Origin of the sequence: Buttiauxella agrestis ATCC 33320 (assembly GCF_000735355.1) — a bacterium.
Taxonomy (GTDB): Bacteria; Pseudomonadota; Gammaproteobacteria; order Enterobacterales; family Enterobacteriaceae; genus Buttiauxella; species Buttiauxella agrestis.
The window spans coordinates 1-47,544 of record NZ_JMPI01000016.1; the positions used below are offsets into that span (position 1 = coordinate 1).

Sequence of the window (47,544 nt, forward strand, 5' to 3'; positions counted from 1 at the left end):
GGGTGTGTTTGGCGAAATCAGCCGGAACGCCCGGTGAGTTTGGCTGGCCGAGGGTAAGTGCACCAGAACCCGCTTTTACCAGCAGGCAGTCAGCGTGGCCGTGGTAGCAGCCTTCAAATTTGATGATTTTATCGCGCCCGGTGAAACCGCGAGCCAGACGAATGGCGCTCATGGTGGCTTCAGTGCCGGAGTTCACCATGCGAACCATATCCATGGTTGGAACCAGTTCAGTCACCAGCTCCGCCATTTTCACTTCCATCTCGGTTGGCGCGCCAAAGCTCAGGCCACGTTCTACCGCTTCAATCACCGCATTACGGATAGCCGGATGGTTATGACCCAAAACCATTGGTCCCCATGAACCGACGTAATCGATATAGGCTTTGCCGTCAGCATCAAACAGGTAAGCCCCGTCAGCGCGTTCGATAAACAGCGGTACACCGCCGACTCCGGTAAAGGCACGAACCGGTGAGTTCACCCCGCCAGGGATGACTTTGCGTGCGGCAGCGTACAGGTTTTCAGACTTACTCATGAATCGGCTCCTGATTCGTGGAAATAGTGGCAACACGCTATTCTAAGGGAAACTCTCGAAGTTATGAAAGTTTTGCCCAAACGCGTCGAGAGAGTAGAATGCCCCCTCGATTTGTATTACCAATAAATGATTAGCCTAATGAATCACTCCCACCCCTCTTTCGAAGCACAGCAAGTTGTGCGCTTACGCAGGGGCGACATGGTGCGTCGCCTTATGAGACAGGACAAAACGCCTGTCGCTATTCTTTTCATGGCCGCGATAGTAGGGACGTTAGCCGGTTTAGTGGGGGTCGCGTTTGAAAAATCAGTGACCTGGGTACAACAGAATCGCCTTGCGATGCTGGCGCATGTGGCGGATTACAGCCTGATTGTCTGGCCGCTGGCATTCATCAGTTCAATGCTTTTGGCGATGCTCGGTTATTATCTGGTGCGTCGTTATGCACCTGAAGCAGGCGGCTCGGGTATCCCTGAAATTGAAGGTGCGCTCGAGGAGTTACGCCCGGTGCGCTGGTGGCGCGTTATCCCGGTGAAATTCATCGGCGGTATGGGAACGCTGGGTGCGGGCATGGTTTTGGGGCGCGAAGGGCCAACGGTGCAGTTGGGCGGGAATATCGGCCGCATGGTGCTGGATATTTTCCGGCTGCGCGGTGCCGAAGCGCGCCATTCACTGTTGGCGACGGGTGCCGCAGCGGGTTTATCTGCCGCGTTTAACGCACCGCTGGCGGGAATTTTGTTCATCATCGAAGAGATGCGTCCGCAGTTCCGTTACAACCTGATTTCGATAAAAGCCGTGTTTATCGGCGTGATTATGTCGAGCGTGGTGTTCCGTATTTTCAACGGTGAAAGTGCCGTCATTGAAGTCGGGAAACTGGCTAGTGCACCGGTTAACACATTATGGCTATATCTGGTGTTGGGAATGGTCTTTGGCATTGTTGGCGTGTTCTTTAACGCAATGGTGTTCCGTACTCAGGATATGTTTCAGCGCTTCCACGGCGGCAATCTTAAGAAATGGGTGATTATCGGCGGCCTGTTAGGTGGGATTTGTGGCGTTTTAGGGCTGATTCAACCGGCTGCTGCTGGCGGTGGTTTCAACCTGATACCTATCGCGGCGGCGGGTAACTACACTATCGGCATGCTGCTATTTATTTTTATTGCCCGCGTGATTACTACTTTGTTGTGTTTCGCATCCGGTGCACCGGGCGGGATCTTCGCACCCATGTTGGCATTGGGGACGTTGCTGGGAACGGCTTTCGGAGCCGCCAGTGTCGCCTGGTTCCCGGCGTATCACCTTGAAGTTGGGACATTTGCAATTGCTGGAATGGGCGCGTTGTTTGCGGCATCGGTACGTGCGCCGCTGACAGGAATTGTGCTGGTTCTGGAAATGACAGACAATTATCAGCTCATTCTGCCAATGATTATTACCTGCCTTGGCGCGACACTATTGGCACAATTTCTCGGTGGGAAACCGCTATACTCCTCGATTCTTGAGCGCACGCTGGCAAAACAAGAAGCCGAACAGCGGGCGAAAGAGCAGCAAACCCCAGCCGGGGAGAATACTTGAACGATTTACTCGGGTATTAGATAATGGCCCTAAAGATCGGGTTAAACTTTACCCGACTTCTTATTTCGTTGGGAGCAAATGATGAGTGATGACGTAGCAGTGCTGCCGTTGCAGTTTACCGAAGCAGCAGCCAATAAAGTAAAACACCTGATCGCGGATGAAGAGAACCCGAATCTGAAACTGCGCGTTTACATCACCGGTGGTGGTTGCAGCGGCTTCCAGTATGGTTTTACCTTTGACGATCAGATTAACGACGGCGATATGACTATCGAGAAGCAAGGTGTTGCTTTGGTTGTTGACCCGATGAGCCTGCAATATTTGGTTGGTGGCGCGGTGGATTACACCGAAGGTCTGGAAGGTTCGCGCTTTGTGGTGACTAACCCGAATGCGAAAAGCACCTGCGGGTGTGGTTCTTCCTTCAGCGTTTAAACCTTCATACTTCAAGCTGCAGGTGCGTTGACTGCACCCGTTCACCCCAGTCACATAGTTACCTATGCTCCTGGGGATTTACGGCTTTGTCGCGTTACTCGGCAAAGCCTCGCCCTTTCAGGGCCAGCGCAAGCGCTGTTCAAAAGACTTAAGCCTTTTGTCCTGCAGCTCGAATTATTTGGTTTAAATAGTAAAAAGATTTGTAGGCCGGATAAGCGAAAGCGTCATCCGGCTTTTTTATTCTCTATTGCCTGTCATCGAGCGCAAATGTTGGCAGTTTAAGATGCCAGCGAATCGCGGCCAGACGTATCGCCAGCGTGACGACCATGCCAATCATACTCGCTTGTTCAAGCGGCACGTGGAAGGTGTAATACGCGGTGGCGTGGACAATACCGCCGGCAATGCAGGCCGTGGCGTAGATTTCCGTACGCAGGATCATTGGGATTTCACGCGCTAAAACATCACGAATAATCCCGCCGCCAACACCGGTCAGCACGCCCATGCAGATGGCAATCAGCGGGCTGGCACCGGCCAGAAATGCCTTGTTCACCCCAATCCCGACAAACACTGCAAGACCGACGGCATCCAATACGGGCAAAATCCATTTCGGCAGACGACGCGGCTGGCGCACCAGCACAATGGTTAGCAGACAAGTGACCATCGCCACCACTAAGTCTGTGGGATCTTTAACCCAAAATACCGGGCCATTATCCAGTGCCATATCGCGAATAGTTCCGCCGCCCACGGCAGTCACCACGCCCAGCACCAGCACGCCGAACGGGTCCATTCGAAGTTTTCCTGCCAGCAGCACGCCGGATATTGCAAAGACGGCTGTGCCAATGATGTCCAGCCAATAGACGAGCATGTGGGTGTTATCCTCATAAAAAAGGTTATTTTTCTGCCAGCTCCTCACAGAGCTGTTTTGCGGCGAGGATAATACGTGGGCCTGAGCGACTAAACCAGTCATCATTCACTGCAATAACCGGAATTTTTAGCTGGGTATTCCAAAATTGTTCAACGGGAGGAATTTGGGTGTCATCGCCGGTGATAATAATAGCCTGGGGACGGCGACTGAGCACCTGTTCACGGCTGACTTGCGGCCAGGGAACGCGGCTATCCGCGAAGATATTTTGCCCGCCACACACTTCCAGAATTTCATTCTGAATCGAACCGCGTCCTGAGGTAAACAGCGGTTGCTGGCCGAATTGCAAAAACACTTTTTTCGGTGCGCGATGGGCGTATTTCGCTTTCAAATCTGCAAATTCTTTCGCCAGCTGATCGGCTGCGTTTTGGGCGGTTTGCGGAGTTGGGCTGTACTGGCTCAGTTGACGCAGGGCGGCAACTACACCTTCAACCGTTGTCGGGTCAAGCCAGACGGCTTTTATCCCCAGCGCCTGCATCTGGTTGACTTGTCGTTCTGCATTCCCACCACGCCACGCCAGCACCACATCGGGTTTCAGCGCCACGATGCGCTCAAGGTTCATCCCTTGCCAGTTTGAAACTTGCTCAATCTTTTTGGCGGCGTCCGGATAATTCGACCATGCACTGACGGCGACCGGCGTGATCCCTGCGGCGAATGCCAGTTCGGTATTGCTCGGTGACAGTGAAATCACCCGCGGCGCGGCAATGAGCAGCGCCGGGATGCAAAACAGTAGCGCGGTGAACCCGCGCCAGAGTTTCTTATTAACTAAAAGTTTCTTATTAACCACGGGCCAGTTTCTGCACCAGGTTTTCAACCATCAGCGTGGACTGTTTCGCCGCAACCGCCAGGAACTCTTCAAAGCTCAGGTGAGATTGTTGGTCAGCCACATCAGAAATAGCGCGAACCACAACAAACGGCGTGCCGAAGTTATGGCAAACATGTGCAACCGCAGTTGCTTCCATTTCTACAGCAACAGCTTGTGGGAAGTTATGGCGGATTTTTGCCAATGCCACAGAACCGTTAATGAACGCATCACCACTGACAACCAGGCCGCGTACCGCATTCAGGTTCAGCTCGGCAATGCACTCTTCAGCAGCAGCAATCAGTTTTGCATCAGCAGCAAAGCCTGCCGGGCAGCCTGGCAGTTGGCCAAATTCATAGCCAAAAGCGGTGACGTCCGCATCGTGATAACGCACTTCATCAGAAACCACGATATCACCCACTGTCAGCGTCGGCGCGAGGCCGCCTGCGGAACCGGTGTTGATAATAAAATCAGGCTTGCAGTGTTCCAGCAAAAGCGTTGCGCCCATTGCCGCAGCCACTTTACCGATGCCAGATTTCAACAACGCCACTTCGACGCCATTGAGCGTGCCGGTGTAAATTTCGCATCCGGCCAGGGTCAGAGTTTGACGGTTTTCAATTTTGTCACGCAGCAGCGTAACTTCTTCTTCCATTGCACCAATAATGCCTGCTTTCATAGTGATACTCGCTAAAGTGTTAAATCAGATGCATAGTCTATCATGGCAGGCATTAAGGATTAATCCGCTCTTAATCTGGGCGAAGGAGAAGGCATGAGTGAAATAGATTTCCGTAAGAAAATTAATTGGCACCGCCGTTTCCGTTCGCCCGAAGGGCAAAAGAATGAACATGAGATCCTGCGCATTTTTGAAAGCGATCGTGGGCGGATCGTCAATTCCCCGGCGATCCGCCGGTTACAGCAGAAAACCCAGGTCTTCCCGTTGGAGCGAAATGCCTCTGTCCGCACGCGTTTAACGCATTCCATGGAAGTGCAGCAGGTGGGGCGTTATATCGCCAAAGAAGTGTTGAGCCGCCTGAAAGAGCAGCAAGATCTCGAACGATATGGCTTGCATGAACTCACTGGTCCGTTTGAAAGTATCGTTGAAATGGCGTGTCTGATGCATGACATCGGCAACCCGCCGTTCGGCCACTTTGGGGAATCAGCTATAAATGACTGGTTTCGCCAGCGTTTGTTTCCAGGGGATGCAGGAAGCCAGCCACGCAGTGACGATCGCTGCAAGGTAGCGGCGCTGTGTCTGCATGAAGGAGAAGATCAGTTAAACGGTTTGCGCCGTAAAGTGCGCCAGGATCTTTGCCAGTTTGAGGGCAACGCGCAGGGCATTCGTCTGGTACACAGCCTGTTGCGGATGAATCTGACCTGGGCGCAAGTGGGCTGCATTCTCAAGTATACCCGTCCTGCCTGGTTTGTTGGCGAGCCGCCTGAAAGCCACGCTTATCTGATGAAAAAGCCCGGTTACTATCTTTCTGAAGCGTCGTATATCGCACGCTTGCGTTCAGAACTGCAACTTGGTGAGCACAGCCGTTTTCCGCTGACCTGGATTATGGAAGCGGCGGACGATATTTCTTACTGTGTGGCGGATCTGGAAGACGCTGTCGAGAAAAGTATATTCAGCGTTGAGCAGCTTTATCAGCACTTATGCGACGCCTGGGGCGAGCATTGTGACGGCGATCTTTTTGCGCAAGTGGTGAATGAAGCCTGGGAAAAATCCCGTACTAATCAGATGCGCCGCAGTACAGAAGATCAGTTCTTTATGTATTTGCGCGTCAATACGCTAAACCAATTAGTCCCCTACGCTGCCCAGCGTTTCATCGACAATATTGCTGAGATGTATAGCGGCGAGTTCAATCACGCATTGCTTGAAGATGACAGCCCTTTTGCGCGTTTGCTGGAGCTTTATAAGCAAGTGGCGTTTAAGCACGTATTTAGTCACCCGGAGGTCGAACAGCTCGAGCTACAGGGGTATCGTGTAATCAGTGGCTTACTTGATATTTACAGTCCCTTACTCCATATATCAAATGAGGATTTTGCTGAACTGGTGGAGAAAGAAAGTTTACGTCGTCTGCCAATTGAGACACGTTTATTCCATAAATTATCGACAAAACATCGGCTTGCGTACATTGAAACTGTCAATGATTTGGATAAGTCAGCCGGTGATTATGGTGTGTGGGAATATTACTACCGCTGCCGCCTGATTCAGGATTATATCAGTGGAATGACGGACTTGTTCGCATGGGATGAGTATCGACGCCTGATGGCTGTGGAATAAGTGACTCGTTGAGTTTTGTAAAGACGGACAATAAATTTTTACTTTTTCCAGTGACTTATCGGCGGAACTTAGCGCCTCAATTGTCACTCTATATTGGCCTACACAGCAATTTTGCGTGACTTATTAACTTGAGACTTAAATCGATGAAAAAAACAACTTTAGCAATGAGCGCGCTGGCTCTTAGCCTGGGTTTGGCGCTGGGTCCTGTATCTGCAATTGCAGCTGAAACAGCGTCTTCTGCAACCGCTGCACAGCCGCTTCCAAGCCTTGCACCGATGCTGGAAAAAGTGATGCCTTCCGTGGTGAGCATTAACGTTGAAGGTAGCACCACCGTGAATACGCCGCGTATGGGGCGTAACTTCCAGCAATTCTTTGGTGATAATTCGCCATTCTGTCAGGAAGGTTCTCCATTCCAGAGTTCTCCATTCTGCCAGGGCGGCGGGGCTGATGATGGCTCTCAGGGCGGCGGCCAACAACAGAAGTTTGCCGCTCTTGGTTCCGGCGTAATTATTGACGCAGCGAAAGGCTACGTGGTGACAAACAACCACGTTGTTGATAACGCAACCAAAATTCAGGTTTCCCTGAGCGATGGCCGTAAATTTGATGCGAAAGTCGTGGGTAAAGATCCGCGCTCTGACATCGCTTTGTTGCAGTTGCAGGATCCTAAAAATCTGACCGCGATTAAAATGGCGGACTCTGACGCGCTGCGCGTCGGTGATTACACCGTGGCAATCGGCAACCCGTATGGCCTGGGTGAAACCGTGACTTCCGGTATTGTTTCGGCGTTGGGTCGTAGCGGCCTGAACATCGAAAACTATGAAAACTTTATCCAGACCGATGCGGCAATCAACCGGGGTAACTCCGGTGGCGCACTGGTTAACCTCAACGGTGAACTGATCGGGATTAACACCGCGATTCTGGCACCAGATGGCGGCAACATTGGTATCGGCTTTGCCATCCCGAGCAACATGGTGAAAAACCTCACCGCGCAAATGGTGGAGTTCGGCCAGGTTAAACGTGGCGAGCTGGGCATTATGGGTACTGAGCTGAACTCTGAGCTGGCGAAAGCGATGAAAGTCGATGCGCAACGCGGCGCATTCGTAAGCCAGGTGATGCCGAACTCTTCTGCAGCAAAAGCGGGTGTCAAAGCCGGTGATGTGGTGGTTTCGATGAACGGTAAAGCGATTAGCAGCTTCGCAGCATTGCGTGCAGAAGTCGGTTCTATGCCGGTGGGTAGCAAATTGACTCTCGGCCTGCTGCGTGATGGCAAACCGGTTTCAGTAAACCTGGAACTGCAACAGAGCAGCCAGACTCAGGTTGATTCTGCAACCATCTTTACCGGTATCGAAGGGGCTGAAATGAGCAACCGCAGCGGTAAAGGTGAGAAGGGCGTTATCGTCAATAACGTGAAAGGGAATACGCCAGCGGCGCGAATTGGCCTGAAAAAAGGTGACATCATTATCGGTGTGAACCAACAGCAGGTGAATAACATCGCTGAACTGCGCAAAATTCTCGATACTAAACCATCAGTAATGGCGCTGAACATTCAGCGTGGTGATACCACCATCTACCTGCTGATGCAGTAATCGTTACCGAGTTCATCTCAACACTATCAGGGCCGCTATTGCGGCCCTTTTTTGTGAGCCTTTCCACAACTCCATACACTTCATCCGCGCTTTGTGCATTCGCACAATGCTGAGGGGATTCATCTCGCCTATGCTAGGCCATTAGCACGATTCAGGAGGAAGCATGGCTGGCTGGCATCTTGATACCAAAATGGCGCAGGACATTGTGGCGCGTACCATGACCATCATTGATACCAACATCAACGTGATGGATGCGCGTGGGCGGATTATTGGTAGCGGCGATAAAGAACGTATTGGTGAATTGCACGAAGGTGCGCTGCTGGTGCTCTCTCAGGGACGGGTTGTAGATATTGATGATGCGGTAGCGCGACATCTTCACGGCGTGCGCCAGGGTATTAACCTGCCGTTGCGCATTGAAGGGGAAATTGTCGGCGTTATTGGTTTGACCGGCGAGCCGGGATCGCTGCGTAAATATGGTGAGCTGGTGTGTATGACGGCTGAGATGATGCTTGAGCAATCACGCCTGATGCATTTACTCGCACAGGACACACGTCTGCGCGAAGAACTGGTAATGAACTTGATTCAGGCGGAAGAACAAACGCCTGCATTGAGTGAGTGGGCGCAGCGTTTGGGGATTGATCTCAACCAGCCGCGAGTCGTGGCGGTGGTGGAAGTCGATAGCGGCCAGCTTGGCGTAGACAGCGCCATGGAAGAGCTGCAACAGCTGCAAACCGCACTGACAACTCCGGAGCGCAATAATCTGATAGCGATTATTTCGTTAACGGAAATGGTGGTACTGAAACCTGCGCTCAACCAGTTTGGCCGTTGGGATGCAGAAGATCATCGTAAACGCGTAGAGCAACTTATTCTGCGCATGAAAGAGAATGGTCAATTACGTTTTCGTGTCGCACTCGGCAACTATTTCACCGGGCCTGGCAGTATTGCACGCTCGTATCGCACCGCTCGTACCACCATGATGGTCGGCAAACAGCGTATGCCGGAAAGTCGGGGTTATTTTTACCAGGATTTGATGTTGCCGGTATTGCTGGATAGTTTGCGCGGCGGCTGGCAGGCCAATGAGCTGGCTCGCCCGCTCGCTCGTTTAAAATCAATGGATAACAATGGCTTATTGCGTCGCACCCTTAGCGCATGGTTTCGCCATAATGTGCAACCGTTGGCAACGTCTAAGGCGTTGTTTATTCATCGCAACACGCTGGAGTACCGCCTGAATCGAATTTCAGAATTAACAGGTTTAGATTTAGGGAATTTTGACGACAGATTGCTACTGTATGTCGCGTTGCAGTTAGATGAGCAGAGATAAGAAAAGGGCCGGAGATTCCGGCCCTTTGGCATTATTTACCGCGGGTTAGTTTATCAAGATCGGATTCAATTTCACTGATCTTATGAGCAACCACAGATTCCAGATGGCGAAGATCGTCGAGGATTTTGCGTTTCAGATCGACTTCAGTGCGATCGCGCTGACACAGTTGATCCAGTTCATCAATTACATAGCGCAGATTTGGGCTGATTTCCTGCACTTCTTTGTAACCCTGGCCGACGCCATCGGCAACGACAGTTTTGCGCTGGCGTGGGTATTTAAACTTCACGCTTTTAGCGAAAAACTCGCCTTTATCCTTCTGGAAATAGATTTTCAGGATATCGTTGTTGGCTTCCTGCCGGAGGCTATAACGATCGATTTCATCAGGATTGGTAATACCCAGACTTTTCAAGTTATCGTACATAGTGTTACCTTTTTCGATACCATTAACCTATAGATAATTAACGGAAAAATCCTTTCCCGCTAGCCCGAAATGCTAAAAAGGCGGGGTGAACCGCCTTTTACACATTTTATTAATCGATAGTGCGAAGCAGCTCGTTGATTCCAACTTTGCCGCGCGTTTTCGCGTCGACTTTTTTCACGATAACAGCGCAGTACAGGCTGTATTTACCATCTTTAGACGGCAGGTTACCGGAAACGACAACCGAGCCTGCTGGTACACGGCCGTAATGGACTTCACCGGTTTCACGGTCATAAATACGCGTGCTTTGGCCGATGTAAACGCCCATGGAAATCACGGAACCTTCTTCAACGATAACGCCTTCAACCACTTCAGAACGTGCGCCGATGAAGCAGTTATCTTCGATGATAGTTGGGTTTGCCTGTAATGGCTCCAGAACACCACCGATACCGACGCCGCCAGACAGGTGAACGTTTTTACCAATCTGCGCGCAAGAGCCGACTGTTGCCCAGGTATCAACCATAGAGCCTTCATCAACGTATGCGCCGATGTTGACGTAAGAAGGCATCAGCACGGTGTTACGTGCGATGTATGCACCCTGGCGTACTGCCGCAGGTGGTACCACGCGGAAGCCTTCTTTCTGGAAACGTGCTTCGTCGTAGTTAGCGAATTTCATCGGTACTTTGTCGAAGTAGCGGCTTTCAGCGCCATCAATAACCTGGTTGTCATTGATACGGAAAGAGAGCAAAACAGCTTTCTTCAGCCACTGGTGAGTCACCCACTGGCCATCAATTTTTTCGGCAACGCGCAGCGCACCGCTGTCGAGCAGGGAGATGACCTGGTTTACCGCTTCACGAGTAACGGTATCAGCATTTGCCGGAGTGATTTCGGCGCGGCGCTCGAAAGCGGTTTCAATTACATTTTGTAGCTGCTGCATTGTTAAAGTTTTCCTGATTGTGACGAAATTAACAGACTGTTATTTATCGTTTGGATTAAGGGCCGCTGTCAACCGTTGCTGTACTTCCTGTTGCAACTCATCATTAAGAGCACGCCGGTCGGCGGTGGCTATTATAAATAAATCTTCTACTCGCTCACCAATTGTCGTAATTCTTGCCCCATAAAGCGAGATCCCAAGGTCAGCGAACACTTCCCCGACTCGTGCCAATAAGCCTGGCTGATCTAGTGCAATCAGCTCAAGGAATGTGCGCCTGTCAGTGTGAGTGGGTAGGAAATTCACTTCGGTATCGACAGTAAAATGGCGAAGTTTGGCTGACTGGCGGCGCGGTTGAGGCGTCTGCCAGCTCACCTGCGTTATGGCTTGTTCAATGCTATGGCGGATAAGATCATGCCGGTCGGCGGAAAGAGGGCTACCGTCCGGTTCGAGTACGATAAAAGTGTCCATTGCCATGCCGTCACGCGTGGTAAAGATTTGCGCGTCGTGAACACTGAGGTTGCGCCTGTCGAGTTCAGCACAAACAGCCGCGAACAGGTGAGGGCGGTCCGGGCTCCAGATAAAGATTTCAGTACCGCCGCGCGTGGCCTGCGGACTAAGCAAAATCATCGGCTTGCTGAGATCGTGTTTTAGCAAATGACGCGCATGCCAGGCGATTTGATTTGGCGTGTGGCGGACAAAATAGTTTGCCCGGCAGCGGCGCCAGATATTATGCAGCGCTTCTTCATTGATGTTATCCATACGCAGTAACGCCAGCGCCTGTAGCTGGTGGTGGCGCACGCGTTCGCGCATATCCGGGCTGTTCTGCATTCCGCGTCGCAGCTGTTTTTCAGTGGCGAAGTACAGCTCACGCAACAGGCTCTGTTTCCAGCTATTCCACAGGGTTTCGTTGGTGGCGCAGATATCGGCAACCGTCAGGCAAACCAGATAACGCAGGCGGTTTTCCGTTTGCACTTCTTCGGCAAACTGTTTAATGACTTCCGGGTCCTGAATGTCACGACGCTGTGCCGTGACAGACATCAGTAAGTGCTGACGTACCAGCCAGGCGACGAGCTGCGTTTCGCGTGAGTTCAGACCGTGCAGCTCGGCAAATTTTAAAACGTCCTGCGCACCGAGCACCGAGTGATCGCCACCGCGACCTTTGGCGATGTCGTGGAACAGTGCGGCGATCAGGATCAGCTCCGGATGCGACAGACGCGGCCAGAGATCGACACATAATGGATGCTTTGGACGAGTTTCTTCTTTCGCGAAGCTTTCCAGTTTTTGCAGCACGCGAATGGTGTGTTCATCAACGGTATAGGCGTGGAAGAGATCGAACTGCATCTGGCCGACAATATGCGACCACTGCGGCATATATGCCCACAAAACGCTATGGCGGTGCATTGGCAGTAAAGCGCGGCTCACGGCACCGGGGTGACGTAATATCGTGAGGAACAGATCGCGCGCTTCCGGAATGTAACAGAGCGGCTGTACAAGATGGCGACGCGCATGACGCAGATGGCGCAATGTGGTCGAGTAAATTCCGCTGATGTCGCGGTTACGCACCATCATGTAAAACATGCGCAGAATCGCCTGGGGTTCGCGCATAAACAGCGTTTCGTCGCGCAGGTCAATCAAGGTGCCGCGCAGCTGGAAATCATCGTCGAGTGGACGGGGTTTTTCACTGGCGTCGAGCGCAAGAATCGCTTCGTCAAATAGTTGTAGCAGCATCTGGTTAAGTTCGCCGACGCGGCGGGTCACACGATAAAAATCTTTCATCATGTGTTCCACTGGCTGATTGCCTTCTCCGCTGTAATTCAGGCGCTGCGCGACGCTTAGCTGTCGGTCAAATAACAGACGATTATCGTAGCGGTTTACTTCAAGGTGCAGAGCAAAACGGATGCGCCATAACAGATGCTGGCATTCGTCCAGTTCGTTGCGTTCAGCCTCGGTTAAAAAACCAAAGCCGACCATTTCACTCATCGACGTGGCACCAAAGTGGCGACGTGCAACCCATTGCAGCGTGTGGATGTCGCGTAAACCGCCCGGGCTGCTTTTTATGTCCGGCTCGAGGTTGTAGCTGGTGCCGTGATAGCGTTGATGGCGCTCGTTTTGCTCATCAATTTTGGCGGCAAAGAATTTGGCTGATGGCCAGAAACCGTCGCTAAAAATGTGTTTCTGCAGTTCGAGGAAGAGGGCGACATCGCCAATTAATAAGCGCGATTCAATCAGGTTGGTCGCGACGGTTAAATCTGACAGGCCTTCGAGTAAACACTCTTCCAGCGTGCGTACGCTGTGGCCTACTTCCAGCTTTACGTCCCACAATAATGTGAGCAGCTCGCCAATTTTCTGTGCCTGGATTTCGGTTAAGCGCTTACGGCTCAGAATCAGCAAATCAATATCAGACAAGGGATGCAATTCGCCGCGCCCGTAGCCCCCGACAGCAACCAGTGCGGTTTCGGCGACATCTCCAAAGCCATAGCTGAGCCATAAACGTTGCAGGAGCTGGTCGATAAATTCAGTGCGCGCGTCTATCAGCTTTTCGGCGGAAATACCGTCATCAAATGCTGTTCCAAGCCATTGCTGGAACAGGTCGATACGGGCTTTTATCTGGGCACAGTTAAGATCCGAATCAGACCAGTTGACGGGGTAGTCAGGTTGCCCGGAAATCTCAGGAAGCACCGTGGTCGCGTACTGCTCGGGTAAACTCTGTGTCATGTCGCCATCCATAAAAAAAGCCGGCAATATGCCGGCTTCGATTGCTGACTTGCGCCAGGCGAATCACTCGTTATGCGAAATCACATTCGGGATGGTGTCATCTTTACGCAATGTGAGAATTTCGCAGCCGTTATCTGTCACCACAATAGTATGCTCGTATTGTGCAGACAAGCTGCGATCTTTGGTTTTCACCGTCCAACCGTCTTTCATGGTGCGAATGCGGTAATCACCGGCGTTAACCATTGGCTCAATGGTGAACGTCATACCCGGTTGCAGCACCACGCCGCCGTCATCAGCGTCATAATGCAGAACTTGCGGTTCTTCGTGGAATACACGGCCGATGCCGTGTCCGCAATACTCGCGAACCACGGAAAAACCTTCTGCTTCAACGAACTTCTGGATAGCCGCGCCGAGGGTACGCAGACGGATGCCTGGTTTAACCATGCGCAGTGACAAATACAGGCTTTCCTGGGTCACACGGCACAGACGCTCACCGAGGATTGTCGGCTTGCCCACGATGAACATTTTTGACGTGTCACCATGGTATTCGTCTTTAATTACGGTGACGTCGATGTTGACGATATCACCATCTTTCAGCACTTTAGCGTCATCAGGAATACCGTGACAGACGACTTCGTTAATTGAGATGCACACGGATTTTGGGAAGCCGTGGTAGCCCAGACAAGCAGAAACAGCCTGCTGTTGGTTAACGATGTAATCATTACAAATACGGTCGAGTTCGCCAGTGGTGACGCCCGGTTTTACGTGGGATTCGATCATTTCCAGCACTTCAGCGGCAAGTCTGCCCGCAACGCGCATTTTTTCGATTTCTTCAGGTGTTTTAATTGAAATAGCCATTAATTCTGTCCGCAGGTGTCGTGATAATCGACAATAATTGAGCAGTGAGTCGGGCAATGTTATCAGGGCGTACGATCGGTGCCAAATCGAGAATCAATGTCCGCACAATCTACCAACAACTATTGGAGTCCTGGTGTGTTTTATGGTATAAAGCGCGCCGGACTTGTATTCCGATTTTTCGGATACAGCCAACACTCTCACTTTGTGTAAATAACACACACGTATCGACACATATTCCGGGGTGCCCTTTGGGGTCGGTAATATGGGATACGTGGAGGCTTAACCCCATACTTTTATATAGAGGTTTTAATCATGGCAACTGTTTCCATGCGCGACATGCTCAAGGCTGGTGTTCACTTTGGTCACCAAACCCGTTACTGGAACCCGAAAATGAAGCCTTTCATCTTCGGCGCACGTAACAAAGTTCACATCATCAACCTTGAAAAAACTGTACCTATGTTCAACGAAGCTTTGGCTGAACTGAGCAAGATTTCTTCTCGTAAAGGCAAAATCCTTTTCGTTGGTACTAAGCGCGCAGCAAGCGAACCAGTAAAAGACGCTGCTCTGAGCTGCGATCAGTTCTTCGTGAACCATCGCTGGTTGGGCGGCATGCTGACTAACTGGAAAACAGTTCGTCAGTCCATCAAACGTTTGAAAGATCTGGAAATCCAGTCTCAAGACGGTACCTTCGACAAACTGACCAAGAAAGAAGCACTGATGCGTACCCGTGAGCTGGCGAAGTTGGAAAACAGCCTGGGTGGTATCAAGGATATGGGCGGTCTGCCGGATGCTCTGTTTGTAATCGACGCCGATCACGAACACATTGCAATCAAAGAAGCGAACAACCTGGGTATCCCAGTATTCTCTATCGTTGATACTAACTCCGATCCAGATGGCGTTGATTTCGTTATCCCTGGTAACGACGATGCAATCCGTGCTGTAACCCTGTACCTGGGTGCTGTAGCTGCTACCGTTCGTGAAGGCCGTTCTCAGGATCTGGCTTCTCAGGCAGAAGAAAGCTTCGTAGAAGCTGAATAATAAGGTTCGCTCTTATTTGAGCCCTTATTAACCAGGTATTGAATAGTTTGGTTAGGGGGCCTGTCTCAGGCCCCCTTTTTATTTTGAGCCAGGGTTCGTCTTTACGGTGAACCAGGGCTTATCTCTCTCTACGAGATAACCGAGGATTTTAGAATGGCTGATATTACTGCTGCTCTGGTAAAAGAACTGCGTGAACGTACTGGCGCAGGCATGATGGATTGCAAAAAAGCCCTGACTGAAGCTAATGGCGACATCGAGCTGGCAATCGAAAACATGCGTAAATCTGGTGCGATCAAAGCGGCTAAGAAAGCAGGTAACGTTGCTGCTGACGGCGTGATCAAAACTAAGATTGCTGACGGCTACGCTGTGATTCTGGAAGTTAACTGCCAGACTGACTTCGTTGCTAAAGATGCTGGTTTCCAGGCATTCGCTGACAAAGTACTGGACGCAGCTGCTGCTGGTAAAGTGACTGACGTTGAAGTTCTGAAAGCACAGTTCGAAGAAGAACGTGTTGCTCTGGTTGCTAAAATCGGTGAGAACATCAACATCCGTCGCGTTTCAGTACTTGAAGGCGACGTATTGGGTAGCTACCTGCACGGTGCTCGCATCGGCGTTCTGGTGGCAGCTAAAGGCGCTGATGAAGATCTGGTTAAGCAAATTGCAATGCACATCGCTGCAAGCAAGCCAGAATTCGTTAAACCAGAAGACGTGTCTGCTGAAGTGGTAGGGAAAGAATACCAGGTTCAGTTGGACATCGCTATGCAGTCTGGCAAGCCAAAAGAAATCGCAGAGAAAATGGTTGAAGGCCGTATGAAGAAATTCACCGGTGAAGTTTCTCTGACTGGTCAGCCTTTCGTCATCGACCCAAGCAAAACTGTTGGTCAGATTCTGAAAGAGCACAATGCCGACGTGAATGGCTTCATCCGCTTTGAAGTGGGCGAAGGCATCCAGAAAGTTGAGACTGACTTCGCAGCAGAAGTTGCTGCAATGTCCAAGCAGTCTTAATTTTTAAGGGAGCCGCCAATTGGCGGTTCCTTTTTATCTGGCTTTAAAAATCAGTCTGCTCTGATACAGAACTTGCTGATATGCGACATGATGTCGTCTGAATTAACCATCCCCATTCGTTGACTGTTCCCAGGAAAGAATCATGGCTACCAATGCAAAACCTGTCTACAAACGCATTCTGCTCAAGCTAAGCGGCGAAGCGCTGCAAGGTACCGAAGGCTTCGGTATTGATGCAAGCATCCTTGATCGTATGGCTCAGGAAATTAAAGAACTGGTTGAATTAGGTATTCAGGTCGGGGTGGTGATTGGTGGTGGCAACTTATTCCGCGGTGCGGGCCTGGCAAAAGCCGGTATGAACCGTGTTGTGGGCGACCACATGGGCATGTTGGCCACCGTCATGAACGGCTTGGCAATGCGTGATGCGCTTCATCGCGCCTATGTGAACGCCCGCTTGATGTCCGCTATTCCATTGAATGGCGTGTGTGATAACTACAGTTGGGCAGAAGCTATCAGCCTGCTGCGCAATAACCGCGTCGTTATCCTGGCGGCCGGTACCGGTAATCCATTCTTTACTACTGACTCTGCTGCGTGTTTGCGTGGTATTGAGATTGAAGCGGACGTAGTACTGAAAGCCACGAAAGTTGATGGCGTGTTTACTGCAGACCCAGTGAAAGATCCGACGGCCACACTTTGTGAGCAGCTGACTTATACGGAAGTGCTGGAAAAAGAGCTGAAAGTCATGGATCTTGCGGCCTTCACCCTGGCCCGTGACCATAAAATCCCGATTCGTGTTTTCAACATGAACAAACCAGGTGCGCTTCGTCGTGTTGTGATGGGTGAAAAAGAAGGCACATTGATCACTGAATAATTTCAGTCGATGCTAAATCAGGGTAAGATTCGATTTTACTTACTCTGATTAATTGAGTAGCAGGCAACCCCAACGGGCGCCATGAATAAACAGGGCTATACTTAGCTCGCAGCGTCTGCATCGCAGCGTGAAGTGTGGTCTGCCCTAAACCAGTTTTCAAGGATTCGTAACGTGATAAGTGATATCAGAAAAGATGCCGAAGTGCGTATGGAAAAATGCGTAGAAGCATTCAAAACTCAAATCAGTAAAATCCGCACCGGCCGCGCCTCTCCATCTCTGCTGGACGGTATCATTGTGGAGTATTACGGGACACCAACTCCGCTGCGCCAGCTGGCGAGCGTAACAGTTGAAGATTCTCGCACACTGAAGATCAACGTGTTTGATCGCTCCCTGAGCCAGGCCGTTGAGAAAGCGATCATGACTTCCGACCTCGGTCTGAACCCAAGCTCTGCCGGCACTGACATTCGTGTTCCACTGCCTGCACTGACTGAAGAACGTCGTAAAGATCTGATCAAAATTGTACGTGGCGAAGCTGAAGGCGCGCGTGTTGCGGTTCGTAACGTTCGCCGTGATGCTAACGACAAAGTTAAAGCGCTGCTGAAAGATAAAGAAATCAGCGAAGATGACGATCGTCGTTCCCAGGATGACGTTCAGAAACTGACTGATGCTGCTATCAAAAAAGTAGACGCGGCTCTGGCTGAGAAAGAAGCTGAGTTGATGCAGTTCTAATCCGTTGATATGACGGGTCAAACGCCGTATGCAAGCCGTGGCTCACGCCACGATTATTGTCTACGGCGTTTTTTATTTGATTATTCATACTAAAACTCCAGAGCGCCCCATGAAGCAACTGACCATTCTTGGCTCTACCGGATCTATCGGTACCAGTACCCTTAGCGTTGTGCGTCATAACCCTGAAAAATTCTCCGTCGTGGCATTAGTTGCCGGGAAGAATGTCACGCGAATGGCTGAACAATGTCTGGAGTTCAAGCCACGTTGGGCGGTGATGGACGATGAGGTTTCTGCGAGCCAATTGCGTCGTCTGCTAAAAGAGCAGGGGAGTGCTACCGAAGTTCTGTCTGGGCAGCATGCAGCATGTGAAATGGCCGCACTGGATGAAGTGAATCAAGTGATGGCCGCGATTGTTGGGGCTGCTGGGCTGTTACCTACGCTTGCTGCGATTGCTGCCGGTAAACAAGTCCTGCTGGCAAATAAAGAGTCACTGGTGACGTGTGGGCGTTTGTTTATGGACGCGGTGCAACGCAGTAAAGCTCAGTTGCTGCCTATCGACAGTGAACACAACGCGATTTTTCAGAGTTTACCGGAAACAATCCAGCAAAACCTCGGGTACGCTGAACTTGAGAGTAATGGCGTTTCGTCGATTATTCTTACCGGATCAGGTGGCCCGTTCCGTGAGACGCTTTTGAGCGAGCTTGCGGGAATGACGCCGGAGCAGGCTTGTAGCCATCCGAACTGGTCGATGGGACGTAAAATCTCCGTCGACTCGGCCACCATGATGAACAAAGGTCTCGAATATATTGAAGCCCGCTGGCTATTCAATGCATCAGCTAAACAAATGGAAGTACTGATCCATCCACAGTCGGTCATCCATTCGATGGTGCGCTATCGTGATGGAAGCGTTCTGGCACAGTTAGGCGCGCCAGATATGCGTACTCCAATTGCACACGCCATGGCGTTTCCAGAGCGCGTGCAGTCAGGTGTGGAACCGCTCGATTTTTGTAAGATTGGGACTTTCACCTTCATGGAACCAGACTATCACCGCTATCCTTGTTTGAAGCTGGCGATGGAAGCGTTTGAGCAAGGACAGGCCGCGACAACCGTGCTCAATGCAGCCAATGAAGTTGTTGTTGAGGCCTTCTTGCAAGAGCAATTGCGATTCACAGACATTGCTTCCTTAAATCGTGCTGTTCTTGATAGTGTGGAACTGACGGAGCCAAAGAGCGTAGAAGAAGTGCTGGCAGTGGATGCAAAAGCGCGCGAGGTTGCCCGAAATCTGGTGACACGTATCGCAACCCGATGATTATTCATTCGGCTGATGTACCTGTATTTGTTAGCTCTGTGCTTCAGTGATATAGTCTGCGCCATCTTTCAGTCAGGAAAAACTGGCTGAATGATTGGTAAGCCGTGTTATAGCACGGCTTTTTTATGTAAAAGCTGAAATCATTTTGAGTACCGCTTAATCCATATCTGGGAATAATTACGCGTTATGTTGTCTGCAAACCAACAAATAAGCGAAACACAATCCGAGCATGGCGCGCGTCATGTTGCCATTATCATGGATGGCAATGGTCGTTGGGCAAAGCGTCAAGGGAAGATGCGAGTTTCCGGTCACAAAGCGGGAGCTAAGTCTGTTCGCCGGGCTGTGAGTTTTGCCGCAAATAATGGTATTGATGCGCTGACACTTTATGCTTTCAGTAGTGAAAACTGGAATCGCCCGGCTCAGGAAGTGAGCGCGCTGATGGAATTGTTTGTGTGGGCTTTAGATAGCGAAGTCAAAAGCTTGCATCGTCACAATGTCCGTCTGCGCATTATCGGCGACACCAGCCGGTTCAATGCTCGCCTGCAAGAACGTATTAATAAAGCCGAAGCCTTAACCAGTACCAATACAGGTTTGACTCTCAATATCGCCGCGAACTATGGCGGACGTTGGGATATTATTCAGGGAGTGCGGCATCTCGCCGAACAGGTTCAGGAAGGTTTATTGCGTCCTGAGCAGATTGATGAAGAGTTGCTGAGCAAGCAAATCTGCATGAATGAACTGGCTCCCGTAGATTTGGTAATTAGGACAGGGGGAGAGCATCGTATCAGTAACTTTCTGATTTGGCAGATTGCCTACGCAGAACTTTATTTCACTGATGTTCTTTGGCCTGATTTCGATGAACAAGACTTTGAAGGTGCGCTAAATGCTTTTGCAAATCGAGAGCGTCGTTTTGGTGGCACGGCACCTGGTGGTGAGTAAGCCTGTTGGGGGTCACTTTTGCTGAAGTATCGCCTGCTTTCTGCGTTTATTTTAATCCCGGTGGTCATAGCCGCGTTATTCTGGCTTCCACCAGTAGGATTTGCCATTACAACCCTAGTGGTTTGTATGCTCGCAGCCTGGGAATGGGGACAACTAGCAGGTTTTAAAGCTCGCTCTCAGCGCGTGTGGCTTGCTGTTTTATGTGGGTTGTTATTGGCTCTGATGCTATTTGCATTACCCGAATATCAGCGTACGGTCCATATCCCGCTCATTGAAGCATCACTCTGGGCGTCTTTAGCCTGGTGGTTTGCTGCATTGCTTTTGGTGCTTTTCTATCCTGGCTCTGCATCAATCTGGCGTAACTCTAAAACGCTACGTCTGATATTCGGTGTTTTAACGATTGTGCCGTTCTTTTGGGGCATGATTGTACTGCGTAACTGGCATTATGATATCAACCATTACACTGGCTCAATCTGGCTGTTATATGTGATGGTTTTGGTCTGGGGTGCTGACTCCGGTGCATATATGTTTGGCAAAATGTTTGGTAAACATAAACTCGCGCCGAAAGTCTCACCGGGCAAAACCTGGCAGGGCTTCTTTGGCGGTCTGTTCACTTCTGCGATAATCTCACTGTTGTTTGGCATGTGGGCAAATCTGGATGTGGCGCCAGTCATCCTGTTGACTTGTTCGGTCATCGCCGCTCTGGCATCAGTGCTGGGTGATTTAACCGAAAGCATGTTTAAGCGTGAAGCAGGGATTAAAGATAGCGGTCACTTGATCCCCGGTCATGGTGGTATCCTTGACCGCATAGATAGCCTTACAGCAGCAGTACCGGTATTTGCCTGTCTGTTATTGCTGGTATTCAGGACGATTTAACGGAAGGTTATATGCTGAGCTTACTCTGGAATTTGGCTGCATTTATCGTTGCACTGGGTGTATTAATTACCGTGCATGAGTTCGGCCATTTTTGGGTTGCTCGCCGCTGTGGCGTTAAAGTAGAGCGCTTTTCCATTGGTTTTGGTAAAGCGCTCTGGCGCCGTTCTGACCGCCATGGTACAGAATTTGTCATCGCTCTGATCCCTCTGGGCGGTTATGTCAAAATGCTTGATGAACGCGTCGAGGCAGTCGCCCCGGAATTGCGTCACCAGGCCTTCAATAACAAAACCGTTTCTCAACGAGCCGCAATTATTGCTGCTGGTCCGATTGCTAACTTTATCTTCGCTGTGTTTGCCTATTGGCTTGTGTTTATTATTGGTGTCCCTGGTGTTCGTCCGGTTGTTGGTGAAATTACGCCCAACTCGATAGCGGCAGAAGCACAAATTGCACCAGGCATGGAACTTAAAGCGATAGATGGTATCGAAACGCCTGATTGGGAATCAGTTCAGCTCGCGTTGATGGCGAAGATTGGCGATGACAGTGTCAAGGTGTCAATGGCCCCGCTGGGTTCGAATTTGCGCAGTGAAAAAACTCTGGATTTGCGCCACTGGCAGTTTGAGCCAGAAAAGCAGAATCCGATTACTTCACTGGGCATCGGGCCGCGCCGTCCGCAAATTGAAACGGTTTTACAAGAAGTGCAGCCAAATTCCGCTGCGAATAAAGCAGGTTTGCAAGCCGGGGACAGGATCGTTAAAGTCAACGGTGCGACTCTGACGCAATGGACAGAATTTGTTAGTCAGGTGCGTGACAATCCAGGTCACCCACTGGAGCTAGAAATAGAAAGACAAGGGGCGCTCTTGTCTTTAACGCTGATACCGGATACAAAACCGGGTAATGCGAAGCCTGAAGGGTTTGCGGGTGTGGTTCCAAAAGTTATCCCGCTGCCTGATGAGTATAAAACAGTACGCCAGTATGGGCCGTTTGCCGCAGTTGCAGAAGCCACGGATAAAACCTGGCAACTCATGAAGCTTACGGTCAATATGCTGGGGAAATTAATAACCGGTGACATCAAGCTAAATAACCTCAGTGGGCCAATCTCCATAGCTCAAGGTGCAGGTATGTCGGCGGAATCTGGGTTGATTTACTATCTGATGTTCCTGGCGCTGATTAGCGTCAATCTGGGGATTATCAACCTGTTTCCGTTACCCGTCCTCGACGGGGGGCATCTGCTCTTTTTGGCGATTGAAAAACTGAAAGGTGGGCCGGTTTCCGAGCGAGTTCAAGACTTTAGTTACCGCATTGGCTCTATATTGCTGGTGCTGTTGATGGGGCTTGCACTTTTCAATGATTTCTCTCGGTTTTAGAGAGAATAGGTTAGGAAGAACGCATAACAACGATGGCGATGAAAAAGTTGCTCATAGCGTCGCTGCTGTTTAGCAGCGCCACCGTATACGGTGCAGACGGGTTCGTAGTGAAGGATATTCATTTCGAAGGCCTGCAGCGAGTCGCCGTCGGTGCGGCCCTCCTCAGTATGCCGGTTCGCGTAGGCGATACCGTCTCTGACGAGGATATCAGTAATACTATTCGTTCACTGTTTGCTACCGGGAACTTCGAAGATGTCCGGGTACTTCGTGATGGCGAAACGTTAGTTGTTCAGGTGAAAGAACGCCCGACAATCGCGAGTATTACCTTCTCTGGTAACAAGTCCGTGAAGGACGACATGCTGAAACAGAACCTTGAGGCTTCTGGTGTGCGTGTCGGTGAATCTCTGGACCGCACAACCCTTGCCGATATTGAAAAAGGCCTGGAAGATTTCTACTACAGCGTTGGTAAGTACAGTGCCAGCGTTAAAGCCGTTGTTACGCCATTGCCGCGTAACCGTGTTGACCTGAAACTGGTATTCCAGGAAGGCGTTTCAGCCAAAATTCAGCAAATCAACATCGTTGGCAACCATGCGTTTACGACCGATGAACTGATCTCGCACTTCCAGTTGCGTGATGAAGTGCCTTGGTGGAACGTGGTGGGCGATCGTAAATACCAGAAGCAAAAACTAGCGGGCGATTTAGAAACCCTGCGCAGTTACTATCTGGATCGCGGTTATGCTCGCTTTAATATTGATTCTACTCAGGTAAGTCTGACGCCCGATAAGAAAAATATTTACGTTACTATCAACATCACAGAAGGCGATCAGTACAAGATTGCTGGTGTGACGGTGAATGGTAATTTGGCTGGGCATTCAGCAGAAATTGAAACGCTGACTAAACTAAAACCCGGCGAGCTTTATAACGGCACCAAAGTGACCAAAATGGAAGACGACATCAAGAAATTGTTGGGTCGTTATGGTTACGCCTACCCGCGTGTACAAACGCAGCCTGAAATCAATGATGCAGATAAGACTGTAAAACTGCATGTTAACGTTGATTCCGGTAACCGTTACTACGTGCGTAAAATTCGCTTTGAAGGTAACGACACCAGTAAAGATGCCGTTCTGCGTCGCGAAATGCGTCAGATGGAAGGCACCTGGCTTGGTAGCGACCTTGTCGATTCAGGCAAAGATCGTCTGAACCGTCTTGGCTACTTCGAAACGGTAGACGTTGATACACAGCGTGTACCAGGTAGCCCTGACCAGGTTGATGTTGTCTACAAAGTTAAAGAACGAAACACCGGTAGCTTCAACTTTGGTATCGGTTACGGTACAGAAAGTGGTATCAGCTTCCAGGTCGGTGTTCAGCAGGATAACTGGTTAGGTACGGGTTACTCTGTTGGCATCAACGGGACTAAAAACGATTATCAGACATATGCTGAATTGTCGTTAACCGACCCGTACTTTACAGTTGATGGGGTTAGCCTCGGCGGCCGTATCTTCTACAACGACTTTAAAGCAGACGATGCGGACCTTTCTGACTACACCAACACAAGTTACGGTGTGGATGGAACGCTTGGCTTCCCGGTTAACGAAAACAACACACTGCGTCTGGGCTTAGGTTATGTTCATAACGACCTGTCCAATATGCAGCCGCAGGTTGCGATGTGGCGTTATCTGGATTCTGTTGGTCAAACGGCCAGTACGAGCTCTGATGATAACGGTTTTGCCGCAGATGACTTCACGCTGAACTACGGCTGGACGTACAACAAGCTTGACCGTGGTTACTTCCCAACTGAAGGCTCCCGCGTCAACCTAAACGGTAAAGTGACCGTTCCTGGCTCTGATAACGAGTTCTATAAGGTTACGCTGGATACGGCGAGCTACTTCCCAATTGATGAAGATCATACCTGGGTAATGTTAGGTCGTACTCGTGTCGGCTACGGTGATGGCCTGGGCGGCAAAGAGATGCCGTTCTATGAAAACTTCTACGCCGGTGGTTCGAGCACCGTGCGTGGCTTCCAGTCCAACAACATCGGCCCGAAAGCGGTCTATATTGGTGGGCCAGGAAATGACAACTGTAACCAGTCTGGCGGCTATTGCTCATCTGATGATGCAGTCGGTGGTAACGCAATGGCAGTGGCAAGTTTCGAACTTATCACACCAACGCCGTTCCTGAGCGAGAAATACGCGAACTCAGTCCGTACTTCCGTGTTCATGGACATGGGTACAGTCTGGGATACAAACTGGGATAACAACACGGCTATGCAGAATGCAGGGGTGCCTGATTACAGTGACCCAAGCAACATTCGTATGTCCGCAGGTATCGCATTGCAATGGATGTCGCCTCTGGGGCCGTTGGTGTTCTCTTATGCTCAACCGTTCAAGAAATACGAAGGCGACAAAGCGGAACAGTTCCAGTTTAACATTGGTAAAACCTGGTAATTGTTCTGTGCAAAGGACTGCATAAAGCAGTAAACGTTGACGCCAGTTCGCAATATGCAGAACTGGCGCACGTAAAAAAGAGTGTCTCAGGACACATACGGGATGGTAAGGAGTTTATTGTGAAAAAGTGGTTATTTGCCGCAGGTCTTGGCCTCGCTATGGCTGCATCAGCCAGCGTTCAAGCAGCTGACAGCATTGCTGTAGTAAACATGGGTAATCTGTTCCAACAGGTTGCGCAGAGCACCGGTGTGTCCAAAACTCTGGAAAATGAGTTTAAAGGCCGCGCGAGCGAATTGCAGAATATGGAAGGCGATCTGCAGTCCAAAATGCAAAAGCTGCAACGTGATGGTTCTACCATGAAAGCTGCTGACCGTAGCAAAATGGAAAAAGACCTGATGGCTCAACGTCAACAGTTCCAGACCAAAGCTCAGGCATTCGAACAAGACCGTGGTCGTCGTTCTAACGAAGAACGCGCCAAACTGGTTACTCGTATTCAGAGTGCTGTGAAGAAAGTTGCTGACGATAAAGGCTACGACGTAGTTCTGGATGCTAACACCGTTGCTTATGCTGGCAGCAGTGTTAAAGACATCACTTCAGATGTTCTGAAACAGGTTAAATAAGTAATGTCTTCAATTCGACTGGCTGATTTAGCCCAGCAGTTGGATGCAGAATTGCACGGTGATGGCGAAATTGTCATCACCGGCGTTGCATCTATGCAAACGGCCCAGGCTGGCCAAATTACGTTTATGGTTAACCCTCGTTACCGTGAGCAATTGGCTGTTTGCCAGGCTTCTGCCGTCGTAATGACTGAAGCCGATCTCCCTTTCGCACATAGCGCTGCATTGGTAGTGAAGAATCCCTACCTGACCTACGCTCGCATGGCGCAAATTCTTGATTCCACGCCGCAGCCAGCTCAAAACATCGCACCAAGTGCGGTGGTCGATGCGACAGCGATGTTGGGTACTAACGTGGCTATTGGTGCCAATGCGGTTATTGAATCTGGTGTCGTGCTGGGTGATAACGTCGTCATTGGTGCAGGCTGCTTCGTTGGTAAAAACACCAAAATTGGTTCTGGTACTCGCTTGTGGGCGAATGTGTCGATTTACCACGAAATCCAGATGGGTGAAGAGTGCCTGGTTCAATCCGGCACCGTCATTGGTTCTGACGGATTTGGTTATGCCAACGATCGCGGTAATTGGGTGAAGATCCCCCAACTCGGCCGAGTGATCATTGGCGATCGTGTTGAAATCGGTGCCTGTACCACTATCGACCGTGGTGCGCTGGACGACACGATTATCGGTAATGGTGTTATCATTGATAATCAATGCCAGATTGCACATAACGTTGTGATTGGCGACAATACTGCCGTTGCTGGTGGTGTGATTATGGCTGGTAGCCTGAAAATTGGTCGCTACTGTATGATTGGTGGTGCCAGTGTTATCAATGGTCATATGGAAATCTGCGATAAAGTCACCGTAACGGGAATGGGCATGGTCATGCGCCCAATCACAGAGCCGGGGGTTTACTCTTCAGGTATTCCGTTACAGCCGAACAAAGTGTGGCGTAAAACAGCCGCGTTGGTGATGAATATCGACGAGATCAGCAAACGCTTGAAATCCGTTGAGAAAAAAATCAATCAACAAGACTAAAAGTCACCCGCCCAAGACGCGTTAGTGCTTACTGATTTGCGGCCTGCTAGCTATCCCGAGATAGTCGCAGGCCGTGTTATTATTGTCATTTGGTACATTTAGACAGGAAGAGTATCTTGACTACCGACACTCATACTCTGCACATCGAAGAGATTTTAGAACTTCTGCCGCACCGTTACCCGTTCTTACTGGTTGATCGTGTGCTGGATTTTGAAGAAGGGCGTTTTTTACGTGCAGTAAAAAATGTCACAGTAAATGAGCCGTTTTTCCAGGGCCACTTCCCTGGTAAACCGATTTTCCCAGGTGTGCTGATTCTTGAAGCGATGGCGCAAGCCACCGGTATTCTTGCGTTTAAAAGCGTGGGCAAACTGGAACCTGGTGAGCTTTACTACTTTGCTGGTATTGATGAAGCTCGTTTCAAACGTCCAGTCGTGCCAGGCGACCAGATGATTATGGAAGTGACTTTCGAGAAAACCCGCCGTGGTCTGACGCGCTTCAAAGGCGTGGCGACCGTTGACGGTAAAATTGTCTGCGAAGCAACTATGATGTGTGCCCGCAGCCGGGAGAGCTAATACGTGATTGATAAATCCGCCTTTATTCATCCATCTGCCATTGTGGAAGACGGTGCCGTCATTGGTGCTAACGCCCATATTGGTCCGTTTTGTATTGTTGGTCCGCATGTTGAGATCGGTGAAGGTACCGTCCTGAAGTCTCATGTTGTGGTAAATGGTCACACGACTATTGGCCGTGACAACGAGATTTACCAGTTCGCGTCCATTGGTGAAGTTAACCAGGATCTTAAATATGCTGGTGAACCGACCCGTGTGGAAATTGGCGATCGCAACCGCATTCGCGAAAGCGTTACCATCCATCGCGGAACAGAGCAGGGCGGTGGTTTGACGAAGGTGGGTAGTGATAACTTGCTGATGGTTAATGCGCATGTGGCGCACGACTGCACAGTAGGTAATCGCTGTATCCTCGCAAATAACGCAACGCTTGCTGGTCACGTTTCTGTCGATGATTTCGCTATCATCGGTGGCATGACGGCGGTGCACCAGTTCTGCATTATTGGTGCACACGTTATGGTGGGCGGTTGTTCCGGCGTGGCGCAAGACGTCCCGCCATATGTTATTGCGCAGGGCAACCACGCAACGCCGTTTGGCGTGAACATCGAAGGTCTGAAGCGCCGGGGTTTTAGTAGAGAAGCCATCCACGCAGTGCGTAATGCGTACAAGATTCTCTACCGCAGCGGTAAAACCTTCGAAGAAGCCAAACCTGAGATTGCTCAAATTGCCGAGCAACATCCAGAAGTGAAAGCATTTGTTGAATTCTTCGCTCGTTCAACACGTGGTTTGATTCGCTAGATGAAATCAGGTCGCCCGCTTACGATTGCCCTGGTCGCCGGAGAAACCTCCGGCGATATTCTTGGTGCAGGTCTGATTCGTGCTCTCAAAGCCCGGATTCCTGATGCCCGCTTCGTGGGTGTCGCTGGGCCTTTGATGCAAGCTGAAGGCTGCGAAGCCTGGTACGAAATGGAAGAACTGGCAGTGATGGGCATTGTTGAAGTGCTCGGTCGTCTGCGTCGTTTACTTCACATTCGTGCGGACCTCACGCGCCGTTTCACTGAATTGCAGCCAGACGTTTTTGTCGGTATTGATGCGCCTGATTTCAATATCACCCTGGAAGGTAATCTTAAAAAGCAGGGTATTCGTACCATTCACTACGTCAGTCCATCTGTTTGGGCGTGGCGCCAAAAACGTGTTTTCAAAATTGGCAGAGCAACGGATCTGGTGCTCGCATTTCTGCCTTTCGAAAAAGCGTTTTACGATAGATTTAATGTCCCGTGCCGCTTTATCGGTCATACCATGGCTGATGCCATGCCGATTGATCCCGATAAAAATGCCGCACGCATGACACTCGGTATTTCGCCTGATGCTAAATGCCTGGCATTGTTGCCTGGTAGCCGTGGCGCAGAAGTTGAAATGCTAAGTGCTGATTTCCTTAAAACAGCGCTATTGCTACGCGAGCGTTTTCCAGGGCTTGAGATTGTGGTGCCGCTGGTTAATGCCAAACGGCGTGAACAGTTTGAGCGTATCAAAGCAGAAGTGGCACCCGATCTGACGATGCACCTGCTCAATGGGCAAGGGCGAGAAGCGATGGTTGCGAGTGATGCTGCATTGCTGGCTTCTGGCACCGCTGCACTTGAGTGCATGTTGGCAAAATGCCCGATGGTCGTGGGCTATCGCATGAAGCCGTTTACCTTCTGGCTGGCGAAGCGCCTGGTAAAAACCGATTACGTTTCACTGCCTAACTTGTTGGCAGGCCGTGAGTTGGTCAAAGAATTGTTGCAAGAAGAGTGTGAGCCGCACGCGTTGGCGAAAGCTCTGGAACCGTTGCTTGAAGACGGTGCGCAGAGCCATCAAATGCACGATACATTCCGCGACCTGCATCAGCAGATTCGTTGTAATGCTGATGAACAAGCGGCGGATGCTGTATTGGAGCTTGCCCAATGATTGAATTTATTTATCCTCACACGCGCCTGGTGGCTGGTGTTGATGAAGTTGGGCGCGGCCCTCTTGTTGGCGCGGTTGTCACTGCTGCGGTGATTCTTGATCCAACAAAACCTATTATTGGTCTTGCAGACTCCAAGAAACTCTCTGAAAAACGCCGCAACGCGCTTTACGAAGAAATCATCGAAAAAGCGCTTTCCTGGAGTCTTGGTCGTGCGGAGCCGGAAGAGATTGACCAATTAAACATTCTTCATGCCACTATGTTAGCGATGCAGCGTGCCGTTGCAGGCCTTCATGTGGTTCCTGAGTATGTATTGATTGATGGCAACCGCTGCCCTGCATTACCTATGCCTTCGCTGGCTGTGGTAAAAGGCGATAGCCGGGTTGCAGAAATTAGCGCGGCATCAATAATTGCCAAAGTGACGCGCGATCGTGAAATGGCAGAGCTTGATCTCTCCTTCCCGCAATATGGTTTTGCCCAACATAAGGGCTACCCTACCGCTTTCCATCTGGAAAAGCTGGCAGAGCATGGTGCGACTGAGCACCATCGCCGTAGTTTTGCTCCGGTCAAACGCGCTCTCGGACTGGCGTCCTGATTTGCGGACGTACGTTATACATCTAAACGGAATGAGAAATGGCTGAACCACGTTTCGTACACCTCAGGGTGCACAGTGACTATTCCATGGTTGATGGCCTGGCGAAAACCGCTCCGCTGGTAAAGAAAGCCGCGGAAATGGGGATGCCAGCTATTGCTATCACCGATTTCACCAACCTTTGCGGGCTGGTGAAGTTCTATGGTGCTGCGCATGGCGTGGGCCTCAAGCCCATTATTGGTGCTGACTTTAACGTGGCAAACGAATTGCTGGGTGATGAACTCAGCCATTTAACCGTGCTCGCTGTTGATAATGTCGGTTATCAAAATCTGACTTTGCTCATCTCGAAAGCCTATCAACGTGGTTATGGTGCTGCGGGACCGGTTATCGACCGCACCTGGCTTGCCGAGTTAAACGAAGGGCTGATCCTGCTTTCTGGCGGGCGTATGGGGGATATTGGCAAAAACTTGTTGCGTGGGAATACGGCACAGCTTGATTTGTGTCTGGAATTCTACCAGCAGTATTTTGCCGATCGCTTCTATCTGGAACTGATTCGTACCGGTCGTCCTGATGAAGAAACTTATTTGCACGCCGCCGTTGCTCTGGCGGATGAACGTGGCTTACCGGTTGTTGCTACCAACGACGTAAGGTTCATTGAGTCCACAGACTTTGACGCCCATGAAATCCGCGTGGCTATCCACGACGGGTTTACGCTGGATGACCCTAAGCGCCCCCGCAATTACTCTTCACAGCAGTACCTGCGTACCGAAGAGGAGATGTGCGAGCTGTTCTCCGATATTCCGGAAGCGTTGGAAAACAGTGTAGAAATCGCCAAGCGTTGTAACGTCACGGTGCGTCTGGGCGAATACTTCCTGCCGCAATTCCCGACGGGCGAAATGTCTACCGAAGACTTCCTGGTCATGAAATCGAAGGAAGGGCTGGAAGATCGTCTGGAGTTCTTGTTCAAAGATCCTGAAGAGCGTGCGGAAAAAAGAGTGCCGTACGATGAGCGTCTGGATATTGAGCTTAAAGTTATCAACCAGATGGGTTTCCCTGGCTACTTCCTGATTGTTATGGAATTTATCCAGTGGTCGAAAGACAACGGCGTGCCTGTTGGCCCTGGCCGTGGTTCTGGTGCTGGTTCTTTGGTGGCTTATGCCCTGAAGATTACCGACCTTGATCCTCTGGAGTTTGATCTACTCTTCGAACGTTTCCTTAACCCGGAACGTGTTTCGATGCCGGACTTCGATATCGATTTCTGTATGGAAAAACGAGATCGGGTTATCGATCACGTGGCAGAAATGTACGGGCGTGAAGCGGTATCTCAGATTATTACCTTTGGTACGATGGCGGCAAAAGCGGTTATCCGCGATGTGGGCCGCGTACTGGGGCACCCGTACGGCTTCGTCGATCGTATTTCTAAGCTTATCCCGCCAGATCCGGGTATGACGCTGGCAAAAGCGTTTGAAGCCGAGCCGCAGCTTCCTGAAATTTACGAAGCTGACGAAGAAGTAAAAGCGCTTATTGATATGGCGCGTAAACTCGAAGGTGTCACGCGTAACGCCGGTAAGCATGCCGGTGGTGTGGTTATTGCACCGACCAAAATTACCGATTTTGCGCCGCTTTATTGTGATGACCAGGGGCAAAACCCGGTCACCCAGTTTGATAAAAACGATGTGGAATATGCAGGGCTGGTGAAGTTTGACTTCCTTGGCCTGCGTACGCTCACCATCATCGACTGGGCGCTGAAGATGATCAACCCGCGTCGGGCGAAGCAGGGTTTAGAGCCGATAGATATCGCCGCTATCCCGCTCGAGGATAAGAAAAGCTTCGACATGCTGCAACGCTCGGAAACCACTGCGGTGTTCCAGCTTGAATCTCGCGGCATGAAAGATTTGATCAAGCGTCTGCAACCCGACTGCTTCGAAGATATGATTGCATTGGTAGCGCTGTTCCGCCCTGGGCCGTTGCAATCAGGCATGGTTGATAACTTTATCGACCGTAAACACGGGCGTGAAGCTATCTCTTACCCGGATATTCAATGGCAGCATGAAAGCCTGAAACCGGTGCTGGAACCGACCTACGGCATCATCCTGTATCAAGAACAGGTTATGCAGATTGCACAGGTGCTGGCGGGCTATTCGCTCGGCGGCGCGGACATGTTGCGTCGTGCGATGGGTAAAAAGAACCCGGTCGAGATGGCGAAGCAGCGTGGCGGTTTTGAAGATGGCGCGAAGTCTCGTGGCATTGACGGTGAGCTGGCGATTAAAATCTTCGACCTGGTTGAAAAATTTGCCGGTTACGGATTTAACAAATCTCACTCCGCTGCATATGCGCTGGTTTCTTACCAGACTCTATGGTTAAAAGCGCACTATCCGGCAGAATTCATGGCCGCGGTGATGACTGCGGATATGGATAACACCGAGAAAATCGTCGGCCTGGTGGATGAATGCTGGCGCATGGGCCTGAAAATCTTGCCACCGGATATTAACTCCGGGCTATACCACTTCCACGTCAATGACGACGGGGAAATTGTTTACGGCATTGGTGCGATTAAAGGTGTGGGTGAAGGCCCGATTGAAGCGATAATTGAGGCGCGTAACGAAGGCGGTTATTTCCGCGAATTGTTCGATCTCTGTGCGCGTGCTGACGTTAAAAAACTCAATAAACGTATCCTTGAAAAATTAGTGATGTCCGGGGCGTTCGACCGCCTTGGGCCGCATCGAGCAGCCCTTATGAATGCGCTGCCCGATGCGCTGAAAGCTGCCGATCAGCACGCGAAAGCCGAAGCTATCGGCCAGGTGGATATGTTCGGTGTGCTGGCTGATGAGCCGGAGCAAGTTGAACAATCCTACGCCAGCGTGACTCCGTGGCCTGAACAAGTGGTGCTGGATGGTGAACGTGAAACGTTAGGTTTATACCTGACCGGCCACCCAATCACTCAGTATCTAAAAGAAATCGAGCGCTATGTCGGTGGCATGCGCCTAAAAGAGATGCACCCGACAGAACGTGGTAAAATGACCACGGCTGCGGGTCTGGTGATTGCTTCGCGGGTGATGGTTACCAAACGTGGCAATCGCATTGGCATCTGCACTCTGGATGACCGTTCTGGTCGCCTGGAAGTGATGCTATTCACAGATGCGTTAGAAAAGTACCAGCATCTGTTGGAAAAAGACCGTATCCTGATCGTCAGCGGACAGGTCAGCTTTGATGACTTCAGCGGTGGCCTTAAAATGACCGCTCGCGAAGTTATGGACATAGATGAGGCCCGCGAAAAGTATGCGCGTGGGCTTGCTATCTCGCTGACGGACAGGCAAATTGATGACCAGCTTTTGAACCGTCTCCGTCAGTCTCTGGAACCCCATCGTTCGGGGACCATTCCAGTACATCTCTACTATCAGAGAGCGGATGCACGAGCACGTTTGCGTTTTGGCGCAGCATGGCGTGTATCTCCTAGCGATCGTTTGCTCAATGAGCTTCGCTCGCTGATAGGCCCGGAGCAGGTGGAACTGGAGTTTGACTAATACAGGAATATTATGAGTCTGAATTTCCTCGATTTTGAACAGCCGATTGCAGAGCTGGAAGCGAAAATTGATTCCCTGACTGCAGTTAGCCGTCAGGACGAAAAGTTAGATATTAATCTGGACGAAGAAGTGCAGCGTCTGCGTGAAAAAAGCGTAGAACTCACACGTAAGATCTTCTCAGATTTAGGAGCATGGCAAATTGCTCAACTGGCGCGTCACCCGCAGCGCCCGTATACGCTTGATTACCTGCGTCTCGCTTTTGATGAGTTCGATGAACTTGCAGGTGACCGTGCGTATGCTGACGATAAAGCTATTGTTGGTGGGATTGCGCGTCTCGATGGTCGTCCGGTGATGGTTATTGGCCATCAGAAAGGTCGTGAAACCAAAGAGAAGATTCGCCGTAACTTCGGTATGCCAGCACCAGAAGGCTATCGTAAAGCACTGCGTTTGATGGAAATGGCTGAGCGTTTCAATATGCCAATCATTACCTTCATCGATACCCCAGGTGCTTATCCTGGTGTGGGCGCGGAAGAACGCGGTCAGTCAGAAGCCATCGCGCGTAACTTGCGTGAAATGTCTGGTCTGAAAGTGCCAGTCATCTGTACCGTCATCGGTGAAGGTGGTTCTGGTGGTGCTCTGGCAATTGGTGTGGGCGATAAAGTGAATATGCTGCAATACAGCACTTATTCCGTTATCTCGCCGGAAGGCTGTGCGTCGATTCTGTGGAAAAGTGCTGACAAAGCACCGATTGCCGCAGAAGCGATGGGCATCATTGCCCCACGCCTGAAAGAGCTGAAGCTGATTGATTCCGTTATCCCTGAACCTCTGGGCGGCGCACACCGTAATGTGGAAGCGATGGCTGCTTCTTTGAAAGCGCAACTGCTGGCTGACCTGGCTGATCTGGACGTGTTGAATACCGAAGAGCTGTTGGCTCGTCGTTATCATCGTCTGATGAGTTACGGCTACGCATGATAGCGTGATGCATTACGAAGAAAGGTCAGAAGAGATTCTGGCCTTTTTTATTGTCTGTGAATCATCCTTAATAGCGCACTTTAAGAAACCTTACACCTCCGCGCTTGTTCTCCACCCCATTTCAATAAACTATGCTTACCTGAAGGTTTTTTGCCAAGAGGTGAGTATTGAATATTATTGCAATCATGGGAGCGCATGGCGTTTTCTATAAAGATGAGCCAATCAAAGAGCTGCATCAGGCGTTGGAAGTACAAGGTTTTCGGCTTATTTATCCCACCAACAGCAACGACTTGCTTAAACTCATCGAACATAATCCGCGTATCTGTGGAGTCATTTTTGACTGGGACGAGTACAGCCTGGATTTATGCAGTGAAATTAACGCGCTGAATGAATATTTGCCGCTGTATGCATTTATCAATACGCATTCCTCGCTGGATGTCAGTGTCAACGAAATGCGCATGGCGCTGTGGTTCTTTGAATACGCACTCAGTGCCGCCGACGATATCGCCCTGCGCATCCGTCAATATACCAATGAATATCTGGATAACATCACACCGCCGCTGACTAAAGCGTTGTTCAATTATGTCAACGAAGGGAAATATACCTTCTGCACGCCAGGCCATATGGCGGGTACTGCCTACCTGAAAAGCCCGGTAGGCTGCTTGTTCTATGACTTCTTTGGGGCGAACACGCTGAAAGCGGATGTTTCTATTTCGGTGACTGAGCTGGGATCGTTGCTGGATCACACCGGGCCGCATCTTGAAGCCGAAGAGTATATCGCCCGCACGTTCGGTGCAGAACAGAGTTACATGGTGACCAACGGGACATCCACGTCGAATAAAATCGTTGGCATGTACGCGGCTCCTTCCGGTAGCACAGTCATTATCGACCGTAACTGCCATAAATCGCTGACCCATTTGTTAATGATGACGGATCTGGTCCCAATCTGGCTCAAGCCAACGCGCAACGCGCTGGGGATTTTGGGCGGCATCCCGAAGCGTGAATTTATGCGCGCGAGTATTGAGGAGAAAGTCGCTGCGACGGAAAATGCGCAGTGGCCGGTGCATGCGGTGATCACCAACTCGACTTATGACGGTTTGCTTTATAACACCGAGTTCATCAAACAAACCCTCGATGTGCCTTCGATTCACTTCGATTCTGCCTGGGTGCCCTATACCAACTTCCATCCTATTTATCAGGGGAAAAGTGGCATGAGCGGCGATCGCGTGCCGGGTAAAGTCATTTATGAAACTCAGTCCACACACAAACTTCTGGCGGCGCTGTCGCAAGCCTCTCTAATCCATATCAAAGGGGATTACGACGAGGAGACGTTCAACGAAGCCTACATGATGCACACCACCACTTCGCCTAGCTATCCGCTAGTGGCGTCTATCGAAACAGCTGCCGCCATGCTTCGGGGAAATCCGGGAAAGCGTTTGATAAACCGTTCAGTGGAGCGAGCGCTGCATTTCCGCCGTGAAGTTCAACGCTTGCGTGAAGAATCTGAGGATTGGTTCTTTGATATCTGGCAGCCGGAATATATCGACGAAGCGGCCTGCTGGCCGATTTCTCCTGGCGAAGAAGACTGGCATGGATTCAAAGATGCTGACGCCGATCATATGTATCTTGACCCGATTAAAGTCACCATTCTGACTCCGGGGATGGATGAGCTGGGTAGCATGGCAGATGAGGGGATACCGGCGGCGCTGGTGGCAAAATTCCTCGATGAGCGTGGCGTCGTGGTCGAAAAAACGGGGCCGTATAACCTGCTGTTCCTGTTCAGTATTGGTATCGACAAAACCAAAGCATTGAGCTTACTTCGTGGTTTGACAGAGTTTAAACGCTCCTACGATCTCAACCTGCGTGTGAAAAATATGCTGCCGGATTTATACGCTGAAGACCCTGATTTTTATCGTAATATGCGTATTCAGGATTTAGCGCAGGGTATTCACAAGCTGATTAAACAGCACAATCTTTCTGACCTGATGTTGCGTGCTTTTGATGTGCTGCCGGAAATGAAAATGACCCCGCATAAAGCCTATCAGCAGCAAGTGAAAGGTAATGTTGAAACCGTTGAAATTGAACAGTTGTTGAATCGAGTGTCAGCCAACATGATTCTGCCGTATCCACCAGGCGTGCCGGTGGTCATGCCGGGTGAGATGATCACCAATGAAAGCCGTGCGGTACTCGATTTCTTGCTGATGTTATGTTCGGTGGGTGAGCATTACCCAGGCTTTGAAACTGACATTCACGGAGCCAAACTGGGTGAGGATGGGATTTACCGTGTACGAGTCTTAAAAACGGTTTAACGTCTTGATTTAGCGAATACTGATAGTTACCGTGCAGAAAAGATTAAGGAGCATTTATGCTGGGTTTAAAGCAAGTTCACCATATCGCAATCATCGCGTCGGACTACCCAACCAGTAAGCATTTTTACTGTGATGTTCTCGGTTTTACGCTGCAAGCGGAAGCTTACCGTGAAGAACGAGACTCGTGGAAAGGGGATTTGGCGTTAAATGGACAATACGTCATTGAGCTGTTCTCATTTCCTTTCCCGCCAGCGCGGCCAAGTCGCCCGGAAGCTTGCGGGCTGCGTCACCTCGCGTTTAGTGTTGGTGATATCGACAGTGCCATCGCGCATCTGGAAAAGCATGGCGTGAAATGTGAGCCGGTGCGTATCGATCCTTTCACGGATAAGCGTTTTACTTTCTTTAATGACCCCGATGGGCTGCCGTTAGAACTTTACCAACAGTAACGCTTGCCTCACTTCATGTTGCCCGGTAACGTTCCGGGCAAATCCTTATTTTAATTACTGACTATGCCACTTCCTTTTCTCATCAAATTACTGCAACCGCACACACATTTGCTGGTGGCGTTTAGTGGTGGCCTGGACTCCACGGTTTTGCTTCATCAACTGGTCACGCTTCGCGAGACTCATGGTGCGAATTTTCATATTCGAGCCATGCATATTCATCACGGGTTAAGCTCAAATGCCGATGAATGGGCATTGCATTGTCAGAATGTTTGCACGCAATGGAACGTGCCGCTTGAGGTAAAACACGTAAAGCTGGCTGATGACGGATTAGGGATTGAAGCCCATGCACGGGCTGCGCGTTATCAGGCATTGGTCGACGCCCTACGCCCGCATGAAGTATTGCTCACTGCGCAGCATCTGGACGATCAGTGCGAAACATTTTTGCTTGCCTTGAAACGTGGCAGTGGGCCAGCCGGTTTAGCGGCCATGCCAGAGCGTTTGCCTTTTGGCGAGACGGAATTGATTCGGCCTTTGTTGGGGCAAACTCGCAAAGAGCTGGAAGCGTGGGCGCAAGAACATCAGTTAACGTGGATTGAAGACGAAAGTAACCTGGACGACAGCTACGATCGCAATTTCTTGCGCCTGCAAATCCTTCCTGAAATCCAGCAGCGATGGCCGCATTTCCCGCAAAGCGTTGCCCGCAGCGCGCAGTTGTGTGGTGAGCAAGAGCAACTTCTCGATGAGCTATTGGCGGAGCAACTTAATGACCTGGTTCGGGCTGACGGAGCATTACTCATTGAACCTATGCAGGCGCTCAGTGATATTCGGCGTGCAGCCTTACTGCGACGCTGGTTTGCCCGGCAAAAGGCGCTTATGCCCTCGCGGGCCGCGTTGGTTCGTTTGTGGGATGAGGTGGCAACGAGCCGTGAAGATGCGAATCCACGCCTGAAATTTGGTGACCATGAAGTTCGTCGTCACCAGGGCGCATTATACTGGCTGCCTGTCATGCAGGGTTTAGGAGATGAAACTCTCCCGTGGCCTGCGCCTTTTAAGCCATTAACGTTGCCAGAAGGTTTAGGCATTCTGCAATTAGGTGTTGATGGGATTGAAGTGCGAGCACCGCTTGAAAACGAACCGGTAAGCGTGCGCTTTAAAGCATCCGGGCAGTTTCATATTGTGGGGCGTGATCGTGGCCGAAGCCTGAAAAAAATCTGGCAAGAATCAGGCATTCCACCCTGGGCGCGAGAAAGAACACCTCTGTTATTTTATGGCGATAAATTGATTGCCGCCCTGGGTGTTTTTGTCACTCAGGATGGAAAAGCAACGGAAAACTCATGCTGGCGTATCGACTGGCAAAAGGAGAATAAGCAATGAAGAGGATGATTATTTTAGCGGGCGTTTTATTGTGTGCCCAACCGGTACTGGCTAAGGGTGATGCCACCGCGGGTGAGCAAAAGGCCATGATGTGCGTGGCATGTCACGGTGTGGCAGGAAAAGTTTCAGTGCCAATATACCCGAATCTTGCGGGGCAAAACGAGGCGTATCTGGAGCACTCTTTGCACGCCTATAAAAAGGGTGAGCGCAGTGGTGGCCAGGCGGAAATCATGAAAGCCTACGTTAGCGGTTTGTCAGATGAAGACATCAGCAATCTTGCTGCTTATTACGCCACAATGAAGCCATAAAAAAGGGCAGCCCAAGGCTGCCCACTTATGCGGATACTTTGCGTATCAAGACTCGCTAACTACGACAGTGCCAATTTCAGGATGGCTGAAGCTGGCTATTTTATCGAGGCGAACTTCGCGTGTGGCACCGGCGTCATCGAGAATCAAATATTCGATGTTTTTACGAGACACCAGGTCACTGGCTTTCGCCTTGAAAACTTCTCCGCTCTTTAACTCCAGCGTCAGTATTAAGTTCTGCTGGCAGGCGAGCTCGAGATTGTCATAATCATCACAATTGATGGGTTGATAGGCATCATTCATTGACATAATCGCTCACCAGTAAGTTCGCGGCAGCATACGCCGCCTGTTCCCTAATAGATTCTGGTTGTGCTTCGTTGGAAGCCACTTCGTTCAGCACCTTCAGGACGCAACCCAGTGCATCGGGAATGTAACCCAAATCTCCGCTGGCTATTTCCGCATAGCGCCGCCGTACTAATTCACAATACTTTTCCACACGCCCTCCTTTCAGAGTCCCGACCTCAGACTTAACTGTGGGATGCAGTTAAGCCTACGAAGATAAACTCTGTTTAGCAAGGTGACTATACCACAGGGATGAAACCGATATCAGCAGTGCAACTCTCTGGTTGAGTGAATAGGTAACAGCGTTTTAGCGAGGTTTTCGTTACAATGAGCGCCTAATTGAGTTCGGAGAAGTGTGATGGCGTTAAAAGCGACAATTTATAAAGCGATGGTGAATGTTGCCGATCTCGATCGCAATCAATTCCTGGATAGCAACCTGACGCTTGCGCGCCATCCTTCGGAAACTCAGGAACGTATGATGTTGCGTTTACTGGCGTGGATTAAATATGCCAACGAGCGGCTGCAATTCAGTCGGGGTTTAAGTGCGGAAGACGAGCCAGAAATCTGGCAGCGTAACGATCACATGGGTATCGACCTGTGGATTGAGCTTGGTCTGCCAGATGAAAAACGCCTGAAAAAAGCCTGTAGCCAGTCAGGTGAAGTTGCGTTGTTTACCTATAATAGCCGCGCGGCTGAAATCTGGTGGCAGCAGCATCAAAATAAACTCAAACAATATCAGAACCTTTCAATCTGGTATCTCGATGATGAACAACTGGCAAAACTGTGTGAGTTCGGTACGCGTTCGATGAACTTACAGGCCACCATCCAGGATGGTGCTATATGGTTGTCTGATGCTGAGAATAATCTCGAAATTCACTTTACGGCCTGGCAGCATCATTGATGATAGAAGTCTCCCGGGCGGTAGCAATACCGGACAATGAAGTCACTATTACGGCAATCCGCGCGCAAGGAGCGGGCGGCCAGCATGTGAATAAAACCTCAACGGCTATCCATTTACGTTTTGACATTCGAGCCTCCAGCCTGCCAGAGTATTATAAAGAGCGCTTACTGGCAGCGAGTCATCACCTGATTACGCCTGATGGCGTGGTGGTGATAAAGGCGCAGGAATATCGCAGCCAGGAAATGAATCGTGAAGCCGCGGTAGCGAGATTAGTTTCGTTGATTCAGGAATTAACCGTTGAGCAGAAAAGCCGACGAGCGACGCGCCCTACGCGAGCGTCAAAAGAGCGCCGCCTGGCCTCTAAATCCCAAAAATCCACGACGAAATCGCTTCGTGGAAAAGTTCGTCGTCCCGAATAATTAACGACAAAGAAATTGACCAGCAGAAGGAAGAGATGGTGAAAAAGATTCTATTGTCAGCTATAGCCGTGTGCAGCTTGTTCGCACTTTTTGGCTGTAATAACCGGGCTGAAGTTCAAACTTTGCAGCCAACACAAGCCGCAGAACTACAACCGATGCAGCAAAGCTATCGAGGTGTACTCCCTTGTGCGGATTGTTCAGGAATTGAAACGTCGCTGTTTTTAGATAAAGATGGCTCGTGGGTCATGAATCAGCGCTACGAGGGCGCGAAAGAGCCAGCGGTATTTGCCTCATATGGCAGCTGGGCGCGTACGGCAGATAAATTAGTGTTGACCGAAAGCAACGGTGAAAAGCTCTACTTCCGTCCGAAAGGTGATGATCTGGAAATGTTGGATCGTTCCGGCAATTCTATTGAGTCCCAACTCAATTACACCTTGAAGCCAATGAAAGCGGCGTTGCCTGCAACCCCAATGGCCATGAAAGGCATGTATAAATACATGGCTGATGCGGCGATTTTCCAGGATTGTGCCACGGGTAAAACGTTTGATGTAGCCAGCAACGCGGAACTTGAGCGTGGTTACGCAGCAGCTCGCGGTGAAGATTACCAGCCGGTGTTGCTGGTGGTAGAAGCGCACTTTACTTTGCAGGCCTCGCCAGACAGTGGGGAACTGAGAAAAACAGTTGTTACTGACCGGGCTGCAAAGTTCGAGCCGAAGAAAACCTGCCACGACTGATAAAATCTTCATAAAAAAAGCCCCGCCAGGTGACTAGCGGGGCTTTTTATTTTGTACTGCTTAAATTTTAGCGCTGGATCTGGGCCAACAGGAAATCAATGATTTCGCTGGTTTTGATCATCTGCTTCTCACCTTCACGGCGATTTTTGTATTCAACTTCTTCGCTATCTAGATTGCGATCGCCGATAACAACAGTGTGTGGAATACCAATCAGTTCCATGTCAGCAAACATCACGCCTGGACGCTCTTTACGGTCGTCCATCAGCACTTCAATGCCTTTAGCACGCAGAGTGGAGTACAGCTCTTCAGCCAGTTCTTTCACGCGGAAAGACTTGTGCATATTCATCGGCAGGATAGCAACCTGGAACGGTGCAATAGCGTCTGGCCACAGGATGCCGCGCTCGTCGTTGTTCTGCTCAATGGCTGCTGCCACTACGCGAGTCACACCGATACCGTAGCAACCCATGGTCAGTGTCTGGTTACGACCATCTTCACCCTGAACAGAGGCTTTCATTGCTTCTGAATATTTGGTACCGAGCTGGAAGATGTGGCCAACTTCGATACCGCGTTTAATCAGCAGCGTACCTTTACCGTCCGGGCTTGGATCGCCTTCGACAACATTACGGATATCAGCAACTTCTGGCAGCGCAACGTCGCGTTCCCAGTTAATACCGACGAAGTGTTTGCCATCGATATTTGCGCCAGCGGCGAAATCACTCATCGCAGCAACGGTACGGTCAACAACCACAGGGATTGGTAGATTAACTGGGCCAAGTGAACCTGGACCGGCTTTAACTACCGCACGAATTTCTTCTTCGGTTGCGAAAGTCAGCGGGGCAGCAACTTGCGGCAGTTTTTCGGCTTTAACTTCGTTCAGCTCGTGATCGCCGCGAACCAGCAAAGCAACCAGTGGGTAAGCGCTACCTTCAGCCGCTTTAACCATCAGAGTTTTGACTGTTTTATCAACTGGTAGGTTGAACTGCTCAACCAGCTCAGCGATGGTTTTCGCATTCGGGGTATCAATCTGCGTCATTTCAACGGCTGGTGCTGCACGGCCGCCAACCGGAGCAACCGCTTCTGCAAACTCGATATTCGCTGCGTACTCAGATTCGGTCGAGAAGATGACATCATCTTCACCGCTTTGTGCCAGCACCTGGAATTCATGAGAAGCGCTGCCACCAATAGAACCGGTATCAGCTTCTACTGCGCGGAAATCCAGACCCATACGGGTGAAGATTTTGCTGTATGCCTGATACATCGCATCGTAAGTTTCCTGCAAGGATTCCTGAGAGGTATGGAAAGAGTAAGCGTCTTTCATCAGGAATTCACGGGAACGCATCACGCCGAAACGTGGGCGAACTTCGTCACGGAACTTAGTCTGAATCTGGAAGAAGTTCAGTGGCAGTTGTTTGTAAGAGCTGAGTTCATTACGAATCAAGTCAGTGATGACTTCTTCGTGAGTTGGGCCGAGGACAAATGGACGATCGCCACGGTCAACAAAACGCAGCAGCTCTGGGCCATACTGTTCCCAACGACCACTTTCTTGCCACAAATCTGCGGGCTGAACCACGGGCATGCACATCTCGATGGCACCGGCGTTGTTCATCTCTTCACGCACGATGTTTTCGACTTTTTTCAGGACGCGCAGACCGGTTGGCAACCAGGTATACAAACCAGAAGCGAGTTTGCGGATCATCCCGGCACGCAGCATCAGTTGGTGGCTGATGACCTCAGCGTCGGCTGGTGTCTCCTTCAGTGTGGAGAGCAGATATTGGCTAGTACGCATGTTGTTACGGTTCCATTTGAACGGCAGATAACTGGCTACCTGAGTAGCCTGATGCAAAATAAGTGTTTTAGTTTACCAGTGTGGCAGGAATGTCAAAAGAGAAGGGCGATAAATTAACGGTTCTCAACGGCAAACACTTCCGAGCCGTGCTCAGTTACACGCCAGCGAACATTAAAATCTAGCAATAAAACGGCGTAGCTTTTACCAGGGTCTTCTGCTTTACGATAGGCCGGGCGTGGGTCTTGTGCCAGCACCTGGCGGATAAAACGCTCAATGTACGGATAATGTTTATCGAGTAACGATAATCGCTGTTGTACTTCTGGCGTGAAATAAACCGACATATCGGCAACGGGAGCATTTTGCGCGTAACCCGCAACGGCTTCTGGTATCGCTTCGGCAAATGGTAAATAAGGTTTGATATCAACGACCGGCGTACCATCGACTAAATCCAGACTGCCCAACTGCAAAATGACCTGATCTTTTTGGCAACGAATCCCTTTCAGCTCGACCAAAGACATGCCGATGGGATTCGGGCGAAAGGTGGAACGCGTAGCAAATACGCCCATCCTCGCGTTTCCACCGAGCCGTGGCGGACGTACCGTGGGCCGCCAGCCACCTTCCATCGTTTGGTGGAAGACAAAAAGCAGCCATAGATGGCTAAAGCCTTCAAGGCCGCGTACGGCATCTGCCACATTATACGGAGGCAGTAAATGCAATTCGCCACCGCCATCAGTGACTAAACCGGGTTGGCGGGGAACGGCAAACTTCTCTTTATAAGGAGAGTGAATAACGCCAATTTGCTCAAAACCAAATGCTGTCATTTTGCGGAGACGTTTAACGCAGACCCAACACAAACGGCCTGACGGTAGCAACCTGGCGTGCCGCTAGTCACATCACAACTATGCAACAGCACCGCGTTTGCTTTCATTTTTGATGCGTTAACTTGCAAGCGTTTACGAGCTGTCGGGATATTGGGTGGAGAATCCTGATTGCTAACCTGGCATGAATCGCCACTGACTTCACCGAGATCGCGGAATGGCTTACCGACTAACTCTTCAGCATTGGTATAGATTTTTACGGGTGCTGGTTTCACGGCCTTAGGTTTTGCAGGCTCGGCTTTCGGCGGTGTTGCAGTGCTTTTGATAGGTTCAACGGGGGATCTGCTTAGCATCGTACAGCCGCTGAGCATGACTGCTAATAAACAGATCGGTAAAGCACGCATAATTTTTCCTCAATGAATGATAAAACGCGATTATTGAACCAAGCTCTCGTACAAATAACAAGACGGGCATAAGCCCGTCTTAGATTATTTACGCAAAAATAGAAGAATGGAAACTTACCAGCCTTTTACTGCGCCGCCGTTGAAGACTTTGTTTGCTGCATCGTAAACTTCATCAGACTGATAAGCCTGAACGAATTTCTTCACGTTTTCAGCGTCTTTGTTGTCTTCGCGGGAAACGATCAGGTTTACGTATGGAGAGTCTTTATCTTCAACGAAGATACCGTCTTTCGCTGGAGTCAGGCCAATCTGGCTTGCATAGGTGGTGTTGATGATAGCCAGTGCAATCTGAGCATCGTCCAAAGAACGTGGCAACTGTGGTGCTTCCAGTTCAACCAGTTTCAGATTTTTAGGGTTCTCAGTTACATCCAGAACAGTTGGCAGCAGACCGACACCATCTTTCAGTTTGATCAGACCTTGTTTTTGCAGCAGCAGCAGGGAACGGCCAAGGTTAGTTGGGTCGTTTGGCAGGGCAATTTGCGCGCCAGTTTGCAGCTCATCTATAGATTTGATCTTTTTGGAGTAGCCAGCGATTGGGTAAACAAAGGTATTACCCACACCAACCAGTTTGTAGCCACGATCTTTGATCTGCTGGTCCAGGTATGGTTTATGCTGGAAGGCGTTAGCGTCGATGTCGCCTTTGCTCAGCGCTTCGTTAGGCAGAACGTAATCGTTGAAAGTCACTAGCTCAACATCCAGGCCATATTTTTCTTTTGCGACTTTCACTGCAACTTCTGCAACTTGTTGTTCAGCACCAACGATGACGCCAACTTTAATATGGTTTGGATCTTTCTCGTCTTGACCACAACCCACGAGTGCCAGAGACCCAATCAGAGCACCAACTGCTGCAAAGGTTTTAAATTTAAAAGACATATCCCTTCCTTACTATGTGTAAAAAACGATGTTGTGTTGAACGTATTATTTGTGAGTTACAGCCCGGACGATACGATCGCCTGAGAATTGAATTAAATACACTAATACCACCAATAACACTAATACCGTATTCATCACGGTAGCGTTATAACCGATATAACCGTATTGATAACCAATTTGACCTAAACCGCCAGCGCCCACGGCGCCGCCCATTGCAGAATAGCCAACCAGAGTAATCAGTGTGATGGTCGCCGCATTCACCAAACCTGGCAGTGCTTCAGGCAGCAATACTTTGCGGATAATTTGCATTGGCGTCGCGCCCATCGCACGTGAGGCTTCAATCAGGCCTGATGGAATTTCCAACAGGGCGTTTTCTACCATACGAGCAATAAATGGTGCTGCGCCTACTGTTAACGGCACGATTGCAGCTTGTAGACCAATCGAGGTTCCGACAATCATCCGGGTAAATGGAATCATCCATACCAGTAATATAATGAACGGAATGGAACGGAAGATATTTACCAGCGCTGACAGGCTATTATAAAGCTTCGCGTTCGCGCTGATTTGGCCTGGGCGGGTAATATAAAGAAGCACGCCTACAGGAAGTCCCAGAACAAAGCCAAAGAAGCCGGACACAAACGTCATCGCCAGCGTTTCATATACTCCTTTAAGGAGTAACCACATCATTGGCTCAGACATAACCCAGCACCTCTACTTTTACATGTTGCTGCTGCAAGTATGCGATTGCAGCGTCCATATCCTGATGTTCACCATGCAGCTCGCACAGCATAATGCCGAACTTCACACCACCGGCGTAATCCATCTGCGCGCTGATGATATTGCTGTTTACATTAAAGCGGCGTGCGGTTTCGGAAAGAAGCGGCGCATCAACTGACTGGCCGGTAAATTCCAGGCGAAGCAGTGGAACGGTAGTCTCGTTTTTCTCTGTGCTTAAACGCTGGGCGTAATCTTCCGGGATATCCAGATGCAAAGTTGATTGAATAAATTGCTGCGCAAGAGGTGTTTTCGGATGAGAGAACACTTCGCTTACAGTGTCTTGTTCTATTAACTCACCGTCACTAATGACTGCGACGCAATCACAGATGCGTTTTACAACATCCATTTCATGAGTAATTAAGAGAATCGTCAGGCCAAGACGGCGGTTTATATCTTTCAGCAACTCCAGAATCGAACGTGTTGTTGCTGGATCCAGGGCGCTGGTGGCTTCATCACACAAAAGCACTTTAGGGTTGCTTGCCAGCGCACGCGCAATCGCTACGCGCTGTTTTTGCCCGCCGGACAAGTTGGCTGGATAAGCATCGTGCTTTTCGCTCAGCCCGACCAGATCGAGCAACTCTGATACCCGGCGTTTGATTTCTTCGCGCGGTGTATTATCCAGCTCCAACGGTAATGCAACATTGCCGTAAACTGTGCGGGAAGAGAGCAAGTTAAAATGCTGAAAAATCATGCCAATCTGACGGCGTGCTTTGGTCAGCTGGCTTTCAGAAAGTGTGGTCAGTTCCTGGCCATCGACCTGGACTGAACCTTGCGTTGGACGCTCAAGCAGGTTTACGCAACGGATAAGTGTGCTTTTCCCAGCACCTGATGCGCCAATCACGCCATAAATTTGCCCGGCAGGAACATGCAAACTGACATTATTCAATGCCTGGATGCTGCGATTCCCTTGCTGGAACACTTTGGTGATATTCGAAAGTTTAATCATTAGGTTATTTATTATCGTATGAGTGTAAGCCGTGGCATTTTCTGCTGCCGACAACGGGCGATGACCGTTATCGATATGGATGTTAAGGCATCCAGACGTCTAAATCAATCTGCGAATGATTGTCTATTCCCGCCAGGATAAGAAATCATGCGATACTACCGCTAATAATCCCAGTTTCAGGAGTTTCCAAGTGGCACAGTCTGTTCCCGCTATTTTTCTCGATCGTGATGGCACCATTAATGTTGATCATGGCTATGTCCATGAAGTTGATCAGTTTGAGTTCATTGATGGTGTAATTGATGCAATGCGTGAGTTAAAAGCAATGGGCTATGCGTTAGTGCTTGTCACCAATCAGTCAGGTATCGCCCGCGGCATGTTTACTGAAGCGGATTTTGAAAATCTCACAGAATGGATGGACTGGTCTTTAGCAGACCGTGGCGTTGATCTTGATGGCATCTATTATTGTCCGCATCATCCCGAGGCAATAGTAGAAGAGTTTCGCCAAAGCTGTGATTGCCGCAAACCGCAACCGGGTATGTTGCTTTCCGCTCAAGAGTTTCTACATATAGATATGGCCTCTTCTTATATGGTTGGCGACAAACTAGAAGACATGCAGGCGGCATCAGCGGCACAAGTAGGGACAAAAGTGCTGGTTCGCAGCGGTAAGCCAGTGACTGAAGAAAGCGAAGCGGCGGCAGATTTGGTAATTAATAGCCTCAGCGACCTGCCAAAAGCGATTAAAGCGCGTCAAAAATAGACGTGGCGCTCGAAAAATAAGCGTTCGGTCATGATTTTGAAATTAGGGGTTGTCAGCTCCCAGAAAATCCCTATACTGCGCCTCCACTGACACGGCACAACGGCTTACAAACCGGCCC

46 protein-coding genes are annotated in these 47,544 nt (G+C 50.1%); 30 read left to right on the plus strand and 16 right to left on the minus strand.

Annotated elements, in window-relative coordinates:
* A partial coding sequence (locus GBAG_RS03210; RefSeq protein WP_034493468.1) for an aminotransferase class III-fold pyridoxal phosphate-dependent enzyme occupies window positions 1–529 on the minus strand: 529 nt, incomplete at its 3' end.
* 138 nt (window positions 530–667) lie between these two features.
* Between GBAG_RS03210 and clcA the strand changes: the two genes are divergently transcribed.
* The gene (clcA, locus tag GBAG_RS03215) at window positions 668–2,089 is read left to right on the plus strand and encodes a H(+)/Cl(-) exchange transporter ClcA (protein ID WP_034493469.1); all 1,422 of its coding nucleotides are present in this window, start codon (window positions 668–670) and stop codon (window positions 2,087–2,089) included.
* 81 nt (window positions 2,090–2,170) lie between these two features.
* Window positions 2,171–2,518 (plus strand): iron-sulfur cluster insertion protein ErpA, encoded by a 348-nt coding sequence (gene erpA / locus GBAG_RS03220; RefSeq protein ID WP_034493470.1) that lies wholly within the window; start codon window positions 2,171–2,173, stop codon window positions 2,516–2,518.
* A gap of 244 nt (window positions 2,519–2,762) precedes the next feature.
* On the opposite strand, the gene GBAG_RS03225 is transcribed toward erpA, so the two are convergent.
* Genes GBAG_RS03225 through mtnN form a run of 3 tightly spaced genes read right to left on the minus strand, consistent with a single transcriptional unit; the run spans window position 2,763 to window position 4,918 of the window.
* Entirely contained in the window at window positions 2,763–3,383 is a 621-nt protein-coding gene (locus GBAG_RS03225) for a TRIC cation channel family protein (protein ID WP_034493472.1), read from the minus strand.
* Between the two features lie 25 nt (window positions 3,384–3,408).
* A complete protein-coding gene (gene btuF / locus GBAG_RS03230; protein ID WP_034493473.1) occupies window positions 3,409–4,227 on the minus strand; it encodes a vitamin B12 ABC transporter substrate-binding protein BtuF in 819 nt (272 codons plus the stop codon).
* Window positions 4,220–4,918 carry a 5'-methylthioadenosine/S-adenosylhomocysteine nucleosidase gene (gene mtnN / locus GBAG_RS03235; protein WP_034493474.1) on the minus strand — a complete coding sequence of 233 codons (699 nt, stop codon included), beginning with the start codon at window positions 4,916–4,918 and terminating at the stop codon, window positions 4,220–4,222. The genes btuF and mtnN overlap by 8 nt, the downstream gene beginning before the upstream one ends.
* Window positions 4,919–5,011: 93 nt before the next feature.
* Between mtnN and dgt the strand changes: the two genes are divergently transcribed.
* From dgt to GBAG_RS03250, 3 genes are all read left to right on the plus strand, one after another.
* On the plus strand, window positions 5,012–6,526 hold the full coding sequence (dgt, locus tag GBAG_RS03240) for a dGTPase (protein WP_034493475.1): 1,515 nt from the start codon (window positions 5,012–5,014) through the stop codon (window positions 6,524–6,526).
* Window positions 6,527–6,669: 143 nt separating this feature from the next.
* The gene (gene degP, locus GBAG_RS03245; RefSeq protein ID WP_034493476.1) at window positions 6,670–8,112 is read left to right on the plus strand and encodes a serine endoprotease DegP; all 1,443 of its coding nucleotides are present in this window, start codon (window positions 6,670–6,672) and stop codon (window positions 8,110–8,112) included.
* Window positions 8,113–8,275: 163 nt separating this feature from the next.
* Window positions 8,276–9,433 carry a CdaR family transcriptional regulator gene (locus GBAG_RS03250; protein WP_034493478.1) on the plus strand — a complete coding sequence of 386 codons (1,158 nt, stop codon included), beginning with the start codon at window positions 8,276–8,278 and terminating at the stop codon, window positions 9,431–9,433.
* Between the two features lie 31 nt (window positions 9,434–9,464).
* Here the strand turns inward: GBAG_RS03250 and GBAG_RS03255 are convergent, their stop codons facing one another.
* The 4 genes from GBAG_RS03255 to map all read right to left on the minus strand — a co-directional run bounded on the left by GBAG_RS03255 (window position 9,465) and on the right by map (window position 14,358).
* Complete coding sequence (locus GBAG_RS03255) at window positions 9,465–9,854, minus strand: DUF3461 family protein (protein ID WP_034493480.1); 390 nt, start codon at window positions 9,852–9,854, stop codon at window positions 9,465–9,467.
* A gap of 109 nt (window positions 9,855–9,963) precedes the next feature.
* Window positions 9,964–10,788, minus strand: a complete 825-nt coding sequence (gene dapD / locus GBAG_RS03260) for a 2,3,4,5-tetrahydropyridine-2,6-dicarboxylate N-succinyltransferase (protein ID WP_034461055.1) — start codon at window positions 10,786–10,788, stop codon at window positions 9,964–9,966.
* 39 nt (window positions 10,789–10,827) lie between these two features.
* Window positions 10,828–13,500, minus strand: a complete 2,673-nt coding sequence (glnD, locus tag GBAG_RS03265) for a bifunctional uridylyltransferase/uridylyl-removing protein GlnD (RefSeq protein WP_034493539.1) — start codon at window positions 13,498–13,500, stop codon at window positions 10,828–10,830.
* Window positions 13,501–13,563: 63 nt separating this feature from the next.
* Entirely contained in the window at window positions 13,564–14,358 is a 795-nt protein-coding gene (map, locus tag GBAG_RS03270; RefSeq protein WP_034493481.1) for a type I methionyl aminopeptidase, read from the minus strand.
* A gap of 312 nt (window positions 14,359–14,670) precedes the next feature.
* On the opposite strand from map, the gene rpsB reads away from it, so the two are divergent.
* From rpsB to GBAG_RS03375, 21 genes are all read left to right on the plus strand, one after another.
* Window positions 14,671–15,396, plus strand: coding sequence for a 30S ribosomal protein S2 (gene rpsB, locus GBAG_RS03275; RefSeq protein WP_034493483.1), 726 nt, complete (start codon window positions 14,671–14,673; stop codon window positions 15,394–15,396).
* Between the two features lie 153 nt (window positions 15,397–15,549).
* Window positions 15,550–16,401, plus strand: coding sequence for a translation elongation factor Ts (gene tsf, locus GBAG_RS03280; RefSeq protein WP_034493485.1), 852 nt, complete (start codon window positions 15,550–15,552; stop codon window positions 16,399–16,401).
* 142 nt (window positions 16,402–16,543) lie between these two features.
* Window positions 16,544–17,269 (plus strand): UMP kinase, encoded by a 726-nt coding sequence (gene pyrH / locus GBAG_RS03285; protein ID WP_034493487.1) that lies wholly within the window; start codon window positions 16,544–16,546, stop codon window positions 17,267–17,269.
* A gap of 171 nt (window positions 17,270–17,440) precedes the next feature.
* The gene (gene frr, locus GBAG_RS03290; protein ID WP_034493489.1) at window positions 17,441–17,998 is read left to right on the plus strand and encodes a ribosome recycling factor; all 558 of its coding nucleotides are present in this window, start codon (window positions 17,441–17,443) and stop codon (window positions 17,996–17,998) included.
* A gap of 109 nt (window positions 17,999–18,107) precedes the next feature.
* Window positions 18,108–19,307, plus strand: coding sequence for a 1-deoxy-D-xylulose-5-phosphate reductoisomerase (gene ispC, locus GBAG_RS03295; RefSeq protein ID WP_034493541.1), 1,200 nt, complete (start codon window positions 18,108–18,110; stop codon window positions 19,305–19,307).
* Between the two features lie 186 nt (window positions 19,308–19,493).
* On the plus strand, window positions 19,494–20,246 hold the full coding sequence (gene ispU / locus GBAG_RS03300) for a (2E,6E)-farnesyl-diphosphate-specific ditrans,polycis-undecaprenyl-diphosphate synthase (protein ID WP_034493491.1): 753 nt from the start codon (window positions 19,494–19,496) through the stop codon (window positions 20,244–20,246).
* Between the two features lie 18 nt (window positions 20,247–20,264).
* Window positions 20,265–21,122, plus strand: coding sequence for a phosphatidate cytidylyltransferase (cdsA, locus tag GBAG_RS03305; RefSeq protein WP_034493492.1), 858 nt, complete (start codon window positions 20,265–20,267; stop codon window positions 21,120–21,122).
* 11 nt (window positions 21,123–21,133) lie between these two features.
* Entirely contained in the window at window positions 21,134–22,486 is a 1,353-nt protein-coding gene (gene rseP / locus GBAG_RS03310; RefSeq protein ID WP_034493494.1) for a sigma E protease regulator RseP, read from the plus strand.
* A 32-nt stretch (window positions 22,487–22,518) separates the two neighbouring features.
* The gene (bamA, locus tag GBAG_RS03315) at window positions 22,519–24,930 is read left to right on the plus strand and encodes an outer membrane protein assembly factor BamA (RefSeq protein ID WP_034493496.1); all 2,412 of its coding nucleotides are present in this window, start codon (window positions 22,519–22,521) and stop codon (window positions 24,928–24,930) included.
* A gap of 119 nt (window positions 24,931–25,049) precedes the next feature.
* The gene (gene skp, locus GBAG_RS03320) at window positions 25,050–25,550 is read left to right on the plus strand and encodes a molecular chaperone Skp (RefSeq protein WP_034493498.1); all 501 of its coding nucleotides are present in this window, start codon (window positions 25,050–25,052) and stop codon (window positions 25,548–25,550) included.
* Between the two features lie 3 nt (window positions 25,551–25,553).
* The gene (lpxD, locus tag GBAG_RS03325; RefSeq protein WP_034493500.1) at window positions 25,554–26,579 is read left to right on the plus strand and encodes a UDP-3-O-(3-hydroxymyristoyl)glucosamine N-acyltransferase; all 1,026 of its coding nucleotides are present in this window, start codon (window positions 25,554–25,556) and stop codon (window positions 26,577–26,579) included.
* Window positions 26,580–26,695: 116 nt separating this feature from the next.
* Entirely contained in the window at window positions 26,696–27,151 is a 456-nt protein-coding gene (gene fabZ / locus GBAG_RS03330) for a 3-hydroxyacyl-ACP dehydratase FabZ (RefSeq protein ID WP_034460847.1), read from the plus strand.
* A 3-nt stretch (window positions 27,152–27,154) separates the two neighbouring features.
* On the plus strand, window positions 27,155–27,943 hold the full coding sequence (gene lpxA / locus GBAG_RS03335) for an acyl-ACP--UDP-N-acetylglucosamine O-acyltransferase (RefSeq protein ID WP_034493502.1): 789 nt from the start codon (window positions 27,155–27,157) through the stop codon (window positions 27,941–27,943).
* Window positions 27,944–29,092: a lipid-A-disaccharide synthase gene (lpxB, locus tag GBAG_RS03340; RefSeq protein ID WP_034493504.1), complete on the plus strand. Its 1,149-nt coding sequence runs from the start codon at window positions 27,944–27,946 to the stop codon at window positions 29,090–29,092. It begins immediately after the preceding gene.
* The gene (gene rnhB, locus GBAG_RS03345; protein WP_034493506.1) at window positions 29,089–29,685 is read left to right on the plus strand and encodes a ribonuclease HII; all 597 of its coding nucleotides are present in this window, start codon (window positions 29,089–29,091) and stop codon (window positions 29,683–29,685) included. Before lpxB ends, rnhB begins: the two co-directional genes overlap by 4 nt.
* A gap of 38 nt (window positions 29,686–29,723) precedes the next feature.
* Window positions 29,724–33,206: a DNA polymerase III subunit alpha gene (dnaE, locus tag GBAG_RS03350; RefSeq protein WP_034493508.1), complete on the plus strand. Its 3,483-nt coding sequence runs from the start codon at window positions 29,724–29,726 to the stop codon at window positions 33,204–33,206.
* A 12-nt stretch (window positions 33,207–33,218) separates the two neighbouring features.
* Window positions 33,219–34,178 carry an acetyl-CoA carboxylase carboxyl transferase subunit alpha gene (gene accA, locus GBAG_RS03355; RefSeq protein ID WP_034493510.1) on the plus strand — a complete coding sequence of 320 codons (960 nt, stop codon included), beginning with the start codon at window positions 33,219–33,221 and terminating at the stop codon, window positions 34,176–34,178.
* A gap of 167 nt (window positions 34,179–34,345) precedes the next feature.
* Window positions 34,346–36,487, plus strand: a complete 2,142-nt coding sequence (locus GBAG_RS03360; RefSeq protein WP_034493512.1) for a lysine decarboxylase LdcC — start codon at window positions 34,346–34,348, stop codon at window positions 36,485–36,487.
* A gap of 56 nt (window positions 36,488–36,543) precedes the next feature.
* Window positions 36,544–36,933, plus strand: a complete 390-nt coding sequence (locus GBAG_RS03365; protein WP_034493513.1) for a VOC family protein — start codon at window positions 36,544–36,546, stop codon at window positions 36,931–36,933.
* Between the two features lie 63 nt (window positions 36,934–36,996).
* Window positions 36,997–38,307: a tRNA lysidine(34) synthetase TilS gene (tilS, locus tag GBAG_RS03370; protein ID WP_034493515.1), complete on the plus strand. Its 1,311-nt coding sequence runs from the start codon at window positions 36,997–36,999 to the stop codon at window positions 38,305–38,307.
* Window positions 38,304–38,615, plus strand: coding sequence for a c-type cytochrome (locus tag GBAG_RS03375; protein WP_034493517.1), 312 nt, complete (start codon window positions 38,304–38,306; stop codon window positions 38,613–38,615). Before tilS ends, GBAG_RS03375 begins: the two co-directional genes overlap by 4 nt.
* 45 nt (window positions 38,616–38,660) lie before the next feature.
* On the opposite strand, the gene rof is transcribed toward GBAG_RS03375, so the two are convergent.
* Entirely contained in the window at window positions 38,661–38,921 is a 261-nt protein-coding gene (gene rof / locus GBAG_RS03380; protein WP_034493519.1) for a Rho-binding antiterminator, read from the minus strand.
* Complete coding sequence (locus GBAG_RS03385; RefSeq protein WP_034460828.1) at window positions 38,908–39,108, minus strand: YaeP family protein; 201 nt, start codon at window positions 39,106–39,108, stop codon at window positions 38,908–38,910. Before GBAG_RS03385 ends, rof begins: the two co-directional genes overlap by 14 nt.
* 204 nt (window positions 39,109–39,312) lie before the next feature.
* On the opposite strand from GBAG_RS03385, the gene GBAG_RS03390 reads away from it, so the two are divergent.
* Genes GBAG_RS03390 through nlpE form a run of 3 tightly spaced genes read left to right on the plus strand, consistent with a single transcriptional unit; the run spans window position 39,313 to window position 41,008 of the window.
* Window positions 39,313–39,855 (plus strand): YaeQ family protein, encoded by a 543-nt coding sequence (locus GBAG_RS03390; protein WP_034493521.1) that lies wholly within the window; start codon window positions 39,313–39,315, stop codon window positions 39,853–39,855.
* Window positions 39,855–40,274: an alternative ribosome rescue aminoacyl-tRNA hydrolase ArfB gene (arfB, locus tag GBAG_RS03395; protein WP_034493523.1), complete on the plus strand. Its 420-nt coding sequence runs from the start codon at window positions 39,855–39,857 to the stop codon at window positions 40,272–40,274. Before GBAG_RS03390 ends, arfB begins: the two co-directional genes overlap by 1 nt.
* 38 nt (window positions 40,275–40,312) lie before the next feature.
* Window positions 40,313–41,008 (plus strand): envelope stress response activation lipoprotein NlpE, encoded by a 696-nt coding sequence (gene nlpE, locus GBAG_RS03400; RefSeq protein ID WP_034493543.1) that lies wholly within the window; start codon window positions 40,313–40,315, stop codon window positions 41,006–41,008.
* Window positions 41,009–41,075: 67 nt separating this feature from the next.
* Here nlpE and proS read toward each other — a convergent pair whose 3' ends face one another.
* From proS to metN, 6 genes are all read right to left on the minus strand, one after another.
* Window positions 41,076–42,794 carry a proline--tRNA ligase gene (proS, locus tag GBAG_RS03405; RefSeq protein WP_034493525.1) on the minus strand — a complete coding sequence of 573 codons (1,719 nt, stop codon included), beginning with the start codon at window positions 42,792–42,794 and terminating at the stop codon, window positions 41,076–41,078.
* Between the two features lie 113 nt (window positions 42,795–42,907).
* Window positions 42,908–43,615, minus strand: a complete 708-nt coding sequence (gene tsaA / locus GBAG_RS03410) for a tRNA (N6-threonylcarbamoyladenosine(37)-N6)-methyltransferase TrmO (RefSeq protein ID WP_034493527.1) — start codon at window positions 43,613–43,615, stop codon at window positions 42,908–42,910.
* On the minus strand, window positions 43,612–44,016 hold the full coding sequence (gene rcsF, locus GBAG_RS03415) for an Rcs stress response system protein RcsF (protein WP_034493529.1): 405 nt from the start codon (window positions 44,014–44,016) through the stop codon (window positions 43,612–43,614). The genes tsaA and rcsF overlap by 4 nt, the downstream gene beginning before the upstream one ends.
* Window positions 44,017–44,130: 114 nt before the next feature.
* Window positions 44,131–44,946 carry a MetQ/NlpA family lipoprotein gene (locus GBAG_RS03420; RefSeq protein WP_034493531.1) on the minus strand — a complete coding sequence of 272 codons (816 nt, stop codon included), beginning with the start codon at window positions 44,944–44,946 and terminating at the stop codon, window positions 44,131–44,133.
* A gap of 45 nt (window positions 44,947–44,991) precedes the next feature.
* A complete protein-coding gene (locus GBAG_RS03425; RefSeq protein WP_034493533.1) occupies window positions 44,992–45,645 on the minus strand; it encodes a methionine ABC transporter permease MetI in 654 nt (217 codons plus the stop codon).
* Window positions 45,638–46,669, minus strand: a complete 1,032-nt coding sequence (metN, locus tag GBAG_RS03430) for a methionine ABC transporter ATP-binding protein MetN (RefSeq protein WP_034493535.1) — start codon at window positions 46,667–46,669, stop codon at window positions 45,638–45,640. The genes GBAG_RS03425 and metN overlap by 8 nt, the downstream gene beginning before the upstream one ends.
* 190 nt (window positions 46,670–46,859) lie before the next feature.
* Between metN and gmhB the strand changes: the two genes are divergently transcribed.
* Window positions 46,860–47,426 carry a D-glycero-beta-D-manno-heptose 1,7-bisphosphate 7-phosphatase gene (gmhB, locus tag GBAG_RS03435; protein WP_034493537.1) on the plus strand — a complete coding sequence of 189 codons (567 nt, stop codon included), beginning with the start codon at window positions 46,860–46,862 and terminating at the stop codon, window positions 47,424–47,426.
* Window positions 47,427–47,544 lie beyond the last annotated feature (118 nt).

What these genes read in the sequence shown, in the direction of transcription:
- clcA (WP_034493469.1), top strand. Translation starts at nt 668, where the DNA reads ATGAATCACTCCCACCCCTCTTTCGAAGCACAGCAAGTTGTGCGCTTA.
- erpA (WP_034493470.1), top strand. Translation starts at nt 2,171, where the DNA reads ATGAGTGATGACGTAGCAGTGCTGCCGTTGCAGTTTACCGAAGCAGCA.
- GBAG_RS03225 (WP_034493472.1), bottom strand. Translation starts at nt 3,383, where the DNA reads ATGCTCGTCTATTGGCTGGACATCATTGGCACAGCCGTCTTTGCAATA.
- mtnN (WP_034493474.1), bottom strand. Translation starts at nt 4,918, where the DNA reads ATGAAAGCAGGCATTATTGGTGCAATGGAAGAAGAAGTTACGCTGCTG.
- dgt (WP_034493475.1), top strand. Translation starts at nt 5,012, where the DNA reads ATGAGTGAAATAGATTTCCGTAAGAAAATTAATTGGCACCGCCGTTTC.
- degP (WP_034493476.1), top strand. Translation starts at nt 6,670, where the DNA reads ATGAAAAAAACAACTTTAGCAATGAGCGCGCTGGCTCTTAGCCTGGGT.
- GBAG_RS03250 (WP_034493478.1), top strand. Translation starts at nt 8,276, where the DNA reads ATGGCTGGCTGGCATCTTGATACCAAAATGGCGCAGGACATTGTGGCG.
- GBAG_RS03255 (WP_034493480.1), bottom strand. Translation starts at nt 9,854, where the DNA reads ATGTACGATAACTTGAAAAGTCTGGGTATTACCAATCCTGATGAAATC.
- dapD (WP_034461055.1), bottom strand. Translation starts at nt 10,788, where the DNA reads ATGCAGCAGCTACAAAATGTAATTGAAACCGCTTTCGAGCGCCGCGCC.
- glnD (WP_034493539.1), bottom strand. Translation starts at nt 13,500, where the DNA reads ATGACACAGAGTTTACCCGAGCAGTACGCGACCACGGTGCTTCCTGAG.
- map (WP_034493481.1), bottom strand. Translation starts at nt 14,358, where the DNA reads ATGGCTATTTCAATTAAAACACCTGAAGAAATCGAAAAAATGCGCGTT.
- rpsB (WP_034493483.1), top strand. Translation starts at nt 14,671, where the DNA reads ATGGCAACTGTTTCCATGCGCGACATGCTCAAGGCTGGTGTTCACTTT.
- tsf (WP_034493485.1), top strand. Translation starts at nt 15,550, where the DNA reads ATGGCTGATATTACTGCTGCTCTGGTAAAAGAACTGCGTGAACGTACT.
- pyrH (WP_034493487.1), top strand. Translation starts at nt 16,544, where the DNA reads ATGGCTACCAATGCAAAACCTGTCTACAAACGCATTCTGCTCAAGCTA.
- ispC (WP_034493541.1), top strand. Translation starts at nt 18,108, where the DNA reads ATGAAGCAACTGACCATTCTTGGCTCTACCGGATCTATCGGTACCAGT.
- ispU (WP_034493491.1), top strand. Translation starts at nt 19,494, where the DNA reads ATGTTGTCTGCAAACCAACAAATAAGCGAAACACAATCCGAGCATGGC.
- rseP (WP_034493494.1), top strand. Translation starts at nt 21,134, where the DNA reads ATGCTGAGCTTACTCTGGAATTTGGCTGCATTTATCGTTGCACTGGGT.
- bamA (WP_034493496.1), top strand. Translation starts at nt 22,519, where the DNA reads ATGGCGATGAAAAAGTTGCTCATAGCGTCGCTGCTGTTTAGCAGCGCC.
- lpxD (WP_034493500.1), top strand. Translation starts at nt 25,554, where the DNA reads ATGTCTTCAATTCGACTGGCTGATTTAGCCCAGCAGTTGGATGCAGAA.
- lpxB (WP_034493504.1), top strand. Translation starts at nt 27,944, where the DNA reads ATGAAATCAGGTCGCCCGCTTACGATTGCCCTGGTCGCCGGAGAAACC.
- rnhB (WP_034493506.1), top strand. Translation starts at nt 29,089, where the DNA reads ATGATTGAATTTATTTATCCTCACACGCGCCTGGTGGCTGGTGTTGAT.
- dnaE (WP_034493508.1), top strand. Translation starts at nt 29,724, where the DNA reads ATGGCTGAACCACGTTTCGTACACCTCAGGGTGCACAGTGACTATTCC.
- accA (WP_034493510.1), top strand. Translation starts at nt 33,219, where the DNA reads ATGAGTCTGAATTTCCTCGATTTTGAACAGCCGATTGCAGAGCTGGAA.
- GBAG_RS03365 (WP_034493513.1), top strand. Translation starts at nt 36,544, where the DNA reads ATGCTGGGTTTAAAGCAAGTTCACCATATCGCAATCATCGCGTCGGAC.
- tilS (WP_034493515.1), top strand. Translation starts at nt 36,997, where the DNA reads ATGCCACTTCCTTTTCTCATCAAATTACTGCAACCGCACACACATTTG.
- GBAG_RS03375 (WP_034493517.1), top strand. Translation starts at nt 38,304, where the DNA reads ATGAAGAGGATGATTATTTTAGCGGGCGTTTTATTGTGTGCCCAACCG.
- rof (WP_034493519.1), bottom strand. Translation starts at nt 38,921, where the DNA reads ATGTCAATGAATGATGCCTATCAACCCATCAATTGTGATGATTATGAC.
- GBAG_RS03390 (WP_034493521.1), top strand. Translation starts at nt 39,313, where the DNA reads ATGGCGTTAAAAGCGACAATTTATAAAGCGATGGTGAATGTTGCCGAT.
- arfB (WP_034493523.1), top strand. Translation starts at nt 39,855, where the DNA reads ATGATAGAAGTCTCCCGGGCGGTAGCAATACCGGACAATGAAGTCACT.
- proS (WP_034493525.1), bottom strand. Translation starts at nt 42,794, where the DNA reads ATGCGTACTAGCCAATATCTGCTCTCCACACTGAAGGAGACACCAGCC.
- tsaA (WP_034493527.1), bottom strand. Translation starts at nt 43,615, where the DNA reads ATGACAGCATTTGGTTTTGAGCAAATTGGCGTTATTCACTCTCCTTAT.
- rcsF (WP_034493529.1), bottom strand. Translation starts at nt 44,016, where the DNA reads ATGCGTGCTTTACCGATCTGTTTATTAGCAGTCATGCTCAGCGGCTGT.
- GBAG_RS03420 (WP_034493531.1), bottom strand. Translation starts at nt 44,946, where the DNA reads ATGTCTTTTAAATTTAAAACCTTTGCAGCAGTTGGTGCTCTGATTGGG.
- GBAG_RS03425 (WP_034493533.1), bottom strand. Translation starts at nt 45,645, where the DNA reads ATGTCTGAGCCAATGATGTGGTTACTCCTTAAAGGAGTATATGAAACG.
- metN (WP_034493535.1), bottom strand. Translation starts at nt 46,669, where the DNA reads ATGATTAAACTTTCGAATATCACCAAAGTGTTCCAGCAAGGGAATCGC.